At 36.9% G+C, this 57,671-nt stretch carries 45 protein-coding genes, 2 tRNA genes and 3 rRNA genes (2 of these 50 only partly in view); 24 read left to right on the forward strand and 26 right to left on the reverse strand.

Annotated features, from left to right (window positions below):
* Both BUE84_RS21115 and BUE84_RS21120 read right to left on the reverse strand, forming a co-directional pair.
* Positions 1-285 carry the 5' portion of a M64 family metallopeptidase gene (locus tag BUE84_RS21115; RefSeq protein WP_079243379.1) on the reverse strand. The gene continues 1,074 nt to the left of window position 1, outside the view, so 285 of the gene's 1,359 nt are visible here — the first part of the coding sequence; its start codon is at positions 283-285; the stop codon falls past the left edge of the window.
* Positions 286-287: 2 nt separating this feature from the next.
* Positions 288-773 carry a hypothetical protein gene (locus BUE84_RS21120; protein ID WP_145953316.1) on the reverse strand — a complete coding sequence of 162 codons (486 nt, stop codon included), beginning with the start codon at positions 771-773 and terminating at the stop codon, positions 288-290.
* Positions 774-873: 100 nt separating this feature from the next.
* Between BUE84_RS21120 and ruvC the strand changes: the two genes are divergently transcribed.
* The 4 genes from ruvC to BUE84_RS21140 all read left to right on the forward strand — a co-directional run bounded on the left by ruvC (position 874) and on the right by BUE84_RS21140 (position 4,115).
* Positions 874-1,428, forward strand: coding sequence for a crossover junction endodeoxyribonuclease RuvC (gene ruvC / locus BUE84_RS21125; RefSeq protein WP_034692903.1), 555 nt, complete (start codon positions 874-876; stop codon positions 1,426-1,428).
* 151 nt (positions 1,429-1,579) lie between these two features.
* Positions 1,580-2,650, forward strand: coding sequence for a DUF4407 domain-containing protein (locus tag BUE84_RS21130; protein WP_079243381.1), 1,071 nt, complete (start codon positions 1,580-1,582; stop codon positions 2,648-2,650).
* A 173-nt stretch (positions 2,651-2,823) separates the two neighbouring features.
* Entirely contained in the window at positions 2,824-3,417 is a 594-nt protein-coding gene (locus tag BUE84_RS21135; RefSeq protein WP_079243382.1) for a phage tail protein, read from the forward strand.
* Between the two features lie 5 nt (positions 3,418-3,422).
* On the forward strand, positions 3,423-4,115 hold the full coding sequence (locus tag BUE84_RS21140; protein ID WP_079243383.1) for a T9SS type A sorting domain-containing protein: 693 nt from the start codon (positions 3,423-3,425) through the stop codon (positions 4,113-4,115).
* A 131-nt stretch (positions 4,116-4,246) separates the two neighbouring features.
* On the opposite strand, the gene BUE84_RS21145 is transcribed toward BUE84_RS21140, so the two are convergent.
* The 6 genes from BUE84_RS21145 to BUE84_RS21170 form a co-directional block, all read right to left on the reverse strand.
* Positions 4,247-6,115: a GEVED domain-containing protein gene (locus BUE84_RS21145; RefSeq protein WP_079243384.1), complete on the reverse strand. Its 1,869-nt coding sequence runs from the start codon at positions 6,113-6,115 to the stop codon at positions 4,247-4,249.
* Positions 6,116-6,463: 348 nt separating this feature from the next.
* On the reverse strand, positions 6,464-7,924 hold the full coding sequence (guaB, locus tag BUE84_RS21150) for an IMP dehydrogenase (protein ID WP_034692896.1): 1,461 nt from the start codon (positions 7,922-7,924) through the stop codon (positions 6,464-6,466).
* A gap of 239 nt (positions 7,925-8,163) precedes the next feature.
* Entirely contained in the window at positions 8,164-8,667 is a 504-nt protein-coding gene (locus BUE84_RS21155; protein ID WP_079243385.1) for a DUF4252 domain-containing protein, read from the reverse strand.
* 13 nt (positions 8,668-8,680) lie between these two features.
* The gene (locus BUE84_RS21160; protein WP_238594303.1) at positions 8,681-9,973 is read right to left on the reverse strand and encodes a DUF4252 domain-containing protein; all 1,293 of its coding nucleotides are present in this window, start codon (positions 9,971-9,973) and stop codon (positions 8,681-8,683) included.
* A 16-nt stretch (positions 9,974-9,989) separates the two neighbouring features.
* Positions 9,990-10,679 carry a hypothetical protein gene (locus tag BUE84_RS21165; RefSeq protein ID WP_079243386.1) on the reverse strand — a complete coding sequence of 230 codons (690 nt, stop codon included), beginning with the start codon at positions 10,677-10,679 and terminating at the stop codon, positions 9,990-9,992.
* Positions 10,654-11,163 carry an RNA polymerase sigma factor gene (locus tag BUE84_RS21170; protein ID WP_002976192.1) on the reverse strand — a complete coding sequence of 170 codons (510 nt, stop codon included), beginning with the start codon at positions 11,161-11,163 and terminating at the stop codon, positions 10,654-10,656. Before BUE84_RS21170 ends, BUE84_RS21165 begins: the two co-directional genes overlap by 26 nt.
* Before the next feature lie 269 nt (positions 11,164-11,432).
* On the opposite strand from BUE84_RS21170, the gene BUE84_RS21175 reads away from it, so the two are divergent.
* The 5 genes from BUE84_RS21175 to BUE84_RS21195 are packed head-to-tail and all read left to right on the forward strand — an operon-like array spanning position 11,433 to position 15,305.
* Positions 11,433-11,741, forward strand: a complete 309-nt coding sequence (locus BUE84_RS21175; RefSeq protein ID WP_145953317.1) for a hypothetical protein — start codon at positions 11,433-11,435, stop codon at positions 11,739-11,741.
* Positions 11,704-12,705: a hypothetical protein gene (locus BUE84_RS21180; protein WP_079243388.1), complete on the forward strand. Its 1,002-nt coding sequence runs from the start codon at positions 11,704-11,706 to the stop codon at positions 12,703-12,705. Before BUE84_RS21175 ends, BUE84_RS21180 begins: the two co-directional genes overlap by 38 nt.
* Before the next feature lie 11 nt (positions 12,706-12,716).
* Positions 12,717-13,283: a DUF6705 family protein gene (locus BUE84_RS21185; RefSeq protein ID WP_079243389.1), complete on the forward strand. Its 567-nt coding sequence runs from the start codon at positions 12,717-12,719 to the stop codon at positions 13,281-13,283.
* A gap of 27 nt (positions 13,284-13,310) precedes the next feature.
* A complete protein-coding gene (locus BUE84_RS21190) occupies positions 13,311-14,462 on the forward strand; it encodes a hypothetical protein (protein WP_079243390.1) in 1,152 nt (383 codons plus the stop codon).
* Between the two features lie 9 nt (positions 14,463-14,471).
* On the forward strand, positions 14,472-15,305 hold the full coding sequence (locus tag BUE84_RS21195) for a hypothetical protein (RefSeq protein WP_079243391.1): 834 nt from the start codon (positions 14,472-14,474) through the stop codon (positions 15,303-15,305).
* A 43-nt stretch (positions 15,306-15,348) separates the two neighbouring features.
* On the opposite strand, the gene BUE84_RS21200 is transcribed toward BUE84_RS21195, so the two are convergent.
* Entirely contained in the window at positions 15,349-16,509 is a 1,161-nt protein-coding gene (locus tag BUE84_RS21200) for a GlmU family protein (RefSeq protein WP_185117030.1), read from the reverse strand.
* A gap of 103 nt (positions 16,510-16,612) precedes the next feature.
* Complete coding sequence (locus BUE84_RS21205; RefSeq protein ID WP_002976190.1) at positions 16,613-16,864, reverse strand: type B 50S ribosomal protein L31; 252 nt, start codon at positions 16,862-16,864, stop codon at positions 16,613-16,615.
* Positions 16,865-17,048: 184 nt separating this feature from the next.
* On the opposite strand from BUE84_RS21205, the gene BUE84_RS21210 reads away from it, so the two are divergent.
* The 5 genes from BUE84_RS21210 to BUE84_RS21230 all read left to right on the forward strand — a co-directional run bounded on the left by BUE84_RS21210 (position 17,049) and on the right by BUE84_RS21230 (position 22,068).
* Positions 17,049-18,458 carry a hypothetical protein gene (locus tag BUE84_RS21210; protein ID WP_079243393.1) on the forward strand — a complete coding sequence of 470 codons (1,410 nt, stop codon included), beginning with the start codon at positions 17,049-17,051 and terminating at the stop codon, positions 18,456-18,458.
* Entirely contained in the window at positions 18,458-18,784 is a 327-nt protein-coding gene (locus BUE84_RS21215; RefSeq protein WP_034692883.1) for a nucleotide pyrophosphohydrolase, read from the forward strand. The genes BUE84_RS21210 and BUE84_RS21215 overlap by 1 nt, the downstream gene beginning before the upstream one ends.
* 71 nt (positions 18,785-18,855) lie before the next feature.
* Entirely contained in the window at positions 18,856-20,082 is a 1,227-nt protein-coding gene (locus tag BUE84_RS21220) for a 3-phosphoshikimate 1-carboxyvinyltransferase (RefSeq protein ID WP_079243394.1), read from the forward strand.
* Between the two features lie 77 nt (positions 20,083-20,159).
* Positions 20,160-20,840, forward strand: a complete 681-nt coding sequence (locus BUE84_RS21225) for a hypothetical protein (RefSeq protein ID WP_238594304.1) — start codon at positions 20,160-20,162, stop codon at positions 20,838-20,840.
* 229 nt (positions 20,841-21,069) lie between these two features.
* On the forward strand, positions 21,070-22,068 hold the full coding sequence (locus BUE84_RS21230; RefSeq protein WP_099049864.1) for a phosphatidylinositol-specific phospholipase C: 999 nt from the start codon (positions 21,070-21,072) through the stop codon (positions 22,066-22,068).
* 226 nt (positions 22,069-22,294) lie between these two features.
* Here BUE84_RS21230 and BUE84_RS21235 read toward each other — a convergent pair whose 3' ends face one another.
* The 3 genes from BUE84_RS21235 to BUE84_RS21245 all read right to left on the reverse strand — a co-directional run bounded on the left by BUE84_RS21235 (position 22,295) and on the right by BUE84_RS21245 (position 28,667).
* Complete coding sequence (locus tag BUE84_RS21235; RefSeq protein WP_079243396.1) at positions 22,295-24,121, reverse strand: alkaline phosphatase; 1,827 nt, start codon at positions 24,119-24,121, stop codon at positions 22,295-22,297.
* Between the two features lie 121 nt (positions 24,122-24,242).
* Complete coding sequence (locus BUE84_RS21240) at positions 24,243-25,751, reverse strand: RagB/SusD family nutrient uptake outer membrane protein (protein WP_079243397.1); 1,509 nt, start codon at positions 25,749-25,751, stop codon at positions 24,243-24,245.
* A 27-nt stretch (positions 25,752-25,778) separates the two neighbouring features.
* Complete coding sequence (locus BUE84_RS21245) at positions 25,779-28,667, reverse strand: SusC/RagA family TonB-linked outer membrane protein (protein ID WP_079243398.1); 2,889 nt, start codon at positions 28,665-28,667, stop codon at positions 25,779-25,781.
* A gap of 396 nt (positions 28,668-29,063) precedes the next feature.
* On the opposite strand from BUE84_RS21245, the gene BUE84_RS21250 reads away from it, so the two are divergent.
* From BUE84_RS21250 to BUE84_RS21295, 10 genes are all read left to right on the forward strand, one after another.
* Positions 29,064-29,858, forward strand: a complete 795-nt coding sequence (locus BUE84_RS21250; protein ID WP_079244000.1) for an SDR family oxidoreductase — start codon at positions 29,064-29,066, stop codon at positions 29,856-29,858.
* A gap of 99 nt (positions 29,859-29,957) precedes the next feature.
* Entirely contained in the window at positions 29,958-31,562 is a 1,605-nt protein-coding gene (locus BUE84_RS21255; protein WP_079243399.1) for an autotransporter assembly complex protein TamA, read from the forward strand.
* A 289-nt stretch (positions 31,563-31,851) separates the two neighbouring features.
* The gene (locus tag BUE84_RS21260) at positions 31,852-34,992 is read left to right on the forward strand and encodes a SusC/RagA family TonB-linked outer membrane protein (RefSeq protein WP_079243400.1); all 3,141 of its coding nucleotides are present in this window, start codon (positions 31,852-31,854) and stop codon (positions 34,990-34,992) included.
* Positions 34,993-35,012: 20 nt separating this feature from the next.
* Positions 35,013-36,533 carry a SusD/RagB family nutrient-binding outer membrane lipoprotein gene (locus BUE84_RS21265; RefSeq protein ID WP_079243401.1) on the forward strand — a complete coding sequence of 507 codons (1,521 nt, stop codon included), beginning with the start codon at positions 35,013-35,015 and terminating at the stop codon, positions 36,531-36,533.
* Positions 36,534-36,615: 82 nt separating this feature from the next.
* Positions 36,616-38,961 carry a phosphocholine-specific phospholipase C gene (locus BUE84_RS21270; protein ID WP_079243402.1) on the forward strand — a complete coding sequence of 782 codons (2,346 nt, stop codon included), beginning with the start codon at positions 36,616-36,618 and terminating at the stop codon, positions 38,959-38,961.
* A gap of 188 nt (positions 38,962-39,149) precedes the next feature.
* Positions 39,150-39,728 carry a hypothetical protein gene (locus tag BUE84_RS21275; protein ID WP_079243403.1) on the forward strand — a complete coding sequence of 193 codons (579 nt, stop codon included), beginning with the start codon at positions 39,150-39,152 and terminating at the stop codon, positions 39,726-39,728.
* 104 nt (positions 39,729-39,832) lie between these two features.
* Entirely contained in the window at positions 39,833-40,633 is an 801-nt protein-coding gene (locus BUE84_RS21280) for a WxL protein host-binding domain-containing protein (RefSeq protein WP_079243404.1), read from the forward strand.
* Complete coding sequence (locus tag BUE84_RS21285; protein WP_079243405.1) at positions 40,626-43,379, forward strand: hypothetical protein; 2,754 nt, start codon at positions 40,626-40,628, stop codon at positions 43,377-43,379. Before BUE84_RS21280 ends, BUE84_RS21285 begins: the two co-directional genes overlap by 8 nt.
* 35 nt (positions 43,380-43,414) lie before the next feature.
* Positions 43,415-43,912: a hypothetical protein gene (locus BUE84_RS21290; protein ID WP_238594305.1), complete on the forward strand. Its 498-nt coding sequence runs from the start codon at positions 43,415-43,417 to the stop codon at positions 43,910-43,912.
* A gap of 9 nt (positions 43,913-43,921) precedes the next feature.
* Positions 43,922-44,488 (forward strand): hypothetical protein, encoded by a 567-nt coding sequence (locus BUE84_RS21295; protein WP_079243407.1) that lies wholly within the window; start codon positions 43,922-43,924, stop codon positions 44,486-44,488.
* A gap of 671 nt (positions 44,489-45,159) precedes the next feature.
* Here BUE84_RS21295 and rrf read toward each other — a convergent pair.
* The 13 genes from rrf to BUE84_RS21360 all read right to left on the reverse strand — a co-directional run.
* A 5S ribosomal RNA gene (rrf, locus tag BUE84_RS21300) occupies positions 45,160-45,267 on the reverse strand.
* A 126-nt stretch (positions 45,268-45,393) separates the two neighbouring features.
* Positions 45,394-48,150 (reverse strand): 23S ribosomal RNA (locus tag BUE84_RS21305).
* A gap of 153 nt (positions 48,151-48,303) precedes the next feature.
* Positions 48,304-48,377, reverse strand: a tRNA-Ala gene (locus BUE84_RS21310).
* Between the two features lie 82 nt (positions 48,378-48,459).
* A tRNA-Ile gene (locus BUE84_RS21315) sits at positions 48,460-48,533 on the reverse strand.
* Positions 48,534-48,725: 192 nt separating this feature from the next.
* Positions 48,726-50,242: ribosomal RNA gene (locus BUE84_RS21320) — 16S ribosomal RNA — on the reverse strand.
* The 16S, 23S and 5S rRNA genes sit together here with 2 tRNA genes alongside, the layout of an rRNA operon.
* 583 nt (positions 50,243-50,825) lie before the next feature.
* Positions 50,826-51,506, reverse strand: coding sequence for a hypothetical protein (locus tag BUE84_RS21325; protein WP_079243408.1), 681 nt, complete (start codon positions 51,504-51,506; stop codon positions 50,826-50,828).
* A gap of 10 nt (positions 51,507-51,516) precedes the next feature.
* Entirely contained in the window at positions 51,517-52,377 is an 861-nt protein-coding gene (gene rfbD, locus BUE84_RS21330) for a dTDP-4-dehydrorhamnose reductase (RefSeq protein WP_079243409.1), read from the reverse strand.
* 47 nt (positions 52,378-52,424) lie between these two features.
* Complete coding sequence (locus tag BUE84_RS21335) at positions 52,425-52,910, reverse strand: acyl-CoA thioesterase (RefSeq protein WP_062675928.1); 486 nt, start codon at positions 52,908-52,910, stop codon at positions 52,425-52,427.
* Between the two features lie 70 nt (positions 52,911-52,980).
* On the reverse strand, positions 52,981-53,484 hold the full coding sequence (locus BUE84_RS21340; protein ID WP_034692403.1) for an OmpH family outer membrane protein: 504 nt from the start codon (positions 53,482-53,484) through the stop codon (positions 52,981-52,983).
* A gap of 65 nt (positions 53,485-53,549) precedes the next feature.
* Positions 53,550-54,104: an OmpH family outer membrane protein gene (locus BUE84_RS21345; RefSeq protein WP_079244001.1), complete on the reverse strand. Its 555-nt coding sequence runs from the start codon at positions 54,102-54,104 to the stop codon at positions 53,550-53,552.
* 8 nt (positions 54,105-54,112) lie between these two features.
* Positions 54,113-56,647: an outer membrane protein assembly factor BamA gene (gene bamA / locus BUE84_RS21350; RefSeq protein WP_079243410.1), complete on the reverse strand. Its 2,535-nt coding sequence runs from the start codon at positions 56,645-56,647 to the stop codon at positions 54,113-54,115.
* Between the two features lie 28 nt (positions 56,648-56,675).
* Positions 56,676-57,425 carry an isoprenyl transferase gene (locus BUE84_RS21355; RefSeq protein WP_034692407.1) on the reverse strand — a complete coding sequence of 250 codons (750 nt, stop codon included), beginning with the start codon at positions 57,423-57,425 and terminating at the stop codon, positions 56,676-56,678.
* 1 nt (position 57,426) lies between these two features.
* A protein-coding gene (locus tag BUE84_RS21360; RefSeq protein ID WP_034692408.1) for a DUF6089 family protein crosses the window boundary here: on the reverse strand, positions 57,427-57,671 show its end. Its footprint extends 646 nt past the window's final position; the window shows 245 of its 891 coding nt (coding positions 647-891); the start codon falls outside the window, past its right edge; the stop codon is at positions 57,427-57,429.

Raw genomic sequence — 57,671 nt, forward strand, 5'->3', positions numbered from 1 at the left:
TGCAGTTCCAGGATGTTTTACTCCTGATTCCGTGGAAATCACTTTTACCGCATAGGCATTAAAGTAATTTTTATATTCTGTATAAGGACTTTTTGTAAAGAGATAATTGACTGTATTCTGAGCCGCTGTTGTAAAAGCAGTCTGCTGCGCGGTAGTAAATCCGTCTCCTAAAACTGCAATCACAACACGTTTACTGTTGTCTCCATTCTGTAAAAGAGGAATGGTCTCGAATGTCTGGGCAAAACAACTGCTTCCGATTAAAAGGGATAATAAAGTTTTTTTCATAATTATAGTTTTTGTGTGAATAATACTTGCACACCATCATCAGTGGCTTTTTCAATCTTTACTGACTGAACATTTTCAGAATAAGAAAACCTGGCACTGAATTCAGTATTTTGAAGGGAAGCTTTATGTCTGGAAATTCCTTCTTTTTCATATACCTCCAATTCAGGATTAAAAGGATCTTTCACAAGCTGTTTACCTACTTCTTTTCCATCAGACCCTGTTAATGTAATCACAAGATCACCCTTACGAACATCATCTCTTTCAAAAGAAGGTACATGTTTTAGTCTGCCGTCTGCAATTTTAGTACTCTGGAGCATAATTTTGGCATTCCCTGACTGATCTTTATCTGCCTTGAAAAACAAATAAATAATCCGGTCGCTCTTTGTTATAAAGATTTCCGAATCCTTACTTTGAATTAAACTACTTTCCTTCTGAAAGCTGCATAACAGGAAAGCAGGAACAATAAGTACATTAAATACATTTTTCATAATCATTTTTGTTTAAAGGTACTAAAGTTTTAAATAAAAACGAAAATCATTAACAATACTTTTTTACACTTAAAACATAGAAAGTCATATCTTTGAAGCAATGATTTCAGAGAAAATAATTTTAGGAATTGACCCGGGAACAACGGTAATGGGATTTGGTATTATCTCCGTAAAAAAAGGAAAAATGGAGATGGTCTCTATTCATGAACTGATCTTAAAAAAATATCCCAATCACGAAACCAAGCTTAAGTACATTTTTGAAAGAACCCTGTCTCTTATTGACGAGTTTCACCCTGATGAAGTCGCTCTTGAAGCTCCTTTCTATGGAAAAAATGTACAGAGTATGCTTAAACTTGGACGTGCTCAGGGTGTTGCCATGGCTGCCAGTCTTTACAGAAACATCCCTATTACGGAATATTCTCCAAAAAAAATTAAAATGGCTATCACCGGAAATGGTAACGCCAGTAAGGAACAGGTAGCAGGTATGCTTCAAAACCTTCTTAAATTAAAGGAATTCCCTACAAAATATTTAGATGCTTCCGATGGTCTTGCTGTAGCAGTATGTCATCATTTTAATTCCGGAACTATAGCTGATACTAAATCATATTCCGGATGGGAGAGTTTTTTAAAGCAGAATCCGGATAGATTGAAATAATTTTTGCATTCCCTTTATAAGTTTTTCAAAAAAAATTTAACCTTCTTAAAAACAACATTTTAAGCAAATACGCACAATTACTTGGTAAAACATAATACTATCTTTTACATTGGTATGATTTTTAGTATTACCTTTGTATAAATTTTCAGTTATGAAAACAAACCAACAAACTATAAATCAAGGAACTCATAAAATAAACTGGTTCCAAAAGTTTCTGATGGTATGTTCAGGCGGGAACATCCATATTTTAAGAAAGACTCCGAGCGAATGGAATAAGTTTTCCGGCATCGGAGGTATTGTCCTTTTCACTGCAGTATTCGCCACTTTGTCTGCAGGTTATGCGATGTATACAGTATTCGATAATATTTGGGCCTCTGTAGGATTCGGAGTTCTGTGGGGATTAATGATTTTCAATCTTGACCGTTATATTGTTTCTTCCATCAAAAAAACAGGAACATGGTGGAATCAGATTCTGATGTCTATCCCACGTCTCATCCTTGCAACCTTTCTGGGAATTATCATTTCCAAACCTTTAGAACTTAAAATTTTTGAAAAAGAGGTCAACAAACAGCTGAATACCATTATTCAAAGAAATAAAAAACAGCTACAGGGTGAAATGAATGGCAGGATTCTTCAACAAAGTGGTCCTTTTGAAACAGAAAAGCAGCAAATTTCAGGAAAAATTGCTCAGTACCAGCAATCCTATGACTCTGCTTCTGTAGAGCTTGAAAAAGAAATCCTGGGTAAACAATCGGGATTAACCAGTGGAAAAGAAGGTTATGGCCCAAATGCCAAACGTAAGCAACAATTGAAGGAGCAACGCAGACTGGATCTTGAAAATTATCAGAAGCAGGCAGCTCCCAGACTGGAATATCTGGATAAAGAGATATCCAAGGTATACACTAATCTGGAAACAGAAAGAAAATCTACAGAAACTTTCGAAGATAAGTTCAATGGTTTTGCAGCAAGACTTCAGGCATTGGATGAACTTGGTAAAAATTCGGCGATCATTGGACTTGCAGCCGCTTTTATCATGGGATTGTTTATTTGTCTTGAGATTTCTCCGGTTCTGGTAAAATTAATCTCTCACGTAGGACCGTATGATTATCTTTTAGAAAAAACAGAAAATGATTTCAGGTTGTATTCTAAAGAGAAAATTGAAAAAGGAAATGCTCTCACTGATTTCAGAATTGATGATTTTAAGGATAATCTGAAAAATTAAAATAATAATTAAATGCATCACCCAATCTTAAACATTAGAGAAAAAATCTATAATAAATAATTTTTCAATAAATAAAATCTAACCTTTCGTGATATATCGAAAGGTTTTTCTTTTAATCAAGCATTTTATGTAAAATATTTTTTAATTTTATATTACTTAAAATCCTTGTTATCATGAAAAACTTAATTTTTGCATGTACACTGCTGATAGGCAGTGCATTTGCTCCTGCTCTAAAAGCACAGGCATCAGAACCATTTTTAGGGCAAATAGCCTTTGTACCTTATAATTTTGCTCCAAAATACTGGGCAGAATGTAATGGGCAGATTCTGCCTATCGCTCAAAATCAAGCACTTTTTTCATTATTAGGAACCACTTATGGAGGAAATGGGACAACCACATTTGCTTTACCAGACATGAGAGGAAGAGTACTTGTTCATAACGGACAGGCTCCGGGAGGCCCTACTACGTATACCATGGGAGAAACCGGAGGAACCGAAAGTGTAACACTATTGATAACACAAATGCCGGCTCACAATCATACTGTAAATGCTGTAACTACTGAGGGGAATCAGAATTCTCCTACCAACAGCCTTCCGGCAGACACCAAAATTCTTGATAAAGAGTATTCTGATGCACCAGCAAATACTACTATGAAGAACACAATGGTAAACAACGCCGGCGGAAGTCAGCCACACGAAAACAGACCTCCGTTTATTACCCTGAAATGCATCATTGCATTAGCAGGAGTCTTTCCATCACAAAACTAATAATTATGAAAATTCTTTACTTATTATGTCTTGCTATGGGAAGCTCAGCTTTCACGCAGACAATAACTTTCAGTGGATGTCCTAATCTGTTTGATAGTCCGCCTAATACTTTTGTTTTTAACAAAACAGGAGTAGATGCCTTTAGTAAAAACATCTATATGACCACTCCTATTGATGGCGGACAGGATTGTAGTGGACTAGGTACCTGTGAATTTAAAATTCAATGGAACAATGCTCTTACAAGATGGGAATTTCTTGGAGATGAAGGAAACGGAACCTTTACCACTCCTTCTCTGATTTATTATAATTCAACAGGAAATAATGCTCTCCCCATCCCTCCAGGTAATATTGTTGGAACCTGGGTAGAGAATACAGCAATTACAAATGGGCAGTGCGGTGGTAATCTTACTGCAGCAAATTCTACCATGACGGGTGATGTACAAACCACAACGTTAGGAACTTCAGAGCTTACGAAAAATAAAATTCAGATTTTTCCTAATCCTGTGACTGATCTCATCAGTATTAAAGGTATCGGCGACGGAACGTCAATCCAGATTTATACTACGGACGGACGTCTTGTAAAGTCAGAAATGTTTGATTCTAAGATTGATGTTTCACAACTTCTTCCCGGAGGATATGTACTGAAAATAAATACCAGAAATTTTCAGACGCATCAATTTAAATTTGTGAAAAAATAAATACTAAAAAAGAATAAATGATTAAAGCTTTCGAAATTTTCGGAGGCTTTTTTTGAATCCAATTTTGATATAAAATAAAAAATGTCCCCATAGAAATGAGGACATTTATATTTATTTAAATGATAATCAATTTATTTGATAATCAACTTTGAAGACTTACTGTCTTTTCCATTAGAAACCTGAATCATATAAACTCCTTTTTCTAATTGCTGGTCTACTTTGAAAACACCATTTCCTTCTTCAGATACAGATGGACTTGATACCAATCTTCCTGACATATCAGAAATAGAAACTTTCAGATTTTTACCATTTTTAGCTTTAATGAAGATTTTATCTCCGGTTGCTACCGGATTAGGATAAACAGTTAAGTCACTATTATCAGCTTTCACTTCACTTGTTCCTAAGTTGGTAACAAATTTTACAGTATAATCTTCAACCTGTCCGTACTTTAATTGTCCACAAGGAGTCATGTTAGAATTCTCATCATCTACAAGCACTCTCATTCTTAGTGGAGTATTCAATACTACTGAAGCCGGAGCTGTAATGGTAGTACTGTAAGTACCTACTAAAGTAACAGGATCTGCAATAATATTATCAGCCGAGCCTACAAGTTCAGAAGCTTCAAACGTTCCGTTATTATTATAATCGATCCATACTCTTATATCATTATTTGAATCTGATACATTCACCTGAAGATTATGAGTTCCCGTTGCAGAAAGTTCAGTTGATGTTGCTCTTAAGCAGCTTGCTCCTGTATAATCTTCATAGAAATTAGCCGCACTCTGCCAATATCCTGTTGATGCATTATTGATATTTCCTAGTTTTACTAAAGTAGGACCAACGAAATAGTTACTTGGTGTCGTAATACCTGTTGGATTACATGTAGCAGCAATAGGAGTTCCAATAGCTGCTCCAGCAGAAGGAGCTGTTGCTCCCAATGAAGTACTTAGTCCTCCTTTCATCAAGAAGAAATAAAGAGCTGCTCTATCATGTTGTCCATTAGTAAATTTAAATGCTGATGGATTTGTATAGTTCATCATATTATACTGTACTCCCTGATAGTTCACCCCTGAACAATAATTCATATCATTATTGGTAGGTGCCGGAAAATCATTCAACAAGCTTCTGGATCTTTCTGTATCACAAACCTGATCATCATCATTCTCACAGTTACCCGTAGTTGGTGGACAGAAATTAGTAGTTGTATCTCCTTGTGGTGCATCCGGATTTACATTTCCAAAAGTATGAAGTAATCCCATACTATGTCCAAATTCGTGTGCCAGAGTAATATCATCCTGTAGTGTAACTACAAAAGATTTCATAAAGGATTCATAAGAAGAATCAGGATTTTGAGGTAATCCTGCCCATCCCATGATACCATAAGTACCACCGCCATCTACTTTATTCATAATATAAATATTGAAGTAAGATGCTTCCGGCCAGTGAGGAGCAATAGTTTTTACCTGTGCTGTTGTAACTCCATTGGCTCCGTTACGCTTTACTCCATAAGTATCATATCCTGTAAGAGTTCCTCCGTTATATCGAACAATCCCTGTAGTGGCATTACAGCTAGGGTCTCTTTTAGCCAACACCAATTTAATCGGCATCGTAGCAGCATTACCAAAATCTGGAGGTACTCCCTGAGCCCACTGATAAGTCCCTGCATACATTTGATTACAATGATCCAACCAAGCCTGAATTTGTGCATCACTCTTATTATAAGCTGAACCAATAGCAGCACCAGTAGGTGCTATTACGTGTACTACTACAGGAATTTCGTAAACTCCATTTACAATTTTGTATGCACTTCCATTTTTAGCAGTAGTATTTTGATTACCGCTAATAATTTTGTTACGGATATTGCGAATCATTTCATCAATTTCCGTATTCTGTTTTTGGTGTACTCTCTGTTCATTATCAAAGTCACACCAATCTTTTTTTTGCTGTGCAGATACTGAAAGGGATAGTAACAAAGCCCCACAAAGGATAGTTTTCTTCATTTCACTAATTTAAAAAATTAAACAATTTGAAAATTTACTGCCTTAACATCCTTAATCATGATATTTACAACTAAAAACAAGCAATAAATTTAAAATTTTATTACAGTTAGTAGGAAAAACTTAACTATTGTTACATTTAAATCAAAAAATAAAATTAATACCAAACCCAATAGAACTAATTTTATTTACATTATAATTAAAAAAACAAGGAAAACAAAAACAAATCAATAATTTAAAAAATAGACAATTTAAAATTAACACACTGTCAACCAAATCATTAAAATAAAATCACAAATAAAAAACCCGCACAAATTGTGCGGGTTTTCATATTTAAATTCAATTATAATTTTATAAAGAATAATTCGGAGCTTCCTGTGTAATAATTACATCATGCGGGTGAGATTCTTTCAATCCGCTTCCAGTAATCATAACCAATTTTGAGTCTCTTTGAAGGGTTTCAATATCTTTTGCCCCACAATATCCCATTCCGGCTCTTAAACCTCCTGTCAATTGGAAAATAACATCTTCCAGTTTTCCTTTATGTGGAACTCTTCCTTCAATTCCTTCCGGGACGAATTTTTTAGCTTCACTTTGGAAATATCTTTCTTTACCACCTCTCTTCATTGCTGAAAGACTTCCCATTCCCTGGTAAGATTTGAATTTTCTTCCCTGGAAGATAATTTCTTCTCCCGGAGCCTCATCTGTACCTGCTAAAAGTGAACCTAACATTACAGCACCTGCACCACTAGCGATAGCTTTTACAATATCTCCGGAAAGTTTGATACCTCCGTCGCCAATTACTGCTACATTTTGAGATTTAGCATATTCATAAACGTTATAGATAGCAGATAGCTGAGGAACTCCTACTCCGGCAACTACTCTGGTTGTACAGATAGATCCTGGACCTACTCCTACCTTCAATACGTTTGCTCCTGCTGCAATAAGATCTTTTGCCGCATCTGCTGTTACAATATTCCCACCCACAATATCAAGGTTAGGATATGCTTTTCTGATTTCTGAAATTTTATCTAAAACTCCTTTAGAATGACCATGTGCAGAATCGATCGCTACAATATCAACTCCGGCCTGTACTAAAGCCTCAATTCTCGTTAATGTATCTTCTCCTACTCCTACTCCTGCTCCTACAATAAGACGACCATTTTCATCTTTATTAGCATTAGGGTACTCCAACTGATTATCGATATCCTTGATGGTAATTAAACCTACAAGTTTGTTATCTTTATCTACGATAGGAAGTTTTTCAACTCTGTTCTTAAGAAGGATTTCTTTTGCCTTTTCAAGATTGGTATCTTTGTCTGAAGTGATCAGATTTTCTTTGGTCATGATCTCTTCTACTTTCATATCAAGATTTTCCTGATATTTTACATCTCTGTTGGTAATAATTCCGATCAGGACATTATCGGGATCTACTACCGGAAGACCGGAAATCTTATATCTTGACATAAGATCTTTAGCTTCACCTAAAGTATGATCTTTAGATAAAGTAACCGGATCAGAGATCATTCCGTTTTCGGAACGTTTTACACGGTTTACCTGAGCTGCCTGCTCAGCGATTGTCATGTTTTTGTGGATAAATCCTAACCCTCCAACTCTTGCTAAAGCAATTGCCAGATCAGCTTCAGTAACAGTGTCCATCGCAGCGGAAACTATCGGAACATTCAGCGTGATTTTGTCGGTAAGTCTTGATTTTAATGAAACCTGGTTAGGTAAAACTTCTGAATAAGAAGGGACTAGAAGAACGTCATCGAAAGTGATGGCTGTCTCTACAATTTTGTTATGAATAGACATCTTTACTTTCTTTGCAAAATTAGGTTATTTTAGTGAGATATGAAAATCCTTTTTGATAGTTTAAATAAAAATTAATAATCAATAACTTAAATCAAAAAACCGTCCTTTTATCAGAACGGTTATGGTACAAAATAATTGAATAAGTTTGAAACTACTTTATTTATATGTTAAATATGAACATTGAAGGTCATTTATGAGGTTTCCATTTTCATCCAGTTTGAATATTTGAGGTGATATGGTTATTTATCAGAAACAGAATTAATCATTTTTGAAATATCATTAGCCGTAAAGCTTCCTTTTACATCTACAAATACCATTTCATTCTTACTGGAACCTACGGTGATCAGCAGATTTTTAATGATCTCTCCGTCCTGTTTTACTCTAATGTTGACATCCTCTCCATCATGCTTTATGGCAGCCCACTCTTCATAATGATTGTTATTCAAAAACTGGGCATAGTCGTTTAACATTTCCTTATTCCCATTGGTTACAGTAAGGACTTTTATTTTAGAGGCTTTCTTAACCAGATCTATCGTCTCTTCACTTTCTCCTTCTTCTCTAAGGGCTTTCTTAATATAAGATTTAGCTAAAACCATAGGCACATTAATACTTGCAAACTGTGCGCCCTTGAAATCATATTTTGAATTCTGAAAAAAATCTATATTCGGCTTTTCTGAAACAATACACGACTGCATCAGCCCGATTGTCAGAATCATGAGAAAAATGTTTTTAAGAGTCTTCATAGGTTAGTTTTTTTTATTTGATTTGTCTGAGGCTTCCTCCCGAAATCTTGTCCACTTTGGCATCCAGCTCAGGATTTCCTTTCAATTTGACATCAGCTCCTGAAGAAACACTTACTTTTAATTTGTCTGTAACAAGTAAGGAAAGACTTGCTCCCGAAGTAGATTCTGCTACTGCCGTGGTAATCTTAAGGTCATCGGCCTTGCACGAAGCACCACTGCTGGTTTCTATTACTGCAGAAACCGCTTCTCCGGATAGCCTTACACTTGCTCCGCTTGAAGTATCCAGAGCCAATTTCTGCGTGACAAGTTCAGCATTCAAAACAGCACCAGAGCTCACTACAACAGCGGCAGCCTGTCTAACATTGAAAGCTCCTTTAATAATAGAACCTGATTCCGCATCAATTTCTATGCTGTTCTCATTAACAGGATCCACAGCTGTAAAAATACTTCCCGATGAAGTTTTTATACCGTGAAGATTAGGAGCAGAAACGTTCACATTAAGATTTTTAAATCTCAGATTTCGAACGCCTTTATTATCTACATATATTTTTAGCACTCCGTTTTCCACTTTGGTGATGACATATTTAAGTTTATCAGCATCGGCAATTACTTTTACACTTCTGGTATTTTCCTGCTTGAAGGTAACATTTACTCCCACGCTGGCATCTATTTTTGAAAACTCACCTACATTTCTGCTATCTCCATTCAGGTAAGAAGATGTATTCTCCTTCTCCGAAGTAAGGCTGCTTTTCATGGTACTTGTCACAGAAGAAGTAATTGTTTCACCGGAATTAATGATTTTGTTTACATCTGACAGTTTCATTTTTCCATTAAGAATAAATATAATATTCTCTTCTTTGGAATCCACATTGAACACAAGATTTTCCAGATAATTATCTTTTTCCTCTTCGGCCAGAAATTTCATGGAAGTACCGTCACTGCTCATGGACATCAGTTCATTAAAATTCAGGGATCGTAAAGCTTTGTTTACCCGATCTGTCTTCTCTTCGTTCATTTTTATATTCGCAAGATTTTCATCTTTTAAACGATCGGGGAAAGTGATTTTGGGGATAATCAGAATTTTCAACCCTTCTACTTCGTTCAAAATTGGCTTTATCTTTCCTACGTAAGCATCATTAACATCAATGGTATTCAGTAGTTTGAACATTGGCTTCTTGATATTGATGGATGTTACTCCTCCATTTTTTTCAAAATCCTGAAAAAGCTTGTTCAGTTTGTCAGTCTGTGCAGAAGATGTTGCAAAGCTGCTTAGCATTATGGCTATTATAAAAAATATTTTTTTCATGAGATTGATCTGATTTTTAGTATTCGCTGTCAAGATTTTCATTTTTTTGGGAAGATGCTACTGTTTTTTTAAACTCGTTTCCTAATTTCATAAAGGAGTATCGTGTAACATCCAGGGCTTCTTTTTCACTACTAATTCTTTTTCCGTTTACAATGACATAAGAGTCATTATAAGCTGTTGCAGAATCATTTAAATTTTTATTCGGGAAGGAAGAATTATCAACATATCTAGGTTTTCTTTCTTTTTTAAGCCTTCCTCTTTTGGGCAGAATTTCGTCCATAACATCTTTTTCTGCCACCTGGTTATCCTGAAAAACAGAATCTTTTTTCACTCCGGAAATAGAATCTGTATGATTCACGGCAACCTGTTCCTGATGATCACTGTTTTCTTCAATAAACCCGGATTTCTGTTTTAAGATCTCGTCTTTTACCAGTTTTTCTCTATCCAGGGCATCTGCTGTCCTGGAATTATTATAATTAATAAATAAGCCGATACCGAAAACCATCATTACACTGGCGGCCATCCAGAACCATTTGGGGAAAGAAGGTTTCTTTTTTTCGCCCAGTGGGATGATAGGTGCCATATTCTGTTCAGGCTCCGCACCTTCTGCAGTCTGAAGAAAGTCTTCAAAACTCCAGTCCATTTTTTCTTCCTTAATATCCCGGAAGACTTCGTTGTATTTATCTTGTAATTGATCTTTTTTCATAGCTCATCAGTTGTGAGATTTGTTCTTTTACTTTTTGTCTCGCACGCATCAGGTTTACCCTTACTGCATTTTCCTCCATTTCCAGCATTTCAGAAATTTCGGAAACATCATACTCTTCTACATCTTTCAAGTGGATGACCATCTTCTGTTTTTCAGGGAGCTGATTGATAAATCCTACAATATGTTCCTTAAGGTTATCAACTTCCATACTGTAAAGCTCCGAGCGATGAAGCTGCATATCCGCAAAGCCGATCTTTACATCATGATGCTTCAGGCGGTTCAGGCATTCGTTCCGGACAGACTTCAGCGCATAGGATTTAAAATTCCCGAATTGCTCAAGCTCATCCCTCTTCTGCCAAAACTTCATCATGAGATCCTGTACTACATCTTCTGCTTCATCACTGCTCATGACAAACCGCTTCGCAAAACGATACATCTCGTCTTTGAGAATAAACACCGTATTCTTGAAAGTTTCTTGGGTCATGAGTTTTGTTTCTTATAGGTAAGACAATTGCCATTACTTATCTATTACATCAAAAATAAAAAAACTTTGAAAAATTTTGATATTTTTTATTTTTTGACCCAATACTCCCTGAGCCAAACTACTTCAAAATCACAATATTTCTTTCCCAAAAGATACTATACATTACGGAAACCAGTAACTCTACACACTATTATTTCGATTTATTATTCACATATTTGTAGAGTTATCAAAGTTTTTTTTATATTTAACACCATAAAAACCAAATACTAATGATGAAAAAAACTATTTTCCGGCTATGCTTTCTGCTTACCATTCTATCTACCTTATGGTGCTGCCGGAATGAAGAATTCTCTACAGAAGATTCTTCTCAGCAACGTTCTTATAATTCTTCAGCAAGATTTGCATCAAAGAGTTTCTGGAAGGAAGACGAAGTGTACATCAATAAGGTACAACAGGTATTTATGAAAGTAGCCAATATGGAGCACGTAAAAAACAGATATGGGGATCTGTACTGGGATTATGCCATGACTTTCGGCCAGTTTGGAAAGCTATCTTTTGGTTCCTGTAGTAAAAGATAACAGAGTAGTTTTGCTGATGGAAGCTGTAAGAGAAGGAAATAAAGTCTATTTTTTTGAAAAAGAAGACAAAGGGAAAATTGATTTCTTCCAGGCTGTTATCTTTTCCAAGATCACCGATTATGGGGAGAAAACAGATTCTCAAAACTCAACCTCGTCCAGGAACACTCCAGTTTTTCAGTGCAGCACCAGATGGATTACCATAGGATGCACGGACAAAGAACCTAATTGCATTCCGTATACAACATCAGAAACAATTTGCAAATGGGTACCTGGTACAACACCCAAAACATTTGATCCTATTGGGATGGATGACGGAGGTGGGAGTGGTTATGAGTACCCGGATCCGCCAGAGGAAAAAAATCCTTGTGAAAAGACGAAAAGTATTTTAACAAATCCTCAAGTTCAGGCAAAAATTAATGAACTTAAAGCACAGTCTAAAAAAGGTGATGAAATAGGAGTTATGATAAAAGCTGATGGAACTACATCAGGAATAATCCCTGGAGGGGACCACTATGTAAATTTTGGTGACAAGACAGGTTATGTAGGAGGTTATCACAACCATACCCCTACAGGAATACCAATGTTATCACCAAATGATATTGACCAACTTTTAGGCTTTGCAAGAGCACAGCCTACTTCTAATGCTGAAAATGTAAATAATGCTTATTTGGGAATGGTAGCTACGAATGGTATGCATTATGTTATTATGTTTAGTGGCACTTATGAGAATGCTGTAAAAACTTTTTCACAGGATGATTTAAATCATTATAAAGACTTAATGAGTATTAGAAATACTATGTATAAACCTAATAATTATGAAGGATATGAAAAATTATTCTTCAAAATATTAACAGATATGGGACTTGAAGGACAGATAAATCTTCAAAGAATAGAAAGTGATGGAGTAATAAAAAACGTAACTAAAAATAACGATGGAACAATCACTGGAAACCCTTGTTCTTAAAAAGAAAAATTATGAATAGAATAATATTAATATTTGCTTTTTTTTATGTGTTATCTTGCAAAGCACAAGAATACCCTTTAAAAACTGATTATTCGGAAGTACCTAATTATTCATATTTGAGAGATACTAATAACGAATTAGATTCATTCATTGGAAATTATACAGCTAATTTTCAAGATAAACAAGTTACATTATACATAAGCAAACAGACTCATGTACTGTTTGAAGTTAGTAAATATAAATATTATAAAGATTTGCTATCTGTAAAGTTTATTATAAAGAATACTTCGGGAGTAATACTTCAAGATACGAAGAATATAACATTCTCTCCAAACCAATTTAAACATACTATATATAGTCGTTGGATAGAACCAAGTAATATGTTAATACTATATTATGGTGGTACTAATTGTGGAGTTGGATGGGGTGATATTTATTTAAAAAAAATAAATCCTACTCAAATATCATGGGAATATCGACCTAATGATATTATTCTTGATGATAGCAAGTGTCCTCCGGGAACAGATATAAAAATTTACCTTCCTGAAACAAAGGATTTAATTTTTACAAAACAGTAATATTCTAGTTTAATAATATCACAAATAATGAGAGCTTTATTACTTTTTCTTATTTTTTCATCTATATTTTCATCTTCTCAGGTCATTAAAGATTCAATTTTGGGGAAACCTAAATTTGTAAAAGAAAATGTCATTTTTCTGGATAATTCCGGTCCCTATACATTTATGAAGGGAGACGATGAATATGGTCACGCAACAAAAATGACTCCTGAAAATTTAAGAAAAAGCATGGAAGGCTCCTGGTTTGAAACCTATTTTTGCAGATATACTAATAACGAAACTTATTATAATAGAAACCGGAAAATTGTAAAAGAAATATGGTATTACAGATCAGGAGATACTGTTGATCTTTATAATTATCAATATGATCATTTAAACAGATTAACAATAAAAAAATCCCAAAATAGATATTCAGATATTGCTTCTCATTATTTTTACGAAAAAGATAATAAAACCCCAAAATTTGCAGAATCCTATTACAAAAGAAAAAATGTTATAGAAAAATTTACATTTAATTATGAAAGTTACGAACCCTTATTTGTTACAGAGTTTGATAGCATAACAAAAACAGACAGTATTTTTGCCATTACAAATGATATTTGGAAAAAAGTAGGGGAACGTTCCTACACCGAAGGCAAAGATTCCATTTATCATAAAAAATTAAGCCGTGTAAAAATCTATAATAACGACTTTAAAATAATTGAGGAGAAATTTTTTGATTATAAAAGTGATTATCAAAATAAAAAAATATCCTTAAACGGACATTATAAATATGAATATGATGAGTTTAGAAACTTAGTAAAGCAAACAGGATTCAAAAATGGAAAAATATCTTCATCCGTTGTATTTGAGAATGGAAAAAAAGTGAGGGAAGAAGATATTAATGATAATGGAACAACACAATCTACTGTATATATTTATACTAAGGATCAAAAACTGGAGAGACAGACCATGTATTATAATGATAAAATTATATTTGAAAGAGGCTTTAAATATAAAGGTAATTATATCACCAATATGACTTACCTTAATAAAATCGGGATGGAAGATAAAAACATAGTTCCTAAATTAATAACTTTCAAATATAAGTTTGACAAACAAAAAAACTGGATAGAAACGATTAAGAATGTGGACGGAAAAGATCTTTATAAATGGGTGAGAGAAATTGAATATTATTGATGAGAAATTATGAAAAACCAAATTAAAATCCCAAACCCCTGCCCTGAAAACTGGGAAAATATGCAAGACTTTCCTTCCGGAAAATTCTGTGAGAAATGTTCTAAATGTGTCGTAGATTTTACGGAGAAAACAGATACCCAAATTAATGAAATTCTTCAGATGGCTAATGGGCAGGAAATCTGCGGAAGAATTTCAAAACGATCATTAGCTTTAGCTGCTGCAGGAATTATTTTAATTACCAATCTTACTTTTGTTCAGGCGCAAACTAAAAACAATTCTGAGATTACCACTGAACAAAAAGCAAAAACAATCACACAAGTTTCAGGAAAACTGATCTTTAAAAGAACAAACAAGGAAATATCTAATGCTGAAGTATTCTTCATTTGTAAATCAAAATATATAAAAACAATAACTGATGAAAACGGAAATTTTACTTTAGAAATACCAAACGAATTAATTGAAAGAAAAAATATTTTGTACTTTGATTTTGATAAATTAAATGATGAAACCTATAAAAATCCCGACAGAAAAGTACCCAATACAATAAATGCCGATATTTACGAAAATACCTCAATTATTTTCTCTAAAAAAGAACAAATAAATGAGAAAGAATTTCAGATTGAGTCTCAGCATCGATATTTAGAAATAGGAGCTGTAGTAGTAACATCTGAAAACCCACCTGATTACTATTATTTTAATGGGAAGAGTATGAGTGAAAAGAAATTTGATAAGTTGAAAAAAGAAAATCCCAATTATCAATACTTCTTTTTCAAAGATAGAGAAGCAGAAATTATTTCCGGGAAAGGGTATCTGGATAGTTTACAATTATTATATTCAAACTAAAAAACAAACCCCTCAAAAAAATTCTGAGGGGTTTATTTTTAATTTAATACGTATCAAAAATATGTTTCAAGATTGCTTTATCCTCTTCTGTTAAAGCCACTTTTCTTCTCGCCATAGCTCTTTCTGCCACTTCATATACTTTATCCAGTCTGAATCTTTCATCATCTTTCAGTCCGCCCCATGAAAAGTTTTCCACAAGGTTAGGTGGAAAGCCTGGTTTGAAGATATTGGAAGCAACGCCAATTACCGTTCCTGTATTCAATTGGGTATTAATAGCCGTTTTGGAATGATCCCCTACAATCAAGCCCGCAAACTGCAAGCCTGTATCTTCAAACACTTTGGTTCTGTAGTTCCAGAGTTTTACATGGCTATAATTATTTTTAAGATTGGAAGAATTGGTATCAGCACCGAAGTTACACCACTCTCCTATCACAGAGTTTCCAATAAAACCCTCGTGTCCTTTACTTGTATATCCGAAAATGATAATATTATTCACTTCACCACCTACTTTACATTGAGGGCCGATAGTAGTAGCTCCGTAAATTTTAGATCCAAGATTAAATTTGGAATCCTCTCCTAGTGTAATAGGTCCACGCAGATGACACCCTTCCATGATCTCCGCATTTTTTCCAATATAAATTTTTCCTGTTTTAGTATTCAGAGTAGAAAATTCAATTTCCGCACCTTCTTCGATAAACAGATCTTTCTTATCTCCTAAAAAGCCATTGGTGGGCGATAGTTCTTGTGAAGCTCTTCCTTTAGTCAGTAATTCAAAATCAAAATCAATCGCGTGATGGTTATAAGAAAACAGATCTTTCGGTCTTTTGAAAAAAACAAGTTCTTCCTTGATATCCGTCATTTTTTCAATCTGGTTCAGCGAAAACCCTTTCATATTGATTTTAGCCGCAATCAGTTCGTCTTCATAAACCAATGCTTCCCCTTGCTTAAGATCTTTAATCTGTTGAATTACATTTTCTGTGGGAAGGAAATTGGGAACTAAAAAAAGACTTTCTTTTTCCTCAGGACTTTTAAATTTATCCTGAAGATACATTTCTGTGAAGTAGGTTACCTCAGTATTTTCAAGAATCTTCTGCCATCTTTCTGAGAAGGTAAGAATTCCGCATCGCATTGCTGCAACCGGGCGTGTAAAAGTAAGCGGAAGAAAGTCTTCCCAATATTGTGCGTCTGAAAATACCAATTGCATCATTCAGTTTTTAAGTTTAAGGTTTATGTTCAAGATCAACAAATTTACAATAAAAAAAGTCTCCCAAAAATTGGAAGACTTTAATATTTTAAATGTATAAAAATTACTTAGCGAATTTTTTATACTTGTTCATGAACTTATCAACTCTACCTGCAGTGTCAACTAGTTTTACTTTACCAGTGTAGAAAGGGTGAGAAGTTGAAGAGATTTCCATCTTGATTAGAGGATACTCTTGTCCTTCGTACTCGATAGTGTCTTTTGTTTCTGCAGTAGACTTGCAAAGAAACACCTCGTCGTTACTCATATCTTTGAAAACAACAAGTCTATAATTTTCTGGGTGGATTCCGTTTTTCATAATACTATTTTTAAAAAAATTAAGTTTGCTTTCGAAATAGTAATGGATATTTCTCTGCTAAATTTTAGGTTGCAAAAATACAACATTTTTTCTAAATTCCAAATACTGAATTCAATATTTTTTTATTGATAAGAAATTCAAAGTATTTTCGTTAAATTTGGAACTTACTTAAACTTTAATTTCAATGAAATTCAAATTATTACTGGCTTTTTCCTTCTGGATGTTACTTGTAGCAGTATCATGTAATAAAGATGATATAACGTTTGACAGTCCTTCACAGGAACTCCGCTTCTCAAGAGATACGGTATTCTGTGATACAGTATATCATCAGGTACGTTCAGAAACTTATGTTGTGAAAGTATATAATAATGAAGATAAGGATATCATGATTCCAAGAGTGAACCTTGAAAAAGGAGCTTCTTCATTATATAGGATCAATGTAGATGGAAAACCGGGATATGATTTTAAAAATGTTCCTTTAAGAAAGAAAGACAGTCTTTATATTTTTGTTGAAATTGCCCCGGAAGCTACCGGACCTGAAGCTATTGCAGAAGACAAAGTTCTTTTCACAAGTCCTGGCGGGCAACAACACGTAACTTTATTTTCTGTGGTTCAGGATGCTGAATTTTTTATTCAGACGCCTGGCAACCCGAATGTAATTACCAGTTCCACCACATGGAATAACAATAAAGCAAAGATCATCTACGGAAATCTGACTATCAATCCAAGTGTAACCCTTGATATCAACGCCGGAACTAAAGTTTATTTCCACAAAAACAGCGGAATGAAAGTTTCTTCCGGAGCGGTCTTAAATATTAACGGAACTCAGGCCAATCAGGTTATTCTTCGTGGTGACAGAAATGATCCTTATTATGATACAATTCCTAAAAACTGGAATTCTATTAAAATGGAAGCCAATTCTACCCTTAAGATGAACCATGCAAGACTTTTCGGAGGTACGAGAGGACTGGATATGAAGCAAACCAATGCTACCATTACCAATTCCTTCATCCACACTTTCTTTGAATATGGAATCTATGCTGTAGGTTCTACCGTGAATGCGAACAATCTTGTGATGAACAACTGTGGTTTATCCTGTGTAGGGATTTTCCTGGGCGGAAAACACAGCTATACTCATGCTACGATTGCGAACTATTCTAAAACAATGAGCTCTTTTGACAGAGCAGGAATTTTTGCCGCCAATGAATGGAAAAATGATTCAGGGCAGACCCAACAAGGAGCTTTGCAGCTGCTTGACATCAAAAACAGTATTGTATATTCCGACAGGGAGGATGCTGTTCATTTTGAACAAACTCCGGGACAGCAGTTTGAATTCTTACTTCAAAATTCATTAATCAAATATACGAGTGCCACCGGAGCAGGTTTCACTTTTGATAACAATCCGAATGTGATACAAACGGTGAAGAATGCGGAGCCTCAGTTTGTCAATTATTTTATGGCTAAAATGAATTTAAGGGTAAAACCCGGTTCACCAGCTCTTGGAAAAGGAAATACAGCAGTAGCAGCAACAGTACCTTTTGATATTGTGAATGTATCCAGAACGACCAACCCAACTTTAGGAGCTTATCAATAATGGAAATTACTCAGTTGCAACAGCAGGTAGATGAATGGATCAAAACCATTGGGGTAAGATACTTTAATGAACTTACCAATATGGCAATGCTGACAGAAGAAGTAGGCGAAGTAGCAAGAATTATTGCCAGAAGATATGGCGAACAAAGTGAAAAGGAAAGTGATAAGAATAAAGATCTTGGTGAAGAACTGGCAGATGTGCTTTTTGTAACATTATGTTTAGCCAATCAAACCGGAGTCAACCTACAGGACGCTTTCGACAGAAAAATGAAAATTAAAACTGACCGGGATAAAGACCGGCATCAGAATAACGAAAAATTGAAATAATTATCAATGATGAGTTATGAATTACCCATGGATTTGTAACTCATCATTTTTTAAATATCATGTAGATCATAATGAAGAAGCTAGAAAAATCAAAATTATCAGAAAATAAAACGGTACAGATCAGCGGTTCGAAAAGTATTTCGAATCGTTTATTGATTCTGGAAAGCCTGTTTAGCAATATAAAAATTGGAAATCTATCCAATTCTCAGGATACGCAATTGTTGAAAAAAGCATTATCTGAGGATACGGAAGTGGTAGACATCCATCATGCGGGAACGGCAATGCGTTTCCTTACTTCTTATTATTCTATTCAGGAAGGAAAGACTACTATTCTTACAGGTTCGGGAAGAATGAAGGAAAGACCGATCAAAAATCTGGTAAGTGCTTTGAGAGATCTTGGAGTTGAAATTGAATACATGGAAAACGAAGGATTTCCTCCTTTAAAAATTACAGGAAGAAAGATTGCTCAGACTTCTGTGAATGTTCCTGCCAATATTTCCAGCCAGTTTATCACTTCTCTGCTTCTTATCGCAGGAAAACTTGAAAACGGATTGGTGATTAACCTTGTAGGTGATGTTACTTCAAGATCTTATATTGAAATGACGCTTGATATCCTGACCAGATTTGGAATCCAAAGCAGTTTTGAAGGTAATATCATCAAAGTAGAACCTTTTACTCCTGAGAATAACGCTGAGGTTGTACATTATGAAGTGGAAAGTGACTGGAGCTCGGCTTCCTACTTCTACTCTATCTGTGCATTGGGAAGAGAAACAATTCATCTGAAAAGTTTTTACAAAGAATCCACACAAGGAGATTCTGCCATTGCTAACATCTACGAAAAGTTCTTCGGAATCAAAACTACATTCTCTGAAGAAGAGCATAAACTAACGCTTGAACCTCAGCCTGATTTTTCTTTCCCGGAAAAAATTATTCTGGATATGAACGACTGCCCGGATATTGCACAGACTCTTTGTGTAACGGCAGCCGCTTTAAAAATTCCTTTTGAAATTTCCGGATTGGGGACCTTAAGAGTAAAGGAAACCGACAGACTTCTTGCCTTATATAATGAGCTTAAAAAGCTGGGGACAGAAACAGAAATCACAGATTTAACCATTCAATCCATCAGTTTTGGAGAATCTGAAGACAATATTTCAATCAAAACGTACCAGGATCACAGAATGGCCATGAGTTTTGCTCCGTTCAGTCTGATTAAGGATCTCAATATTGAAGATGAAGATGTGGTAGAAAAATCTTATCCAATGTTCTGGAAAGATCTTGAAAGCATACTGACTCATTAATTTAACAATATAAAAGTGTGGTAATTTGAAAATGTTTTTTATTTCGGATTACCACATTTTAATTCTATCTCATAATAATGAAAACTTTCTTTTCCTTTTTGCTTGTTTTAGCCGTTTCGATTTTATCTGCTCAGAATCTGAAAAACTTTTCGGTTCCAAAAGGGTATACCCGGATTGCAGAAGCCAAAGGCGACCTTGATAAAGACGGAAAAGATGAAACAGTATTGGTATTTAACACCAACATAAAGGCATCAGACGGCAAAAACCTCGGAAATACCGCAGATTACAAAAGGGTTTTCTATATTGTGAAAAATGAAAATGGCGGTCTGAAAGTATGGAAGGAAAATTCCAGCATTCTTTTTTCAAGCGGAACCGGATTCTATCCTTCAGACAATACGCTTCAGATCACCATAAAAAATAACAGTCTTCATATTGGACAAACCTTTTTTACCAATTCAAGACATACTCAGAAATACCAACATACTTTCAGATTTCAAAACGGAGATTTTTATCTGATCGGATCTCATGATCATTTTGAAGATACCTGTGATTTCAGCTTCACCCATGAAATCAATTTTTCAACAGGCAAAGTTATTATTGACAAAGAATATTCATCCTGTGATGATGATGCCAAAATCCCTGAAAACACTCACAAAGAGTTTACTTACAAACTTCAGAACCTCATCAAAATGAGTGATTTTAAAATCGGGGAACATCAATTTAAAATACCCGGATTGAAAGAGAACTTTATATTTTAGGATGGAAGCATGAAGCTGGATGCTTGAGGTTACTGCTGGACGGTTGATCTATCATAGCCGCTTTCATTGTAAATACATTCTCCTTAAATAGGAATACTTTTAACTCTTATCAATTTCTCTTCTTCCAGCTCCCTGACTTTATACCAACTTAATCATCTCTTAAAGTTAAATTAACTCCTAGTGCTTTGATATATTCTTATTTTTAAGCTACTTTAAAAATAAAAAAACTATGTTCAAACAAAGCATGAAACGTATGACAGCGATCACACTTGGGGTGGTTACTGCATCTGTCTTTTTTTCCTGTTCCAATGACAGCCTTATGGAAAGAGACTCTAATGAAAACAGTTTAGCTACTTTAGCAAAAGTTAATAGTAGAAGTTCTTTAGCACCTATCGAGATGAACAGCTGGATGTCTGGTCTTCAGGATAACATTTCCATTTCAAAAATCTCAATTCCCGGAACTCATGATTCCGGAGCACGTGTAGATCCCCCGGTTCTATCAGGTACTGCAAAAACCCAAGACCTCAGCATTGCAGAACAACTGAATGCCGGAGTTCGTTTTCTGGATATACGTTGCAGACATATTGATAACGCTTTCGCTATTCATCACGGAGCGATTTACCAAAATCTGAATTTTGATGATGTGCTTAATGCCTGCTATGCATTTCTTAACAGCCATCCGTCAGAAACAATTATCATGTCTGTAAAGGAAGAATATGATCCTTCCAACAACACCAGAAGTTTTGAACAGACTTTTGATGCTTATGTACAGAAAAATCCTTCTAAGTGGGATCTTGGAGCAAACATTCCTACATTGGGTTCTGTTAGAGGAAAGATCAAGTTACTAAGAAGGTTCTCTTCAGGAACAACCAAAGGAATCAACGCTTCACCATGGGCAGATAATACTACTTTTGACATCAACAATTCCGGGGTACAGTTGAAAGTGCAGGATTATTATAAAGTAACTAATAATGACGATAAATGGAATGGGATTTCCAGTCTTCTTAATGAAGCTAAAAATAATACGAATGGTAAACTTTTCGTGAATTTTACCAGTGGATATAAACCTGGAATCTTCGGTATCCCAAGTATTCCTACGGTATCCAATAATATTAATCCAAGACTTAAAACATTCTTCCAAAACAATACTCAGGGATCATTCGGTATCATGCCGATTGACTTTGTGAATGCTGAGCTTTCTGAATTAATTGTTAAAACGAATTTCTAAATTATTATTTGTTAGATATACTCAAAGGCTGTCTCTCTTTTTGGGGCAGCCTTTTTGAATTTTTCTCTGCTTTTATTTCCCTCAGATTTCACAAATAACACAGATTATCCGCAAACATCTGCTTAATTTGTGAAATCTGCGGGATTTCTAAATTAAACACGCAAAAAAAGACTGCTTCGAAAACGAAGCAACCTCTCTTTGCAAAAGTAAAAGTATAAATTAAAAGCTATTTCTTAATTCCGTAAGCAGCCAGTATTTTGTTGAAAATCTCAGTGTTTTCAAACAATCCTGTGAATTCTTTTGAATTGGGGCCATAAGCAAAAACACTCGACGGAATAGAGGTATGATCATTCGTACTGAAGTTTCCAAATACCCAGCCATCCTTCAGACTTCCGTCCAATAGCGTTAAACCTCCTGTTTCATGATCTCCCACCACAATTACCAAAGTTTCTTTATTTTCATCAGCAAATTTCATTGCTTTCCCCACAACATAATCGAAGTCCAGTAATTCTGTAACCAATTGTTCTATATTATTGCTATGCCCTCCGCCATCAGTTTGTGAAGCTTCAACCATCATAAAGAATCCTTTTTTATTGTTCTTTAAATCATTTAAAGTAAGATCAAAAGCATCTGCCAGCCAGTTCCCTCTTCCATTGCTGATTCTTTGTGAAGCCAAAGGATCAATAATAAGGGTTCTGTTATTAATTTTAGTTACAGATTTCAGATCCTGATACAAATCGATTTTTGCTTCTTTGAATTTCTGCAGATTCTTCTGAGACAATCCGCTTGTAGGACCACCGATCAGGATTTTTGTTTTTGAAGTCGCAAAATCTTTCAAAATAGGCTCTGAACTGTTTCTGTTATCCGAGTGAGCATAGAAATCTGCAGGAGTAGCATCTGTAACATCTCCTGTGGAAATCAAACCGGACATCATTCCTTTTTCAGCAATAATGTCAGGAATCTGAGCTAATGCTTTTCCCATATCGTCAACTCCTACAAAAGTATTTTTAGTTTTTACACCGGTTGCAAAAGCTGTAGAACCCGGTGCTGAATCTGTAATGTAAGCGTTGGATGAATTGGTTTTGGAAAGCCCTGTAGATTTCATGTTGAAAACATTCAGTTTTCCTTTGTTCGCTGTAAAAGCAGCATAATATTGTGGTAAAGAAGTTCCGTCCGGAATCAGAAGGATGACATTCTTTACCTTTTTCTCCACACCGTCTGATTGATAAGTCGGAGTATAAGTAGCGTATTCCTTTATATTCTTATAAAAATTTTTCGGAATGGTGTTCATGAATTTTTTAAGATCCGGAATATGATCAGTATTGATATAATCTACACCTAAATCCATCAGGTTTACCCAGGCATTCGGGAAATCCGGAGCACCATAAAAACGAACAGGTTTCTGCTGAGTATGTGCTTTGTCTACTGCACTTTTGATTTTTTGTGTTTCTTCATCCCTTGGAATTCCTTTTCCGTTCCATTTTACCAATCCCGGAAGATCTGCACTGAACATTCCGATTCTTTTCAGTTGATCTGCAGAATAGTTTTTATCAAGATCTCCATCGAAGTAAAGATAATTGGGATAGTTGTTAAAATCTGCCGGTTGAGGCCTTCCTCCGGTAATTACAATTTTAATTCCCGGATTTTCTGTGATCTCAGGATATTTCTTTAAAGTACTCACCAAAGCCGCCAGTGTTGTTTTATAATCCTGCTTAATATCAATCAGCAACTGAAGCTTTTTATTGACATCAGAATAAATATATCCTTTATTCAACTTAATCTGTTTTGAAATCGGATCGAGATAAAGATTTTCCAGCGTTCGATCTGCGGAAAGTTCTTTTTCAGTATGGGCCACCCAAAGTTTGTCCTTTACCAGAAAAACATCAGCTTCGATAGATCCAAATTGAGCATAGTAAGCCTGCCAGAAAGGGATCTCCTGCATATAATCATTATGTGAATGTGCATTCCCTACATTATAATTTAAATAATTTTGTGCCTGATTTTCAGAAAAGGCAGCCAGAGCTAATACAGCTAATATTTTTGATAATTTCATTCGTATATCATTATTTTTTTAGGTCAGATGAAACAACCTATCTCCATACCTTTGAAAAAACTATATCACCACAGAAGGTTCTGTAATGATATAGTGACTTATATATAAAAAGATTAAAATTTTACCAGCCTTCATTTTGTTTAATGATCCCGTGACTGTTTACGATTTCAGCCTGTGGAACTGCCCAAACATTATGTACAGCCGGATTAAAGTTTCTTGCTGCCCAGACTACCTGTCCATTGATACCGTGCAGAGGTTTCGCATACGCTGCCTGTGCATCTCCCCAACGTACAAGGTCTCTGTGTCTGTCCGCCCATTCACCCGCCAGTTCACAACGTCTTTCATGTTTCAGATCAGCCAGTGTACATCCGTTTTTTGCAGGTAAGCCTGCACGTACTCTGATCATATTGATTTCCTGGTCTGCAGATTTCCCTTGCATCAGTGAAGCTTCTGCCTTGATCAGAATAACCTCAGCATAACGCATAATCGGAACGGCAAGGTCTGTACACGGATAATCTCCGTTGGCACTCACGTGACCACTTTTCAGCTCATATTTGAAGGCATCCATATATTTATTGAACTGATATCCGGTAAGGGAATTGGTAGAAGCGTATGTTCTTTCTTTTCCGTTAAAGGTAAATTTGTCTCCTATTTTAAGAATGGTAGCACTCCTTCTAAGATCTCCGGTTTCATATTCATCAAACAATTCCTTAGTCGGTTGGAAGTATCCCCATCCGTTATATTCTCCCCATCCTTTGTTTTCAAGCATTACTCCCGGAAGAATACTTCCCCAGGCTGTAAACTTTGTAGTTCCAGGGATTGACCAGATATATTCTGAGCTGTAGTTATTTTCGGATTTAAAAACATCTGCGAAATTACCTAATAAGGCTCTGTTTCCTTTAGTCATTACTTCATTAGCCCAGAATTCTGCATTCTTCCAGTCTTTCATAAACAGATATACTTTTGCTAACAATGCCCAAGCTGCCGCTTTATGAGGTCTTCCATAATCCTTTGCAGGAAGTTCTGCCTGTGTAGGTAATAATTCGGCAGCTCTTTTCAGGTCATTCACAATGTAAGTATAGTTTTCCATGACGTTAGCCGCTCTTGGAATCGGGTTGGTATCAGGGTCTTTTGAACGATCTATGATAGGAACTCCTGCTTTTTCATTTCCGTAAGAATAGGCCAGTTCAAAATACATTCTGCTGCTCATGAACAGAGCTTCTCCAAGATATTTATTTTTGGTAGCCTGCGAAGTCTGAATATTATCAACATTACGGATCACACGGTTGGCCACTCCAATCACATTGTATCTTTTGTTCCATTGGGTTTCAAGATCTCCTGCTGCGATATAATTGCTGCTGAAGTTTTTTGCATTATCTGCCTCACTTTTTGCTCTTCCCGTTACCATATCATCACTGGCATTGATAAACCAGAACAGCCCTCTTCCATAAAATTCACCATCAAATAATGGTTTATACATCGCATTTGCTCCGGTAATAAGGTCGTTTTCCGTTTTCCAGAAACTGGCTTCCGTAGGGGTTCCTTCCGGCTGAACATCCAGTTCTCCTGTACATGACAGAAGCATTACTGATATTCCTGATACTAACAATATTTTATTGAAAAATTTCATTTCTTTTACTTTTTGTTGGTTAAAAAATTATAATCCGATCTCCACTCCAAAGATGAATGAGCGTGCCTGAGGATATCTTCCGGTATCAACTCCGTAAGAGTTCATCCCTACTTCAGGATCAAATCCTGTATATTTCGTTATGGTAAACAGGTTGTTGGAAGTCAAATAAATTCTCACTTTGTTTACATCCAGTTTTCTGTACAATTCTTTCGGTAATGAATACCCGATGGTAAGGTTCTTCAGTCTTAAGTAAGATCCATCCTCCACATAGAAATCTGATACTTTGGAATAATTACCACTTGGATCACCATGTACCAGCCTTGGAATATCAGTATTCGTATTCTGAGGTGTCCATGCATTCAGGATATCTCTGTCCATATTGTAGTTCTGCCCTGTTCCACCCGGGTTCAAGGAAATAAACTTCATTCCGTTGAATATTTTATTTCCGTAAACCCCCTGGAAGAATAAGTTAAGATCAAAATTTTTCCAGGTCATGTTGTAAGAGAATCCGTAAGAAAACTTAGGGTATGGACTTCCAAGATTGACAAAGTCATTATTATTAAGTACTCCTGTATTTCCTTCTTTCTTCAGGAATTTGATATCTCCCGGTTTAGCATTGGGCTGGATAAGATTTCCGTTGGCATCTTTATAATTGTTGATTTCTTCCTGAGTCTGGAAAATTCCTCCCGTCTTATAACCATAGAAAGAATACAGAGGATCACCTACTTTCACACGGGTTGGTTTCAATACGCCTCTTACTCCATTATCATTGATAAAGATCTCATCCACATTGGCAAGCTGCTTCACCGTATTTTTTAGTTGACTCATTGTAGCTCCAACTGAGAAAGTAAAATCATCTGAAATCACCTTGTTATAATTGATTCCCAATTCGTATCCTTTATCCTGGAATAATCCCGCATTCACATACTGATTATTATACGTTGCTGTACTGGGTAAGCTTACATTAAAGATCTGATCTTTGGAATTTTTCACAAAGTAATCGAACTGTAAGGAAAGGCTGTTGTGAAGGAATGAAGCATCAACCCCGAAGTTGGTCTGTTCAGATTTCCCCCATTTCAGATCCGGATTCGGACGTGTGGTTGCATAATAAGCAATATTCTGAGAAGGATCCTGTCCGAAAATCACATTATTATCTCTGGTCATCAATGGATTCACAGCCTGTGGCGAAATTCCTCCAAGATTCCCCAGAATACCATAACTTCCTCTCAGTTTCAGACTTGAAAGCCATGAAATATCCTGCATAAAGTTTTCTTTCGAAACCACCCAGGCACCGGAAACTGCATAATAATTGGCAAATCTGTTTTGCTTCGCGACCAGTGAAGAACCATCACGTCTTCCCAATACACTTACGATATACTTTCCTGCATAATCATAGTTTACTCTCGCCAGATAAGAAACCAAAGATTGCTTGAATCTGTAACTCGAAACATCTTTATTGGTATCTGCAGCATTCTGAAGATGCTGGAAAACCTCAGCTTCACTTCTGAAGTCATACGATTTTGCCACAAAACCATCATCAATTGTTTTCTGGAACGTAAAACCTCCAAGGAAATCAAAATTATGTTTTCCTGCTGATATTTTATAAGTCAACAACTGTTCAGCAAGTGCTGTAGATGAATTATTGGATTGGTATTCTAAATTATTGGTATCAAAAATTTTCCCTACTTCCAGTACTCTGTACGTAAAGTTCTTTACATCTCCCAGTTTAAAAGTCTGTGAGAAATTGGAACGGAATTTTAAATCTTTTGCCAGTGTAATTTCAGCATAAGGGTTGATTAAAATCTCGTGGGTAGGGTTTCTGATGCTGATTCTTTTAAGATACGCCACCGGGTTGATCATATCTCCATATCCACCAGCCACATCAATGGGCAATCCTGAAAAAGCACCGCTGGAAGTATATACCGGAACATTGGGCGGATAGTACATGGCAGCAACCAAAGCTCCTGTATAGCCACTCTTAGTATCTGCTGTGTTTCCGTCAGAGTAATTATAGTACATATTTTCTCCGATCGTCAGCCAGTCTTTTACTTTATGTTCAGAATTGACTCTGAAATTGTATCGTTTTGCCTGTGTATTCAATAAAATCCCCTCAAGACTTCTGTGATTCATGCCCACAAAATATCTGGATTTTTCACTTCCTCCGCTTAGATTTACATTGTATTCCTGAATAGTTCCTGTTCTGAAAATTTCTTTCATCCAGTCTGTTCTGGTAATTCTTCCGTCCGGATATTGATTGGGATTAAAAGCCATGGGTAAACTTCCCAGCTTCCCGGCATTTTCATAGGCTTTGTACATCACGTCCTGGAATTCTGCTGCATTCAGGGATTCTTTCAGTCTCCATGCCTGGTTTACTCCGTATTTCACATCAAAATCTACCGTAAGATTTCCTTTTTTCCCTTTTTTAGTGGTAATAAGAATAACCCCTCCGGAAGATCTCGCTCCGTAAATAGCTGCAGAAGCATCTTTAAGCACAGAAATATCCTGAATATCATTGGGATTAATAGAAGGTGTTCCATTGAAAACTACTCCATCTACTACATACAGAGGAGTTTCACCATTGATCCCTCCCAAACCACGAATATTTACCTTAGGTGCTCCGTTAGGATCTCCACCTTCGTTCACTACAGTGACTCCGGGAGCTTTACCCTGAAGAACTTCTCCTACTCCGGACAAAGATCTGGAAGTAAGCTTATCCAGTGAAGCCTCCGAAACTGCTCCGGAAACTTTACTTTTTTTCTGTGTTCCGTATCCAACCACAACAATCTCGTCGATGGATTTTTCTTTTAAGCTGTCTTTTTTCTGAGCGAGGAACATCGGTGAAGCTGATATTGCACCAATAAGTAATACCCTTCCCGTTAAATACGTTACGGATACAGGGATTTTAAATACATTCATGATCTCCTTTTTGATTAGGTGCAAAATTAGAACAGCCTGCTCCCACCACTCATTAAGGTTTCCTTATGTTTTTATTAAGAAATTTTAGCTTTTTTAAGATACCCGCTACCACAAAAAGAAATTAAAAACCTGTATTTCAATAACATATGTAATTAAAAGTAATCATTCCTCAAATAATCCATGCATGATTGAGATTAAGTTTATTTTAAGTTTATCATCAATCTGGGATAATTGATCAAGAAATCATTAAAATTATTTCAGGAATAATAAATAACTGAGTTCATTTTTCTTTTTTTACATTTGCTGAAAATAGATTTTACTTTTGAATCCAGACCTTTAAAAACGTCTCACTGGTATCAGAAGAAAAATAAAAACATTAAAAATCATACGAATTCAATGACCATCATTATAACAGGAACCTCATCAGGAATCGGGTTTGCTTTAGCCGAATATTTTGGTAAAAAAGGACATAAAGTATACGGATTCAGCAGAAAGCATACAGAAAGCCAATACTTCAAATCCATACCTACAGATGTAACAGACAACACCGCTGTTCAGAATGCTGTTGCTGAGGTTTTAAAAACAGAAACTAAAATTGATGTTCTGATCAATAATGCCGGAATGGGAATGGTAGGAGCAGTGGAAGATTCTACGAAAGAAGATATTCTGAAATTGTTCAGCCTTAATCTTGCCGGACCTGTACAGATGATGAGTGCTGTTCTTCCGAATATGCGTGAGCACAAATTCGGGAAAATTATCAATGTTTCCAGTATCGGAAGTGAAATGGGGCTGCCTTTCCGTGGATTTTATTCGGCTTCCAAATCTGCATTGGATAAAGTAACGGAAGCAATGAGATATGAAGTCTACCCATGGAATATTGATGTATGTTCGCTGCATTTGGGAGATATTAAAACCAATATTGCAGACAATAGAGTGATTGCACAGGTTTCCCAGCCTTACAAAAATGTTTTTGACAAAGTGTATGCGCTGATGAATTCTCACGTGAATGATGGAACAGAACCTTTGGAAGTAGCAGAATACATTGAAAAACTTTTAGCAAAAAATAAATGGAAAGCACATTATTATTTTGGTAAATTCGGGCAGAAAATCGGGGTTCCTTTAAAATGGATTCTTCCGCAGGGAACTTATGAGAATTTGATGAAGAAATATAATAAACTGGATAAAAATTAGTTGATTGATAAGGCGCATTGTCATTCTTAATGGAATGAAATGCAGTGAAGAATCTTTTGTATTTTTATAGAGATTCCTCTTCATATTCAGAAGGATAAATTGAAATTACTTTTAAAAATATTTTTTGTACTGTTCTGCGTTTTCACACAAGCGCAGAAGAAGCAGTATTGGCTGATTGACACGGAAACTAAAGTCAGGAAAAAAGTAAAAGATTCTACTTCCGCAGTAAAGTTTCTGGACTCCTTAGCCCAAAGCAATTATTTTTTCACTCAACTGAAGGACGTAAAAGTAAAAGGGGACAGCACGGAAATTTTCTATGATAAAGGGAAAAATTTCAATGAAACTTATGTAAACCTTACGGATTCTCTTGTTCAGAAATTGAAAATTCAGAAAGATTTTTTCACTAAAAATTTAGACTCCACCAAGAAAAGTATCAACAAAACTTATATTGATGAAGGGTATTCTTTCAGCAGAATCAAATCTAAATACAAAGGGCAGAAAAACGGTTATCCAGTCGTAGAACTCGACATTAACAAGAATGATAAAAGAACGATCAACGGGTTTGTGGTAAAAGGATACGAAAAAGTTCCCAAAAGATTTATCAAAAACATGGAAAAGGAGTTCAAAGGCAAAAACTATGATGACAAAAATCTTTTAGCCATCAACAAAACCTTCCAGAGCCATCCTTTTCTGACCCTCGAACGGCAGCCACAAACTTTATTCACAAAAGATTCCACCAGCATTTATCTGTTTCTGGAAAAGAAAAAGACGAATACCTTCGATGGGGTAATTGGTTTTGGAAATGACAAAAGCTCAAAGTTTACCTTAAACGGAACCATGAATGTCAATTTCAGGAATATGTTCAATGGTTTTGAAACGGTCAATTTATACTGGCAGAGAAACCCGGATAAAGGGCAGAATTTCGATCTTCGGGTGGACATTCCGTACCTGTTCAAATCGAATATCGGGATGGATACGAAAGTAAATATCTACAGACAGGACTCAACATTTGCCAACGTAAAATTTCTTCCTGCCTTTTATTATCATATCAATAACCGAAATAAAATCGGTTTGAGAGCGACTCTGGAAACTTCTACTATTATTGACACCCTATACGTTCAGGGAAAAGACTACAACAAAAAAGGGATCGGGATATGGTATGAAATGACAGAACCCACGGATATTGACCTTTTCCTTTACAAAACAAGGATCAATGCCGGATATGATTTCTTAACAACCACCTATTCTAAAGATAATATTAAAGCCAATCAAAATCAGTTTTATTTCTTTGGTGAACATAATTATCATATTTCAGGAAATCATTTTCTGAACATTAAAGCGGAAGGTGCCATGATGGATTCCAAAATAGAGTTTTCCGCCAATGAATTATACCGTTTCGGAGGTTGGAATTCCATGCGGGGATTCAATGAAAACTCCCTCGCAGCCGACTTTTATTATTATGGAAGTCTGGAATACCGGTACCTGATTGGCAATCAGGCTTTCTTTGACGTCTTTGGACAATATGGTCAGCTCAATAATAAATCTTTAAATGTAAAACCTAAACTTTATAGTGTCGGACTCGGTTTCAATTTCTTTATTCCTATTGGTCTGATGAGTTTCCAGCTGTCTAATGGTAATGAGTTTGGAAATCCTTTTAAATTTAACGATATCAAAATTCACTGGGGAATTCTGAGTAGGTTTTAAAAAGAAGGAAGGAAAGAAGCTGGAATCTTGAAGATATTGAGACCACAGTTTCACCATCCTGTTTTATGTTGAACTTCAGGAACTTGTAGCGCAACAGCAACCTCCAAAATTCCCTCTCCCAGCCTCCTGCTTATATTAATATAATAAAGCAAAAGTCCCTATACAAAGGACATTTTTCATTTTACTTATTTATTAATTCTTATTGTTAAAAAATATTAAATCGTATTTTTATTTTAATACATCATTAAAGTACAGGTAACAGTACACTGCTAAATTTGCCTTCAAAAAAATGAAGAAAACTCTAGCCACTTTTGCCGTTTTTTTACTTCCTCTTTATTTTTCTGCTCAGGAAATCAATGTTTCAGGAAATGTAAAATCAGAAAACGGTTCTAGTGTTTCCGGTGTGAACATCACCGACAAAAACACAGGAAAGACTGCTACTACAGATGAAAATGGTAATTTCACTATTTCTGCAAACCCCAAAGATATTCTTGAATTTTTTGCTCCTGATTTTTCTGTTTATACCGTTGAGGTTTCTTCCAAAAAACAATATTCTGTTGTTTTAAAAAAGCCAAACGAAAAGCAGATTGAAGGCGTTGTGATTACCGCTTTAGGTATTGCCAAGAAAAAAGAAAAGATTGGTTATTCTACTCAGGAAGTGGGAACAAAACAATTTGAAACCATTACTACTCCAAGTATTGGAAATTTATTCTCCGGACAGGTAGCCGGGTTGAATGTTTCCAATCCGACAGGGATGCAACAGGCTCCGCAGTTTACGCTGAGAGGAAACTCTAATCTGGTTTTCGTCATTGATGGTGTGATTGTAGAAAAAGAGGTTTTCCAGAATTTAGATCCTAACAATATTGAAAATATTAACGTACTGAAAGGAGCTACCGCTTCTGCTCTATATGGTTCAAGAGGTCGTTACGGAGCTGTTTTAATCACAACAAAAAATGCTAAGAAGAAAGGATTCTCAGTAGAATTTTCTCAGAATACCATGATTACAGCAGGGTTTACCAACCTTCCAAAAACCCAGACTGAATATGGAAACGGTTCACATGGCAAATATGAATTCTGGGATGGAGCTGATGGCGGAGTGAATGACGGAGATATGATCTGGGGACCAAAATTTGTTCCCGGTTTACAAATTGCCCAATGGAATAGCCCGATCAGAGATAAAGTAACAGGACAAGTCGTTCCGTGGTATGGAGCAGTAACAGGAACTCAGTATGATGATAAATCAAGGTATGAAAGAGTTCCTATTGACTGGAAATACCATGATAACTTAAGTACTTTCTTAAAACCTGCAGTGATCAACAATAATAACTTCGCGATCAGCTATAGAAATAACAAAGATGTATACAGATTCTCCGGAAATTTCATGAATTATGATGACAGGGTTCCCAATTCTTATCTTCAGAAATACGGGATCAACTTCTCTTCTGAAAACCATTTAGGAGATAAATTAACCTTCGATACAAAATTCAACTTTAACCAGGCTTTTACTCCTAATATTCCCAACTACGATTATAACCCAAGCGGACACATGTACACCATCCTGATCTGGATGGGAGGTGATGTAGACGGAAAAGCATTGAAAAATCATATGTGGATTCCAGGAAAAGAAGGAAGAGCACAAGCCAACTGGAACTATGCGTGGTACAACAATCCATGGTTTGGAGCAGAATATTACAAGAATCAGAACAGAACCAATATTATCAATGCCCAGACAGGCTTAGAATATAAAGCTACACAGGATCTATCGGTAAAAGGGAAAATATCCCTTGTAGAAAACCATAGCAAAACGGAAATTCTGAGTCCTTATTCCTATTTCAATTATGATGCTCCAAGAAGTGGCGGCTATATTTTAAAAGATAATAAAACATGGAATCTCAACTACGATGTTCTGGCGACTTATAAGAAAAAAATATCTGAAAACTTTGATTTTACAATCAATGCAGGAGGTTCTGCTTTCTATTATAAAAATAACAATAATGAAAGGTCTACGGATGGATTAAAAATTCCTGAAGTGTACACATTCGAAAACTCTATCGGAGCGCTTAAAAATTATACCTATTTGAAGGAAAAGTTAATTTACAGTGCTTATTCAACAATTGATATCGGATTGTATAATGCTTTTTTCATCAATGTTTCTGGACGTAACGACTGGTCTTCCACACTACCAAAAGCCAACAGATCGTATTTCTACCCTTCTGCTTCCATCAGTGCTGTTATTTCCAACCTGGTAAAAATGCCGGAATCTATTAATATGTTGAAACTTTCTGCTTCATGGGCAAAAGTAGCGTATGACTTCCAGCCTTATTCCATCAGAAATTATTATCTGAACAATGAAGGAATCACATTCAATGGAAATCCTACTTATTATTATCCAATGACTTTGAACGTAGAAAACTCTTTGAAACCGGAACAGACAAAATCTTATGAATTAGGTTTAAGCGCAGGTTTTCTGAATAACAGAATTACTTTCGATGCTACTTATTTCAGAACATTGGATTATAATAATATTCTTCAGTTCCCTGCTGCTGAATCATCCGGTTTCACTTCACAATATGTAAACGGAAATGAGTATACCACAAAAGGATTTGAAGTTTCCCTTGGTTTAGTTCCGGTAAAAACAGCTGATTTTAGCTGGAAAACATTAATTAACTGGAGTACTTATGAACAAAAGCTGACTTCCATCTACGATAATATGCCGAACTACAAAAATATTAAGTTAGGCGAAAGAATGGATAGCTATTATGACTATACATGGCAAAAGTCTCCGGATGGAAAAGTAATTCTTGATGCTAATACAGGAATGCCGACAAGAGCCAATGCGCCCAGTAACTTAGGACATTTTAATCCGGACTGGACTTTCGGTTTCAACAACACATTCAAATATAAAAAATTTACTTTAAACATTGGAATTGACGGAAGCATCGGAGGTGTGATGAGATCGCAGGTAGTGGAAAAAATGTGGTGGGGAGGAAAACATCCTAATTCTGTAGCGTACAGAGATCTTGAGTATGCAAATCCGGGAACGTATTATTTTGTACCGGATGGAGTTAACTATAATCCGGCAACCGGGCTTTATACACCACATACAAAAGCAATCAGTTATCAGGACTGGGCACAGAATTATCCATACCGTGCGAGAGTAACACAGGATGAAAGTGAAGAGTTTGCTAACGTTTTCGACAGAACTTTCATTAAGCTGAGATCTGTAGTATTAGAATATGACTTCTCTTCATTACTCAACCCAAAAGGAATGGTAAAAGGTTTCACGGCCAATATTTCTGCCTACAACCTGGCAATGTGGAAAAAATCAAAGAACCTTTATTCTGATCCTGATTTCCAGACAAAAACGGAAAATGATATTCAGGACCCATCCAGCAGATGGTTTGGAATTGGTTTTAATCTTAAGTTTTAACTAAAAAGTACGTCAAGACAATGAAAAATAATATAAACAAAGTGAAAGGGCAAAATGGTAAAACGGCAAAATGGCTGATGAAATCTCTATTTGCAGCCGGGCTTCTGACATTGGCTTCATGTGAATCCAACCTTGATACCATCAATGAAAACCCTAATGACCAGGCCAGTATAGATCCTAAATATCTTTTGACTTATGTTGAAAAATACACTTTTCAGGTAAATGGAGATAATATGTATGCCTCCAGAATGATGATTGGTACTGATGGCGAGAATTCTTATCAGTATATGAAATGGAATGATACTTCTTTTGAAGTTTATACAAAAGGACTTCTGAACACCGGAAAAATGATGCAGGAAGCTGAAAAAAGGGGAAATAAAAATTATCTGGCTATCGGAAAGTTTTTGAGAGCCTATCATTTCTTCAATATCAGCTTAAAAGTAGGAAGCGCTCCTTATTCTGAGGCAGCAAAGGGTGAATCTGGAATTACCCAGCCTAAATATGATACACAGGAAGCTATCATGTCCGGAATTTTATCAGAATTAAAAGAAGCCAATGATCTTATTAATACCAACGAAAAAATTGAAGGTGACATTGTATACAACGGAGATGCTTTAAAGTGGAAAAAACTAATCAATTCATTCCGTCTGAAAATTCTGATCACTTTATCTAAAAAAAACACAGTAGGAAATTATAATATCGCTACAGAATTTGCTTCAATTGCAGGAAGCCAATCTCTCATGACCTCCATTGCGGATAACGGTGAACTTAAGTTTGCTGATGCTGCTGACAGCAGATACACGATGTTTAATAATAGTGGATATGGTTCGAGTTTGTACATGGCAGATTATTTTATTAATATGTTCAAAGACAGGCATGATCCACGTTTGTTCACGTTTGCAGCACAGACTACCGGAGCGAAAGAAGCAGGAAAAGCAATCACAGATTATACAGGATATAATGGTGGAAATCCTACTTCCCCATACTCTGATAATGCAGCACTGATCACTGCAAAAAATATTTCTAAAGTAAACGATCGTTTTTATAAAGACCCTACCAATGAACCTGCGTCTGTATTAAGTTATTCAGAACTTGAGTTTATTCTGGCTGAAGCTACGGCAAGAGGCTGGATTTCCGGATCTGCAAAAACACATTATGACAATGCCATCAAAGCAAGTTTCAATTTTTATCAAACGTATGTTAAAAATCCGGGACAATATTTCTCAGGCTTTGATGTAAATCAATATCTGACAACTCCTTTAGTTGTTTATAATAATGCTGATCCATTACAAACACAACTGGAGAAGATTATGGCTCAAAAATACATGACAATGTTCCATCAGGCACAGTGGACTTCTTACTTTGATTATTTAAGAACAGGCTTTCCAAATTATCCTTTAAAAGCAGGAGTTGCTGCTCCTTTCAGGTTCAGATATCCGCAGTCTGAGTATAATTACAACAGCAATAATTTAAAAGCTGCTTTAACGGCTCAGTATGGAGGAAATGATAATATCAATTCCAAACCTTGGTGGTTACAATAAAAAACTGATTAATTTTATATAAAACAAAGAAACCGCAGGAAAATCCTATTAACTTGCGGTTTCTTTCTTATTACGATTGAACATGAACAGAAGAGAATTTTTAGAGAAATCAAGTATTCTATTAGCGGGATTAGGAACTTCAGGGGTTCTACATCCTTCTATTTTAAAAGCTTTGGCCATTGATCCGGCTGCCCAGTCTACATTTTATGATGCAGAGCATGTGGTCATCCTGATGCAGGAGAACCGTTCATTTGATCATGCTTTTGGTGCTCTCAAAGGAGTAAGGGGCTTTTTGGATAAAAGAGCTTTTATAAAACAGGATGGGCATTCTGTTTTCTTTCAAAAAAATGATGAAGGAAAATATGCATCTCCCTCCCGTCTGGATTTAAGAAATACAAAATCTACCTGGATGAGCTCACTGCCACATTCATGGGCAGATCAACAAAAAGCTTTGAACAAAGGGAAATTTGACCAATGGCTTCAGGCAAAAGCTTCAGGTAATAAAGAGTATAAAAACATTCCGCTTACCTTAGGATATTACAACCGTGAAGACCTTCCGTTTTATTATCAGCTGGCAGATGCCTTCACTATATTCGATCAGTATTTCTGCTCATCGCTTACCGGAACTACTCCCAACAGATTGTTTCTTTGGTCCGGAACATTGAGAGAGGAGCAAAACGGAAAAGTAAAGGCCAATGTTGTCAATGAAAATATTGATTATGACAAAGCAAGACAGGCAAAATGGAAAAGTTTCCCGGAAATATTAGAACAACAAAACGTTTCCTGGAGAATTTATCAGAATGAAATCAGTCTTCCAAAAGGAATGTCCGGAGAGCAGGAAGCCTGGTTAAGTAATTTTACAGATAACCCGATTGAGTGGTTTTCAAAATTCAACGTTAAGTTTTCAAAAGGATATTATCAGAATATTCCCAATATCATTGCCTATCTGAAGAAGGAGATTGAAAAAAATCCTAATCAGAAAGAAAGACTTGAAGCCATGTTGGCGGAAGTACAGGAAGATCAGGTGAAATACCATCCTGATAATTATTCCAAACTTTCAAAAGAAGAAAGAAATCTTCATGAGAAAGCGTTTACAACCAATTCCAACGATCCTGATTACTGGAAACTGGAAATTGGAAAGGATGAAAACGGAGAAAGACTGGTTGTTCCGCAAGGTGATGTATTATTCCAGTTCCGCAAGGATGTGGAAGAGAAAAAACTTCCGTTAGTTTCCTGGCTGGTAGCGCCAGAACATTTCTCAGACCATCCGGGATCACCATGGTATGGAGCATGGTATATTTCTGAAGTTCTGAATATTCTGACCCAAGATCCTGAAACCTGGAAAAAAACCATCTTTATCATCAATTATGATGAGAATGACGGGTATTTTGACCACGTACTGCCTTTCGCTCCGCCAGTGAATCCAAGCCAGCCCGTAGATATGAACGGAAAAGAAGGGGTGGAATATGTAGATAAAACTCAGGAATATATGAGCAATCCTTCTTTGAAAAGCTATGAAAAAGTAGAAGGAACCGTTGGATTAGGCTACAGAGTGCCTATGATCATCGCATCGCCATGGACCAAAGGAGGATTTGTAAATTCCGAAGTATCGGATCACACTTCTGTACTGCAGTTTCTGGAGAAGTTTATCATGAAAAAATTCAAAAAGGATGTGCATGTTGACAATATCAGTGACTGGAGAAGAGCCATATGCGGAGATCTTACCTCTGCCTTCAACTCTTCCAGCGTGAAAGTTCCGAAAATGGATTATCTGAATCAAAAGGATTATGCTAAAACCATTAATGCCGCTAAAAATAAACCTGTTCCTCATCTGAAATGGTATTCCGAAAATGAACTTAAAGACAATTTGCTTGACATTCAGGAAAGAGGTCTGAAACCCTCCAATCCGCTGCCTTATCACTTTCATGTCAATTTAGAAGGAGATCATATAAAAATGACTAACCTGAAAGAAAATGGAGTTCCTTTGCTTGTTTATGACAGGACTCAATTTAACAGCAATAATTATCACTTTTCATATGCCCTATATTCCATGCAAAATTTATCCCATGCTGTACATTCCGGAATCTATGATTATGAAATTTTCGGTCCCAATGGCTTTTTCAGGAAATTCCAGGGAAGTAATTCACCGGAAATAGAGGTAATTTTAGAGAATATAACAGCTAAAAATCAAGTTGAGCTGACTATAAGAAGCAACAAAAAGAAAAATTTCTCCATCAATCTGGAAGATTTGTACACCAAAAATAAAAACACAATTTCTGTACATAAATCAGAAGAAAAGATAACTATTGATCTTAATAAATTTAAAGGGTGGTATGATTTGAAAATAACGTCAACTGAGCATCTGTGGCACTTTGCCGGACGTATAGAGACTGGAAAAGTGTCTGTTTCTGATCCGCATTGGGCATAAAAAATATTGATAAATAGGGATAAAAGCCTGTACAAATTTGTACAGGCTTTTTTTGACTTATTCCGTTAAAGCATCTTTTAAGTATAATGCATTACATACAGTAAATAATTATTAATATAAAAATTATAATATATTTTTCTCAAACTATTCCGAATTTTATTATATTCACTCTACTAATTATCAGCATCATGAAAAAACTAAATTTGACTATTGCAGCGTCTTTATTTGCATTGGCTCTATCCGGGAATCTGAGCGCGCAAGACCTTGCTACAGATAACCATACGGTTACCATTTCTATTCCCGAAGTTGCCTTGGTAGATATTGAACCAGCAGCAACCAAAAACATTACCCTTGGGTTTACAGCACCTACGGAAGCAGGAAATCCTATTCTTCCATCTGCAGCCAACACTACTTTATGGCTTAATTATTCTTCTATTAAATCTGTTGCAGACCCTACACGTAACGTAAGTGTAAAAATGAATGCCGTTATTCCTGGAGTTGATCTTCACGTAACTGCTGCTGCTCCTACAGGATCCGGAGCGGGAACACTGGGAACATCTGCAGGTCTGTTAACATTAACTTCTACTGACCAGAATATTGTTTTAGATATCGGAAGTGCTTATACCGGGAACGGGGCCAATAACGGCCACAATCTTACCTATGCACTTGCTGCAGGAAGTGGTCCTGGAGGTGTAGCAGCGTACGCAGATTTACAGGCAACAGCCACTGTTGCAGCTACCGTTACTTATACAATATCAGATAATTAGAATTTAACCAAAATTCTTTTCTACCTGTCAAAAACAAGAAGAAGCTGTTATTCAGTTTCTTCCTGGCTTTGTATTATTAATGATTTAACTCCAAACTTTATATCATGATAAAGCGTATCCTTCTTCTGATCACCCTGATTTTGCAGTTCAGCTTTTTACATGCCGGTATTGTGATTCTCAACGGGCTTACGCATTCTTATAAAATAGAAAACGGAAAGGTTTATAAAGGAAAAGTTGCAATTGAAAATACCAGCAGTACTCCTCAAAGTGTAAAATTATTTTTACAGGATTATACCTACCATGCGGACGGAACGATCAATTATACAGCATTACGTACCAATACACGCAGTAACGGCGAGTGGCTAAAGCTCAATACCAACCTTGTTACGCTTAAAGGTAAAGAAAAGACTGAAATATTCTATGAAATAACAGTCCCCAATCAGGCCATGGATCCCGGAAGCTATTGGAGTGTGATTATTGTAGAACCGGTAGAAGAGATAAAACCCAGCGACAACAAACCAGGAGTGAATATCACTTCTGTTATACGATATGCCATTCAGGTTATTACAGATTTTGAAACAGAAAAGGCCAAACCGGACCTTAAGTTTGAAAGTGTAAAGGTGGAAAAAATGGAGGGAAAAAAAACCGCAAAGGTAGCAATAGCCAATAACGGTAATCTTTACTGTAAGCCCACAGCCTCCATTGAAGTTTATAACCGCAAAACAGGTGAAAAGGTGGGTACTTATTCAAGTTTAACAATGGGACTGCTCCCAGGCACCTCCAAAACATTTTACATTGATATCAGCAAATTACCCCCTGCTCAATACAAAGCAGCGATCATAGCGACCGATGAAGAGGAGAATGCTTTTGCACTCAATGTGGAATTAGAAGTAAAAAATGATTAGAACTTGGACTTTATTTATTATCATAACATTATTCCCGGTATTTATTTTTTCTCAAGAGCAATCCAACCGATTGATCAGTAAAAAAGATAGTTTAATGCCGGGAATGTCTACTTCTATTCCCTTCACTTTAGAAAATAATTCAGCTGAAACCAAAACATATGACATTTCAGTTACCACATCAAGTCCGTCTATCAATCCTATTTTAGTAAAAGGAGAATTTCAGATTCCTCCTCATGAGACCTCGGTATACCTGGTTCCCTTACGGGTGGGAACAGAAACCGGACAGGGTACTTATTCTGTCATATTGAATATTACCGATCGTAATAATGGAATCTCTTTTACGAAAAACTCAAAAATCATCGTTTCCGGAAACAGAAATCTTTTGGTTACCCCATTGAATACTCCTGAATTCATAAGAGCCGGGGAAACCATCCGGGCTTCTTTCCTTATCAAAAATAATGGGAATGTAACCGAAAACATTGTATTGGAAAGCAAAAATGCAATCGTTGATCATGAGTCATCAATAGTGTTGGCCCCCAATGAATCAAAGATTGTCAATATTCATAAAGTAACAAGTCCTGAACTCTCTCAAAATGAATTTCAGAACCTAAACCTTTTCGTACATTCGAAGGGTAACCCTAAAGAAAATCAGGATGTCTATGTAAGTACTCAGGTGATATCAGCAAACCCCTCTGAAAAAGATATTTATCACAGACTTCCTGTTGCGCTCTCATTATCTTTCATCGGAATGCAGAATATGGGAGTGTATAACGATGGCTTTCAGGGGGAAATCTACGGTAAAGGAACACTTGATAAAGACAACAAAAACCAGATTGAGTTCAGAGCTGTCACTCACAATCCTGTAGATCTCAGCACATTCACCCAATATGAAGAATATTTTGTGAACTATAAACGGGATCAATTGTATATTCATCTTGGTGATAAATCGTATTCTTCATCTTATCTTACGGAGTTTGCAAGGTATGGTCGCGGAGCGGAGATCCGTTATGATTTTAATAAAGTAAGCTTTGGGGGTTTCTATAATCATCCAAGGTTTTTCAGAGATATCAAAGATGAATTTAATTTCTATTCCGCCTTTAAAATCAGAAAAGAGTCTGAAATTACTGTGGGATATCTTTACAAAACTCCGCGGCAGGGAGAAATCCGTTATACAGATGTCAGGCTAGACTCTGATGCTCATCTTCCTTATGCTAAAGGAAAATTTAAGGTTTCAAAAAATATAAACATTTCCGGAGAACTGGCCTACAGCACTACACAAAAAACAGATGGAACAGCTTATTTATTACAGACAGATGCTGTTTTTAAAAATTTGAACGCCAGCTTAATGTACATGAGAGCCAGTCCTGATTTTGCCGGATATTTTACCAATACAAATACCATCAATGGTAATATTTACTATAATGTCACCAAAAAGATCAGTGTATTTGCCAATTATATGCAGGATGCCAAAAATTTCCAAAGAGATACCCTTTTACTGGCAGCACCTTACAGAAAATATTTGCAATATGGAGTACAGTACAAATATCTGTCTACCGGTTTCGTCATGCTTACGAATGGGTATCAAACCTATAAAGATCGTTTAGAACCTAAACAGTTTGATTATTATGAACGTTACTTCAAGGTGAGTGTTAATCAGCAGGTAGGAATGTTTCAGGTAAATCTGGATGGGCAATTCGGTAAAACAGATAATTATCTGACAGGATTTAACGGTAATTCAAGTTTTTATTCTGCAAATCTTTCATTTCAAAAATTCAGAACAACCTTTAACATCTTCGGAAGTTATGCCATAAGCTCAAGGTATCAGCTTCAAAATCAGAAAAATCTTTATTACGGAGCAAGAATCTTCAGCCAGTTTTCTGATAAGACCAGCTTAAGCATCTTTTATCAGAACAATTATATGCCTGAAGAATATTTTAAAGACAGAAATCTGTTTGAACTTCTTTTTCATCAGCAGTTATTTCCAGGAAATGAACTTGACCTTTCGGGAAGATATTCATTGCAAAGAGGAGAAATTGGGAATAAAGATTTCATTTTCTCCATGCGTTATACATGGCGTCCCCATATTCCGGTACAAAAAACTGCGGAATATATTTCGCTGTCAGGAAATATCAGCAATTTAGGGATCAAAAAAACAGAAGGCATTAGATTAATGCTGGGAAGTTATCTGTCCATTACAGATAAAGAGGGGAATTATATATTTAAAAATGTTATTCCGGGGAATTATTTCCTTGAAATAGACCGTTCAACTACGGAAATTAATGATATTCCAACCCAAACTTTTCCTGCAGCCCTTTCTCTGATGAATAAGGATAATACGTTCAATTTTGGATTAACCACAGCTGCCAATGTTCAGGGACATATTCAGTTTCTGGATACGGGAGAGAAAGATCAGATAGATTTAGGACAAATACAAACGCTAAAAGGAAAGAAGAAAAGAGAAAGCATTATTGTGGAAGCCACCAATAATGATCAGACTTTTCGGAAGATATGTTATATCGGAGAAGATTTTGATTTCACTTATCTCCGCCCGGGAGACTGGACCGTTAAAGTGTACCGTAACGGATTGGATAAGCGCTATAAAATTTCGACAGATAAATTTCTTTTTACTTTAAAACCTTTAGAAACAAAGAAATTAAGCATCAATGTTGTCAAGCAGCAGATAGAGATCAAATACCAACAGGAATCCTTGAAAGTAGGATATAATGAAATAAAAAAGAAGAGATGATTCTGATCCGTTCCATAGTATTAATAGCATCGGTTATGATATCCGGTTCAATCTATTCCCAAACCTCGGCGAGTACTACTGTCAGCTTAACATTGCCGGTGGTAACGTTAATGGATATTGAACCAACAGGAAGTATTACGTTAAATTTTACACCTCCTACTGAAGCTGGAAATGCCCTGGGAGCTCCCACTCCCAATACATCAAAATGGGTCAATTATACTTCCGCCATTACTTCCGGAGGTCTTACCAGAAGAATTACGGCCTCAGTAAATAAACTTATCGCAGGCGTCAATATAAGAATTCAGGCAGCAGCAGCTTCCGGAGCTGGAGGCGGAACACGGGGAACATCTTCAGGACAGGTTATTCTCACCACAACTCCCACAACTATTATAAGCGGTATCGGAGGAGCATATACCGGAAATGGAGCTAATAACGGCCACGCCCTTACCATTTCATTGGCTACAAATACGTATGCCAATTTACAGGCACAGGCCAATACAGCAATTGTCATCACTTATACCATCACAGAATAAAATTAGAAAATGAAAGTCAGAAGTCCTTTTCTCAAAGAACAGTTCTTAAAAAGATATCTATACATTATTGCTTTAATAATGGGAAGTTTTCTTGAAGGGCAAACCATAAATATTGCCGGAACCAGCTGGACAGCCAGCGTACCTACTATTACAGAAGCTGGAAATAACTATACCGGAACTTATGACAATCCCAGCCTGTTAACATTATCAGGTTTTTTACCAGGGTCTTTTCTAAATTTACTAGGCAGCTCCGGAGCAAAAATCAGTATGCAACATGTTCCAACTTCCTGGAACAGTTCTCTGAAACTTTATGCAAAAAGGAGTGGAGGAACAGCAACAATCAATGGTCTTTGTGTACTGTGTACAGCAACTATTAACGGAGGCCTTAGTTATATTGAAATACCACAAGCCTCGGCAGTAACACTTTCAACAATTACCTTTAGTGGTGTTTTAGGGGTTAGCAACAGTGTAAATTACTCTGCTATTAGTGTACAATTGGAAATAGGTGGAGTTTCTGTGACAATTCCTGCTGCAGCTTATAGTACACAAGTCGTTTTTACCATAGGAGCAAACTAAACATTTAATTAAGAAAACTTGCGATGTGATCAATATAAGAACCGTTTCTTTATAGAAGCGGTTTTTTATTTCTTTTGACTTAAAATAAGGTGAATTTTGAGGGATTAAATCTCCTTTATATACCTGAATTAACATTCAAATACAATAAGCGATTTATGAGCTTAAAATGATAGAGGGCTTAATTTCCGGGTACGGGGTTCGAGTTACAGAGATTAGACGTCAGAGTTGCAAATGTGAGAATACATCTTTATTCTAATTTTGTCATTCCCTAAGAATCAAGGTTGATGTATGAGAGGTTTAAAGGAAGTAAGATGGCAGGATAATGTCTAAGTTTTTTAGCAGAGCTGAGTCGAAGCATCTTAATTAAGAAAAAATTATATTTCTGTTATTTTAATTCTACCGAAGAACTTTGTTTAGACTCCTACGGAGTGACAGGATTTGGCTGGAATAAAGAATAGTATTGAAGGTAAAGACCAATTGTTAGTTAAAGAATAGAAAAAAGAGGGCTGGAAGCAGGAAGCTTGAAGCTGGAGGCATAAAGACAACGGAGATTAGTCATAGTGACTTATTATCTATTACTCATTACTCATTACTTATGTGTCTGTTGGTGTAGGTATACAACAAAAAAAACCTTTATCGTAAAGATAAAGGTTTTTTAAAAATAAAATAAAAACTGGCGGCGGCCTACTCTCCCGCGTTAGCAGTACCATCGGCGCTGGTGGGCTTAACTTCTGTGTTCGGAATGGGAACAGGTGAGCCCCACCGCTAAAACCACCCTAAAGGTTGTATATAGCTTTAAGCATTAGGACTGAAGCCTGAAGCTTATTGCGTTTTTAAGCGATAAAAACTTTCACAAAGACAAAACCTTCACTGCGCATAAAGCACTTGGTTTATTAGTAACCATAGACTATAAATCTACGGGTAATTAGTACTACTTGGCTATGACATTACTGTCTTTACACCTATAGCCTATCAACGTCGTCATCTACAACGACCCTTAAAAGATGTCTCATCTTGAGGCGAGTTTCGCACTTATATGCTTTCAGTGCTTATCTCTTCCAAACGTAGCTACTCAGCGGTGCACCTGGCGGTACAACTGATACACCAGAGGTTTGTTCAATTCGGTCCTCTCGTACTAGAATCAAGCCCTCTCAAACATCTAACGCCCGCAATAGATAGAGACCGAACTGTCTCACGACGTTCTGAACCCAGCTCGCGTGCCACTTTAATGGGCGAACAGCCCAACCCTTGGGACCTTCTCCAGCCCCAGGATGTGACGAGCCGACATCGAGGTGCCGAACCTCCCCGTCGATGTGAGCTCTTGGGGGAGACTAGCCTGTTATCCCCGGAGTACCTTTTATCCTATGAGCGATGGCCCTTCCATACGGAACCACCGGATCACTATGTCCTGCTTTCGCACCTGATCGACTTGTAGGTCTCACAGTCAAGCACCCTTATGCCATTACACTCTACGCACGGTTACCAAGCGTGCTGAGGGTACCTTTGAAAGCCTCCGTTACTCTTTTGGAGGCGACCACCCCAGTCAAACTACCCACCACGCAATGTCCTTCTAAAAGAAGTTAGGCTCCAAGTAAGTAAAGGGTGGTATTTCAACGTTGGCTCCACAAACACTAGCGTGCCTGCTTCAAAGCCTCCCACCTATCCTACACATTACTTACTCAAAGTCAATACGAAGTTATAGTAAAGGTTCACAGGGTCTTTTCGTCCCATTGCGGGTAATCGGCATCTTCACCGATACTACAATTTCACCGAGCTCGTGGCTGAGACAGTGCCCAGATCGTTACACCATTCGTGCAGGTCGGAACTTACCCGACAAGGAATTTCGCTACCTTAGGACCGTTATAGTTACGGCCGCCGTTTACTGGGGCTTCAGTTAATGCCTTCGATTTAACTCTAAGCACCTTCCTTAACCTTCCAGCACCGGGCAGGTGTCAGACCCTATACAGCATCTTTCGATTTAGCAGAGTCCTGTGTTTTTGATAAACAGTCGCCTGGGCCTCTTCACTGCGGCCAACATTGCTGTTGGCGTCTCTTCTTCCGAAGTTACGAGACTATTTTGCCTAGTTCCTTAGCCACGACTCACTCGAGCACCTTAGGATTCTCTCCTCGACCACCTGTGTCGGTTTTGGTACGGGTTGCTTCACTTCGGCTTTTCTTGGATCAGATTACACTACAGCAGCTTCGCCCGAAGGCTAGGCCTTGACTATTCCGTCAGTCTCCAGCAGCTACATCCAACCGTCCCCTTTATTCGTGAGCAAGTATGGGAATATTAACCCATTGTCCATCCACTACCCCTTTCGGGTTCGCGTTAGGTCCCGACTAACCCTCAGCTGATTAGCATGGCTGAGGAAGCCTTGGTCTTTCGGTGAGCAGGTTTCTCGCCTGCTTTATCGTTACTTATGCCTACATTTTCTTTTCTATCCGCTCCACAATACCTCACAGTACTGCTTCGGCGCAAATAGAATGCTCTCCTACCAGATGTATCTAAAATACAAATCCATAGCTTCGGTAATATGTTTATGCCCGATTATTATCCATGCCGGACCGCTCGACTAGTGAGCTGTTACGCACTCTTTAAATGAATGGCTGCTTCCAAGCCAACATCCTAGCTGTCAATGCAGTCCAACCGCGTTGTTTCAACTTAACATATATTTTGGGACCTTAGCTGTTGGTCTGGGTTCTTTCCCTCTCGGACATGGACCTTAGCACCCATGCCCTCACTGCCGTAGAACATTTATTAGCATTCGGAGTTTGTCAGGAATTGGTAGGCGATGAAACCCCCGCATCCAATCAGTAGCTCTACCTCTAATAAACTTATATACGACGCTGCACCTAAATGCATTTCGGAGAGTACGAGCTATCTCCCAGTTTGATTGGCCTTTCACCCCTACCCACAGGTCATCCGAAGACTTTTCAACGTCAACCGGTTCGGTCCTCCACTCTGTGTTACCAGAGCTTCAACCTGCCCATGGGTAGATCACAAGGTTTCGCGTCTAATCCTACTAACTATGCGCCCTATTCAGACTCGCTTTCGCTCCGGCTCCGGTACTTAATACCTTAACCTCGCTAGTAAAATTAACTCGTAGGCTCATTATGCAAAAGGCACGCCGTCACAGCTGTATGCTGCTCCGACCGCTTGTAGGCGTACGGTTTCAGGTTCTATTTCACCCTTCTATTCGAAGTGCTTTTCACCTTTCCTTCACAGTACTTGTTCACTATCGGTCTTTCAGGAGTATTTAGCCTTGGAGGATGGTCCCCCCATATTCAGACAGGATTTCACGTGTCCCGCCCTACTCATTTATCATCTTAATATGCCTTTCATATACGGGGCTATCACCCTCTACGGCTGTTCTTTCCAGAACATTCTATTAAACATAAAAAGACTTTTGGGCTAATCCGCTTTCGCTCGCCACTACTTACGGAATCTCTTCGATTTCTTTTCCTCCGGGTACTTAGATGTTTCAGTTCTCCGGGTTTGCTCCTCTTACGAGGTGACATGTCTTCAACATGCCGGGTTGCCCCATTCGGATATCTGCGGATCAATTCGTGTGTGCCAATCCCCGCAGCTTTTCGCAGCTTACCACGTCCTTCGTCGCCTCTGAAAGCCTAGGCATCCGCCATACGCCCTTAACGATTTCTTTCCTATTGGTTACTCAAGCGCTTTATGCGCTCGGTTTTCTCTTTGTGATGTCTTTACCGTTAATGTCAATGATCTTAATTTCTTTCTTTCAAACTGATGAACAAATGTTGTTTTTGGCTCCATTCGTAACTTTTAAATCAGTCGTCCAAAACTGTGGAGAATAAGGGAGTCGAACCCTTGACCTCCTGCGTGCAAGGCAGGCGCTCTAGCCAGCTGAGCTAATTCCCCCTCTAGTTGCTGCTAGCTTTTGGCTTGTTGCTTTTGGCTTAATGCCTCTAGCTATAAGCTATTTGCTATCCGCTTTAATTAGTAGTCTCGGGCAGGCTCGAACTGCCGACCTCTACATTATCAGTGTAGCGCTCTAACCAGCTGAGCTACGAGACTTTTTATGAGTAATGGGTGATGAGTAATAAGTAATACTTTTCCTCTTCTTCATTTCTCAATCTCTTCCCTATACTAATTTCTAGTGGGTTTTGTATTTTTATATATCAACCAAACAAAAAACTAAAGCTATACTTTAAGTAAGTATAATGTATCTTACGATACTGATTTTGTTTAACGTCTTAAGACGCTCTAAAATGAGATGTTCCAGCCGCACCTTCCGGTACGGCTACCTTGTTACGACTTAGCCCTAGTTACCTGTTTTACCCTAGGCAGCTCCTGTTACGGTCACCGACTTCAGGTACCCCAGACTTCCATGGCTTGACGGGCGGTGTGTACAAGGCCCGGGAACGTATTCACCGCGCCATGGCTGATGCGCGATTACTAGCGATTCCAGCTTCATAGAGTCGAGTTGCAGACTCCAATCCGAACTGAGACCGGCTTTCGAGATTTGCATCACTTCGCAGTGTAGCTGCCCTCTGTACCGGCCATTGTATTACGTGTGTGGCCCAAGGCGTAAGGGCCGTGATGATTTGACGTCATCCCCACCTTCCTCTCTACTTGCGTAGGCAGTCTCACTAGAGTCCCCAACTTAATGATGGCAACTAGTGACAGGGGTTGCGCTCGTTGCAGGACTTAACCTAACACCTCACGGCACGAGCTGACGACAACCATGCAGCACCTTGAAAAATGTCCGAAGAAAAGTCTATTTCTAAACCTGTCATTTCCCATTTAAGCCTTGGTAAGGTTCCTCGCGTATCATCGAATTAAACCACATAATCCACCGCTTGTGCGGGCCCCCGTCAATTCCTTTGAGTTTCAAACTTGCGTTCGTACTCCCCAGGTGGCTAACTTATCACTTTCGCTTAGTCTCTGAAGCTTGCGCTCCAAAAACGAGTTAGCATCGTTTACGGCGTGGACTACCAGGGTATCTAATCCTGTTCGCTCCCCACGCTTTCGTCCATCAGCGTCAGTTGTTGCTTAGTAACCTGCCTTCGCAATTGGTGTTCTAAGTAATATCTATGCATTTCACCGCTACACTACTTATTCCAGCTACTTCAACAACACTCAAGACTTGCAGTATCAATGGCAGTTTCACAGTTAAGCTGTGAGATTTCACCACTGACTTACAAATCCGCCTACGGACCCTTTAAACCCAATAAATCCGGATAACGCTTGCACCCTCCGTATTACCGCGGCTGCTGGCACGGAGTTAGCCGGTGCTTATTCGTATAGTACCTTCAGCTAGATACACGTATCTAGGTTTATCCCTATACAAAAGAAGTTTACAACCCATAGGGCCGTCGTCCTTCACGCGGGATGGCTGGATCAGGCTCTCACCCATTGTCCAATATTCCTCACTGCTGCCTCCCGTAGGAGTCTGGTCCGTGTCTCAGTACCAGTGTGGGGGATCACCCTCTCAGGCCCCCTAAAGATCGTAGACTTGGTGAGCCGTTACCTCACCAACTATCTAATCTTGCGCGTGCCCATCTCTATCCACCGGAGTTTTCAATATTAAATGATGCCATTCAATATATTATGGGGTATTAATCTTCCTTTCGAAAGGCTATCCCCCTGATAAAGGCAGGTTGCACACGTGTTCCGCACCCGTACGCCGCTCTCAAGATTCCGAAGAATCTCTACCGCTCGGCTTGCATGTGTTAGGCCTCCCGCTAGCGTTCATCCTGAGCCAGGATCAAACTCTCCATTGTATGTTTGTCTGACTCACTCAAAGTTTTTAACGCTTTAGTTTTTCCTTACTTGGTTGTTATATTGTATGTCAATGATCTTTATATCTTTCGCTTTTTAACGCAGCAATCTTTCTGTCAGTGTTGCTCCGTATTTGCGAGTGCAAAAGTAAAACTTTATTTTTAATTGACCAAATGTTTTTGAAGAAAATTTTAAAGTTTTTTAAGTAACCTTAATCCTTCCAAAACCCTCAATCCATCTACTCCTGCGCTCCCTCTAATTGGGACTGCAAAGATAATAACTATTTTTTAACTGACAACTTTTTTGTAAAAAAAAATTAAAGTTTTTTTCGTCCTTATCTTATGAAGTAGTTTATGTTTCTGCCTTTCTAAAGGCGCTTCTGCGCTACTGAATGTATTTCGTTTTTCAGTGGGGCAAAGATAGAAACTTCCCATACACTACGCAACTTTATTTAACTTAAATTTTACCGTTTCGTAATATTCAGCTCTAAACGACTGGAAGGCAGGGAGAAAAATTTTAAATAAATAGCTCTTATATTAAGTGTATTTGAAGTTCAATCCGAAATAAGGTAACTATAATGGAGTTTTATGGATTATTCTCTTTATATATTACGCTCAAAAATTCAGCATAGGATTTCTCCAGGCCAATAATATCTCCGGATTTCAGATTCAAACCTCCTACTCCTGAGTTATCTGGTTTTACTTTTAGAGAAGAAACCTGAAAATAGAGGTTATCATCATTAGCTTTTGGCTGAACTTTCACCGTAGAACCTAAAAGCTTTTTGGTTGAGATGGTATAGATTTCCCCCGGAACAACTTTTAATTTCAAAAATGATCTGGGAGAGATGGTATAGTCTTTACGGTTAATACTTATCTTTTGATCTTTTTCAGAAGAGGCAAATATATACATCTCACCATGTTCAGCCGTTAATTTTTCTTTGGGTGTATAATATAAAGCGATTTTATAATTGGCAGCATTGAATGCCTGAGGTGTACCATCAACATTTTCGAAAGGTTTTAATTCGAATGTATTGGCACCAATCTCTTTTGCTTTTTTATATACCAAGGAAAATACGAGTGCATCATCTTTTGAAAAACCCTGTACTTCTACTTCTCCTAAATAAATAGCATCTGTAGTAGCAGCTTCTTTTCTTAATAAGAATTTATCTGAGTTGTCATTTGTTTTTTCAACTCTGGTCATATAAACATTTTGTGCATTCCACAGCTGGATACATAACACTGAAAAGAGGATTGCAATATTCTTCATATATATAGTATTAGTGTGAAAGGATCTCAACACATTCTTCAAGGCTGTTTTCCCAATGTTTGGGTTCTATTTTGTAAACTTCCTCTATTTTGTCCAAAGACATGGTACTTCTTACAGGTCTTTTGGCTGGAGTTGGGTACTGTTCGGTTGTTAATGGATTTAATTGTATTGATGACTTTGAAAATTCTGCAATTTTTTTCGCAAATTCAAACCAGGTTGTCTCCGGATAGTTTGAGAAGTGGAAAATTCCATAGGTTTTCTGCGGTGCTTCAATAATCCTCATAATAGCTTCTGCCAAATCATTTGCGTTAGTAGGCTGGCCAAACTGATCAGCAACGATTCCCAGCTCTTCTTTTTGAGAGAAAAGGTTTAACATTGTTTTCACAAAGTTCTTATTAAATTCAGAATATAGCCATGAAGTTCTTAGAATGATTGTTTTTGGATTGATTTCCAGAGCAAGTTCTTCTCCTTCTCTTTTTGATGCTCCATATACTCCAATCGGGTTTGTAAAGTCATCTTCAGAGTAAGGAAGGTTTGTGGTACCATCAAAAACATAATCTGTAGAAACATGGATCAGAACAGATTTATAATCTGCACATGCCTGAGCAAGATGAGCTACTCCATCAGCATTTACGGCAAAGGCTTTTTCTTTTTCCTTTTCCGCCAGATCAACTGCGGTGTAAGCGGAGGCATTGATACAATAATCAGGTTTGTTATCATAAAAGAAATCATTCACCTGCTCATCATTGGTAACATCTAAAGTGGATGAGTCTGTAAATAAGAATTCATATAGATGTTCAAAATCCGGGGCGATCTTTTTTATGCAGTTTCCTAATTGTCCGTTACTCCCTATTACTGCTATTTTTTTCATTTGTTTATTATTAATTTTTAAATTGGAACCTTCAATAAGAAATGGGGTTAAGAGTTCTTGGCATTCTGAGATCTTAAGAACTTCACTCTTGACTGGAAGTCTTTTTGGATAAGATCTACATAAAATTTATCAAAGATTTCTTTGATATCTTCGGGATGAACTTCAGATTTTCTTGTTTTGACATTAAAATAAATAACGGTTACCCAAAGTACAGCATGAATCGTTTTTTCATCAAGGCTTTTCATCAGAATTTCGACTTTTGCCGTTCTATCCTGTACATCGATGGTCTTGCTGCTGATTACTACCTGTGTATTATATCTTACTTCTTTCAGATAAGCTATTTCATTTTGAATAGCAATCCAGGTGCAGCCGGTTTGTTTGGTATATTCTTCATAGGTAAATCCATAAAATGTTTCTACATGATCTTCTCGGGCATTGAACATATACTCAAGGTATTTTACATTATTCAAATGTCCGATTGGATCACAGTCACTAAACCTAACTTTGACCGTAGTTGATACTTCTTTTTCCATTCCGCAAAAATAAAAAAACCACCTCTAAAAGAGGTGGTTAGTTTTATAAATCTTTGTTAATTTGCTGAAATTATTGAATTCCTAGTTCTTTCTTCACAGCTGCAGTTGCGTCTGGTCCTGCTTTATAAAGGAATGCTGTTGAGTTTGCATCCATAATATAATCGTATCCGCTAGCTTTAGCTACTTTTTCTACTGCATCGTTTAGCTTTTTCTCAATAGGAGCGAAAGCTAAGTCTTGCTTAGACTGAAGATCTTTTTGAGCTTTTTCCTGCATTTGCTGGATTTCTTCAGCTAATTTTTTCATTTCTGCTTCTCTAGCGTTGTTTTCGTCAGCTGTTTTCTTAGGAGCTTCAGTTTGATATTGCTGATATTTAGTTTGAGCTGCGTCAGCTTTTTTCTTAATCTCAGCTTGTTTAGTATCTAAGAATGTTTTAAGATCAGCATCTGCTTTCTTTTTCTCCGGCATTGCGTTAAGAACTCCCATTACATCTAAAGTAGCAATTTTTTGAGCTTTTGCCATACCTACAGATACAACCATCATTACTGCTGCAAATAATACACTTAATTTTTTCATAACTGGTAAATAAATAATTTAATTTGTTTTTAGATTTTAAAATATAGCAAAAGTTAATTCTCTGATTATTTTTTGCCTTTGCTATTTGTTTTTTCCTTCTTGTCTGTCCCTTTTAGTAGAATAGACAATACTTTTTCGGTGTAATCATATTTTGACTGAAGGAAAATAACACTAATGTTATTGCTTTTATCAAGAACTATGCCCAAGCCATTTTTTTCGGACATTGTTTTGATGGCTCCCCAAATCTGATCCTGAAAAGGCTGAACAAGATTTGTTCTCAGTTTTGTAATTTCACCGTTAGCTCCAAAACGTAAGCTTGTTGTTGTTTTAATATTTTTATCAAGATCGGTAACTTCTTTTTCTCTAAGTTTAAGCTGGTCACCTATCAATAAAACTTTCTCACTTTCAAAAGCAGCTTTTTTCCTTTCATATTCAGACTGAAGACTTTGAAGTTCAGATTCCCAGGTATCGATCTGAGAATTCAACCTAGCTTCAGCTTCTTTATACTGAGGTAATTTATTTAAAATTTCATTAGTATCTACTACTCCTATTTTTTGGGCATTGTTCAACCCGAAAAGCAAGAGTAATGCGAACGTGAAAATTATTTTAAAGTGCTTCATATTTGTAATTATAATGTTTGGTTCATCAAGAAGTGGTTTCTCCATCCAGACTTATCACCAGAAATAGTCTTATCAAGACCTAATGCGAAGTCGAATCCGATCAATCCAAATGCTCCCATATAAACTCTTACACCAATCCCGACAGATCTTTTCAACTGGAATGGGCTGTAAGAACTCCATGAATTCCATACGTTACCACCTTCCGCGAATGTCAAAGCGTAGATTTTCGCAGTCTGGCTCATTGAGATCGGGTATCTTAATTCTAAAGTAAATCTGTTATAGATTGTACCTCCTCCTTTCTGTGTAATATCTTCTGCCTGACCTCCTTCTGTGGTAGCATTTTCATAACCTCTTAAAGGAATCAATTCTCTACCGTCATATCGACCTCCGAAAAGACCTGTTCCTCCCATATAGAATCTTTCGAATGGCGGAGCACCCAATTGGCTGTTATATCCATCCATGAATCCCATTTCTGCAGAAGATCTCAAGACCAATTTTCCAATGATTTCATTGTAGACATCTGCTTTAAACTTGATTTTATAGAATTCCATCCACTTATATTTGTCAATAGCTGACATTGTAGAGTAATCCTTTTTCTTAAACAATGAATATGGAGGAGTCAGTTTTGCTGAAAGCTCGATATTGGATCCAGTTGTTGGGAAAATCGGGTCAATACCTGCAGAGTTTCTGCTCAGTCCTAAGTTGACACTGAAGTTATTGGCAGTACCATTATTTTCAGTGGAATCTCCAAACTGGAATGGATAGTTTTTGAAGTCATACTTCTGGAACTGTAACCCAGTATAAAGAGAGAAATAGTCATCCGGCCAGTTCAATAGTCTGTTCAGACCTACTGAAGCAGAGAAGATGTTCAATTTCTGAGCGTCTCCATATTGATCTGTATATCTTACTCTTGAGTTGTTCAAACTTACAGAAAGAGCTGTTGGTCTTGTACCAAATAGCCAAGGTTCTGTGAATGATACTCCATAGTTCTGGAAGTACTGTCCTGCCTGCACCTGAACCGAGAACGTTTGTCCGTCTCCCTGAGGTACTGGTTTGAAATCTTTAAACTTAAGGAAATTCTTTAATGAGAAGTTATTAAATGTCAATCCTAAAGTACCGATGAAGCTATTACCACCGTAACCTGCCTGTAACTGAACCTGAGAAGATCCTTTTTCTACAAGTTTCCAGTTGATATCTACGGTATTATCCACCTGGTTTGGCTGGATATCCTGTCCGATTTGCTGAGGGTCAAAGAATGACATTCCTGCTAAATCGAAATAGGTTCTCTTAATTTCTGTTTTCTTGAATAGCTCTCCTGGTTTTGTTCTTAGTGCTCTAAGAATTACGTGGTCATGGGTTGTTGTATTCCCCTGCCATGTTACTTTATTCCAGGTAGCCTGCTCTCCTTCATTAATTCTTACTTCAAGGTTTACGGCATCTCCTGTTACTGATTTTTCAACAGGTGTTACGTTGGAGAAAAGGTAACCATTGTTCATATAAACAGATTTAATATCTGAATCATCCTCTTTACCTCCGTCTTCACCAACTTTTTTGTTGAAACCTACAGCATCGTAAATATCACCTTTCTTATATCCTAATAATCTCTGTAAGTATTCTGTAGAGTATACAGTATTACCCGTGAATGTAACATCCCCAATATAATATTTTTTACCCTCGCTAAGTTTTACATTGATTTCGTAGTTATTTCTTTTGTTTCTCCATACTGAATCTGAAACAATTTTAGCGTCTCTGTATCCAAGGGAATTATAATAACTGATAAGACTTTGCTTGTCTTCCTGATATTTATCTTCAATGAATTTTGAGGACTTCAATATTCCACCAATACCGAAACGTTTTTGCTTAGTTTCTTTGAAAGCTTTATTTCTAAGTTTTCTATCGGTTACATTCTCGTTTCCTTCAAATTCAATATGATCAATTTTGATTCTTTTACCTTTATCTACATTGATTGTCCAGTCTACCAAAGAAGGATCACCTGCATTTACTTTATCCTGAATAGTGATTTTAGCATCTGCAAAACCTTTTTTGATATAGTCTTTAGGGACATGGGTTTTAAGGCTTGAAACTAAGTTCTGAGTAATCTTAGTTCCTGGTTTAAGGTTGTTATCCTTTGCCAGTTTTTCACTTTTAGATTTACCGATTCCTTTTCCTGCAAATTTCACTTCTCCAAGTTCTTTCAGATCCTGCAGATGAAATTTCAGGACAATCGTTTGTCCTTCAATACTTTGAACATAAACTTCCACTTCAGAAAAAGATTGGGTATCCCAAAGCTTTTTTACAGCATTGCTGATTTTCTGTCCCGGAATGTCTACACTTTCTCCTTTTGTAAGGCCCGTAAATCTTAAGATCTGAGCTGGTGTATATTTTTTCACCCCATCTACAACGATGTCTTTAAGTGTATAAGTTCCTGCCTCATTTTCTGCATGTACAGCATTATTTACTTTTGTGCTGTCTTGTGGAGTTACTTGTCCATAAAAATGTGCAGAAGCAGCAAACATAATGATGGGTAATAGTCTAAACTTCATTTTATCGAGTCTTTCTTTTCTTAAAATTTTATTGGCCTTTTACCTGTTCACCGGTTAAACCATATCTTCTTTCCTTGTTTTGATAATCAACAATACATTGGAAGAAAATATCTTTGGTGAAATCCGGCCACAGCACATTTAAAAACTGTAATTCTGCATAAGCAATCTGCCAAAGCAGGAAGTTGCTTATCCTTATTTCGCCGCTGGTTCTGATCAGTAAATCTACAGGAGGAAAATCTTTTGTATATAGATAGTTTTCGAATAAACTTTCGTTTATATTTTCTATCTCTACTTTTCCTTCTTTTACATCAGAACTTATATTTTTTACGGCTTCCAGTATTTCATTTTGTGAGCCATAGCTAATAGCCAATACAAGGTTTCCTTTTGTGTTTTCTTTTGTAAGCTCTACCACACGTTCCAACTGCTCTTTTACTAATGTAGGCAGTTTCTCAAGATTCCCTATAACATGCATTCTCAATCCTTTGCTGAAGATCTCTTCTGCTTCCAGCAGTAAGGTCTCTACTAACAGATTCATAAGGGTATTCACTTCTTCACTTGGACGATTCCAATTTTCTGAAGAAAATGTATACAGTGTTAAATAAGGGATATTAATCTCATTACATGCATTAATAGCATTTCTTACTGCATTAATGGCATTTTTGTGACCGAAAGTTCTTTCTTCGCCACGAGATTTTGCCCATCTTCCATTACCATCCATAATGATGGCTACGTGTTTTGGTAAATTCTCAGAATTTATTTTTTCTTTAATCAACGACATATTATTCACAATAACATGGAGGTCTTCCGAACGAATATGTAAGTCCTAAACTGAAAGTATTTATCCAGTCGTTGGATCTTCCATCTCCAATATTTCTCTTTTTAATAAACTCTGCTTCTCTTTCTTTAGAAACCGCATAATAATTTCCTGACTGTAATAATGAACCACCTGTAGCGGGATCCAAAATATCAGCATTAAAAGAAGTTTTTACATCTTTGGAAAGGATCTTACTATGATCCAGCTGAT

Source organism: Chryseobacterium indologenes, from assembly GCF_002025665.1.
GTDB lineage: Bacteria > Bacteroidota > Bacteroidia > Flavobacteriales > Weeksellaceae > Chryseobacterium > Chryseobacterium metallicongregator.

What these genes read in the sequence shown, in the direction of transcription:
- BUE84_RS21120 (WP_145953316.1), bottom strand. Translation starts at nt 773, where the DNA reads ATGAAAAATGTATTTAATGTACTTATTGTTCCTGCTTTCCTGTTATGC.
- ruvC (WP_034692903.1), top strand. Translation starts at nt 874, where the DNA reads ATGATTTCAGAGAAAATAATTTTAGGAATTGACCCGGGAACAACGGTA.
- BUE84_RS21130 (WP_079243381.1), top strand. Translation starts at nt 1,580, where the DNA reads ATGAAAACAAACCAACAAACTATAAATCAAGGAACTCATAAAATAAAC.
- BUE84_RS21135 (WP_079243382.1), top strand. Translation starts at nt 2,824, where the DNA reads ATGAAAAACTTAATTTTTGCATGTACACTGCTGATAGGCAGTGCATTT.
- BUE84_RS21140 (WP_079243383.1), top strand. Translation starts at nt 3,423, where the DNA reads ATGAAAATTCTTTACTTATTATGTCTTGCTATGGGAAGCTCAGCTTTC.
- BUE84_RS21145 (WP_079243384.1), bottom strand. Translation starts at nt 6,115, where the DNA reads ATGAAGAAAACTATCCTTTGTGGGGCTTTGTTACTATCCCTTTCAGTA.
- guaB (WP_034692896.1), bottom strand. Translation starts at nt 7,924, where the DNA reads ATGTCTATTCATAACAAAATTGTAGAGACAGCCATCACTTTCGATGAC.
- BUE84_RS21155 (WP_079243385.1), bottom strand. Translation starts at nt 8,667, where the DNA reads ATGAAGACTCTTAAAAACATTTTTCTCATGATTCTGACAATCGGGCTG.
- BUE84_RS21160 (WP_238594303.1), bottom strand. Translation starts at nt 9,973, where the DNA reads ATGAAAAAAATATTTTTTATAATAGCCATAATGCTAAGCAGCTTTGCA.
- BUE84_RS21165 (WP_079243386.1), bottom strand. Translation starts at nt 10,679, where the DNA reads ATGAAAAAAGATCAATTACAAGATAAATACAACGAAGTCTTCCGGGAT.
- BUE84_RS21170 (WP_002976192.1), bottom strand. Translation starts at nt 11,163, where the DNA reads ATGACCCAAGAAACTTTCAAGAATACGGTGTTTATTCTCAAAGACGAG.
- BUE84_RS21175 (WP_145953317.1), top strand. Translation starts at nt 11,433, where the DNA reads ATGATGAAAAAAACTATTTTCCGGCTATGCTTTCTGCTTACCATTCTA.
- BUE84_RS21185 (WP_079243389.1), top strand. Translation starts at nt 12,717, where the DNA reads ATGAATAGAATAATATTAATATTTGCTTTTTTTTATGTGTTATCTTGC.
- BUE84_RS21190 (WP_079243390.1), top strand. Translation starts at nt 13,311, where the DNA reads ATGAGAGCTTTATTACTTTTTCTTATTTTTTCATCTATATTTTCATCT.
- BUE84_RS21195 (WP_079243391.1), top strand. Translation starts at nt 14,472, where the DNA reads ATGAAAAACCAAATTAAAATCCCAAACCCCTGCCCTGAAAACTGGGAA.
- BUE84_RS21200 (WP_185117030.1), bottom strand. Translation starts at nt 16,509, where the DNA reads ATGCAATTGGTATTTTCAGACGCACAATATTGGGAAGACTTTCTTCCG.
- BUE84_RS21205 (WP_002976190.1), bottom strand. Translation starts at nt 16,864, where the DNA reads ATGAAAAACGGAATCCACCCAGAAAATTATAGACTTGTTGTTTTCAAA.
- BUE84_RS21210 (WP_079243393.1), top strand. Translation starts at nt 17,049, where the DNA reads ATGAAATTCAAATTATTACTGGCTTTTTCCTTCTGGATGTTACTTGTA.
- BUE84_RS21215 (WP_034692883.1), top strand. Translation starts at nt 18,458, where the DNA reads ATGGAAATTACTCAGTTGCAACAGCAGGTAGATGAATGGATCAAAACC.
- BUE84_RS21220 (WP_079243394.1), top strand. Translation starts at nt 18,856, where the DNA reads ATGAAGAAGCTAGAAAAATCAAAATTATCAGAAAATAAAACGGTACAG.
- BUE84_RS21225 (WP_238594304.1), top strand. Translation starts at nt 20,160, where the DNA reads ATGAAAACTTTCTTTTCCTTTTTGCTTGTTTTAGCCGTTTCGATTTTA.
- BUE84_RS21230 (WP_099049864.1), top strand. Translation starts at nt 21,070, where the DNA reads ATGTTCAAACAAAGCATGAAACGTATGACAGCGATCACACTTGGGGTG.
- BUE84_RS21235 (WP_079243396.1), bottom strand. Translation starts at nt 24,121, where the DNA reads ATGAAATTATCAAAAATATTAGCTGTATTAGCTCTGGCTGCCTTTTCT.
- BUE84_RS21240 (WP_079243397.1), bottom strand. Translation starts at nt 25,751, where the DNA reads ATGAAATTTTTCAATAAAATATTGTTAGTATCAGGAATATCAGTAATG.
- BUE84_RS21245 (WP_079243398.1), bottom strand. Translation starts at nt 28,667, where the DNA reads ATGAATGTATTTAAAATCCCTGTATCCGTAACGTATTTAACGGGAAGG.
- BUE84_RS21250 (WP_079244000.1), top strand. Translation starts at nt 29,064, where the DNA reads ATGACCATCATTATAACAGGAACCTCATCAGGAATCGGGTTTGCTTTA.
- BUE84_RS21260 (WP_079243400.1), top strand. Translation starts at nt 31,852, where the DNA reads ATGAAGAAAACTCTAGCCACTTTTGCCGTTTTTTTACTTCCTCTTTAT.
- BUE84_RS21265 (WP_079243401.1), top strand. Translation starts at nt 35,013, where the DNA reads ATGAAAAATAATATAAACAAAGTGAAAGGGCAAAATGGTAAAACGGCA.
- BUE84_RS21270 (WP_079243402.1), top strand. Translation starts at nt 36,616, where the DNA reads ATGAACAGAAGAGAATTTTTAGAGAAATCAAGTATTCTATTAGCGGGA.
- BUE84_RS21275 (WP_079243403.1), top strand. Translation starts at nt 39,150, where the DNA reads ATGAAAAAACTAAATTTGACTATTGCAGCGTCTTTATTTGCATTGGCT.
- BUE84_RS21280 (WP_079243404.1), top strand. Translation starts at nt 39,833, where the DNA reads ATGATAAAGCGTATCCTTCTTCTGATCACCCTGATTTTGCAGTTCAGC.
- BUE84_RS21285 (WP_079243405.1), top strand. Translation starts at nt 40,626, where the DNA reads ATGATTAGAACTTGGACTTTATTTATTATCATAACATTATTCCCGGTA.
- BUE84_RS21290 (WP_238594305.1), top strand. Translation starts at nt 43,415, where the DNA reads ATGATATCCGGTTCAATCTATTCCCAAACCTCGGCGAGTACTACTGTC.
- BUE84_RS21295 (WP_079243407.1), top strand. Translation starts at nt 43,922, where the DNA reads ATGAAAGTCAGAAGTCCTTTTCTCAAAGAACAGTTCTTAAAAAGATAT.
- BUE84_RS21325 (WP_079243408.1), bottom strand. Translation starts at nt 51,506, where the DNA reads ATGAAGAATATTGCAATCCTCTTTTCAGTGTTATGTATCCAGCTGTGG.
- rfbD (WP_079243409.1), bottom strand. Translation starts at nt 52,377, where the DNA reads ATGAAAAAAATAGCAGTAATAGGGAGTAACGGACAATTAGGAAACTGC.
- BUE84_RS21335 (WP_062675928.1), bottom strand. Translation starts at nt 52,910, where the DNA reads ATGGAAAAAGAAGTATCAACTACGGTCAAAGTTAGGTTTAGTGACTGT.
- BUE84_RS21340 (WP_034692403.1), bottom strand. Translation starts at nt 53,484, where the DNA reads ATGAAAAAATTAAGTGTATTATTTGCAGCAGTAATGATGGTTGTATCT.
- BUE84_RS21345 (WP_079244001.1), bottom strand. Translation starts at nt 54,104, where the DNA reads ATGAAGCACTTTAAAATAATTTTCACGTTCGCATTACTCTTGCTTTTC.
- bamA (WP_079243410.1), bottom strand. Translation starts at nt 56,647, where the DNA reads ATGAAGTTTAGACTATTACCCATCATTATGTTTGCTGCTTCTGCACAT.
- BUE84_RS21355 (WP_034692407.1), bottom strand. Translation starts at nt 57,425, where the DNA reads ATGTCGTTGATTAAAGAAAAAATAAATTCTGAGAATTTACCAAAACAC.